The sequence below is a fragment of the Glutamicibacter sp. NPDC055354 genome (genome assembly GCF_053644955.1).
Genome location: NZ_JBSHMB010000003.1, coordinates 113,550 through 171,220, shown reverse-complemented (window position 1 = coordinate 171,220; position 57,671 = coordinate 113,550). Strand labels below are relative to the sequence as shown.

46 protein-coding genes (2 of these 46 cut by a window edge) are annotated in these 57,671 nt (G+C 63.4%); 27 read left to right on the top strand and 19 right to left on the bottom strand.

The window, feature by feature from the left end; translation table 11 throughout:
* The 4 genes in view from ACWICV_RS14055 to galE are tightly spaced (at most 55 nt apart) and all read left to right on the top strand, a layout consistent with a single transcriptional unit that may run on beyond the window.
* Positions 1–148, top strand: partial view of an aldose 1-epimerase family protein gene (locus ACWICV_RS14055; protein ID WP_105662253.1) — the end only. 797 nt of this gene lie to the left of the window's left edge; 148 of the gene's 945 nt are visible here — the last part of the coding sequence; its start codon lies off the left edge, out of view; it ends in the stop codon at positions 146–148.
* A gap of 55 nt (positions 149–203) precedes the next feature.
* Entirely contained in the window at positions 204–1,313 is a 1,110-nt protein-coding gene (gene galT, locus ACWICV_RS14050) for a galactose-1-phosphate uridylyltransferase (protein ID WP_454091195.1), read from the top strand.
* On the top strand, positions 1,310–2,506 hold the full coding sequence (gene galK / locus ACWICV_RS14045; protein ID WP_454091196.1) for a galactokinase: 1,197 nt from the start codon (positions 1,310–1,312) through the stop codon (positions 2,504–2,506). The genes galT and galK overlap by 4 nt, the downstream gene beginning before the upstream one ends.
* Entirely contained in the window at positions 2,503–3,465 is a 963-nt protein-coding gene (gene galE, locus ACWICV_RS14040; RefSeq protein WP_402471915.1) for a UDP-glucose 4-epimerase GalE, read from the top strand. Before galK ends, galE begins: the two co-directional genes overlap by 4 nt.
* A gap of 33 nt (positions 3,466–3,498) precedes the next feature.
* Here galE and ACWICV_RS14035 read toward each other — a convergent pair whose 3' ends face one another.
* Complete coding sequence (locus ACWICV_RS14035; RefSeq protein ID WP_402471913.1) at positions 3,499–4,527, bottom strand: Gfo/Idh/MocA family protein; 1,029 nt, start codon at positions 4,525–4,527, stop codon at positions 3,499–3,501.
* A gap of 106 nt (positions 4,528–4,633) precedes the next feature.
* Positions 4,634–6,277: an amidohydrolase gene (locus ACWICV_RS14030; RefSeq protein ID WP_454091197.1), complete on the bottom strand. Its 1,644-nt coding sequence runs from the start codon at positions 6,275–6,277 to the stop codon at positions 4,634–4,636.
* Between the two features lie 110 nt (positions 6,278–6,387).
* Between ACWICV_RS14030 and ACWICV_RS14025 the strand changes: the two genes are divergently transcribed.
* Both ACWICV_RS14025 and ACWICV_RS14020 read left to right on the top strand, forming a co-directional pair.
* Positions 6,388–7,053 carry a TetR family transcriptional regulator gene (locus tag ACWICV_RS14025; RefSeq protein WP_365945703.1) on the top strand — a complete coding sequence of 222 codons (666 nt, stop codon included), beginning with the start codon at positions 6,388–6,390 and terminating at the stop codon, positions 7,051–7,053.
* A gap of 345 nt (positions 7,054–7,398) precedes the next feature.
* A complete protein-coding gene (locus ACWICV_RS14020) occupies positions 7,399–8,760 on the top strand; it encodes an APC family permease (protein WP_365945704.1) in 1,362 nt (453 codons plus the stop codon).
* Between the two features lie 403 nt (positions 8,761–9,163).
* Here ACWICV_RS14020 and ACWICV_RS14015 read toward each other — a convergent pair whose 3' ends face one another.
* On the bottom strand, positions 9,164–9,958 hold the full coding sequence (locus tag ACWICV_RS14015; protein WP_454091198.1) for a carbon-nitrogen hydrolase family protein: 795 nt from the start codon (positions 9,956–9,958) through the stop codon (positions 9,164–9,166).
* Between the two features lie 75 nt (positions 9,959–10,033).
* Positions 10,034–11,062, bottom strand: a complete 1,029-nt coding sequence (locus tag ACWICV_RS14010) for an aldo/keto reductase (protein ID WP_105656516.1) — start codon at positions 11,060–11,062, stop codon at positions 10,034–10,036.
* Between the two features lie 193 nt (positions 11,063–11,255).
* Here ACWICV_RS14010 and ACWICV_RS14005 point away from each other — a divergent pair, with 193 nt between their 5' ends.
* Positions 11,256–11,852 (top strand): TetR family transcriptional regulator, encoded by a 597-nt coding sequence (locus ACWICV_RS14005; RefSeq protein WP_454091199.1) that lies wholly within the window; start codon positions 11,256–11,258, stop codon positions 11,850–11,852.
* A 13-nt stretch (positions 11,853–11,865) separates the two neighbouring features.
* On the opposite strand, the gene ACWICV_RS14000 is transcribed toward ACWICV_RS14005, so the two are convergent.
* Positions 11,866–12,453 carry a TetR family transcriptional regulator gene (locus tag ACWICV_RS14000; protein WP_402471901.1) on the bottom strand — a complete coding sequence of 196 codons (588 nt, stop codon included), beginning with the start codon at positions 12,451–12,453 and terminating at the stop codon, positions 11,866–11,868.
* A gap of 89 nt (positions 12,454–12,542) precedes the next feature.
* Between ACWICV_RS14000 and ACWICV_RS13995 the strand changes: the two genes are divergently transcribed.
* Positions 12,543–13,313 (top strand): SDR family NAD(P)-dependent oxidoreductase, encoded by a 771-nt coding sequence (locus ACWICV_RS13995; protein WP_402471899.1) that lies wholly within the window; start codon positions 12,543–12,545, stop codon positions 13,311–13,313.
* A gap of 136 nt (positions 13,314–13,449) precedes the next feature.
* Here ACWICV_RS13995 and ACWICV_RS13990 read toward each other — a convergent pair whose 3' ends face one another.
* The gene (locus ACWICV_RS13990; protein ID WP_454091201.1) at positions 13,450–14,967 is read right to left on the bottom strand and encodes a cation:dicarboxylate symporter family transporter; all 1,518 of its coding nucleotides are present in this window, start codon (positions 14,965–14,967) and stop codon (positions 13,450–13,452) included.
* Positions 14,968–15,411: 444 nt separating this feature from the next.
* Here ACWICV_RS13990 and ACWICV_RS13985 point away from each other — a divergent pair, with 444 nt between their 5' ends.
* Complete coding sequence (locus tag ACWICV_RS13985; protein ID WP_454091202.1) at positions 15,412–17,265, top strand: ABC transporter ATP-binding protein; 1,854 nt, start codon at positions 15,412–15,414, stop codon at positions 17,263–17,265.
* 60 nt (positions 17,266–17,325) lie between these two features.
* On the opposite strand, the gene ACWICV_RS13980 is transcribed toward ACWICV_RS13985, so the two are convergent.
* On the bottom strand, positions 17,326–19,047 hold the full coding sequence (locus ACWICV_RS13980; RefSeq protein WP_454091203.1) for a 3-ketosteroid-delta-1-dehydrogenase: 1,722 nt from the start codon (positions 19,045–19,047) through the stop codon (positions 17,326–17,328).
* A 153-nt stretch (positions 19,048–19,200) separates the two neighbouring features.
* A complete protein-coding gene (locus tag ACWICV_RS13975; protein ID WP_400289794.1) occupies positions 19,201–19,974 on the bottom strand; it encodes an IclR family transcriptional regulator in 774 nt (257 codons plus the stop codon).
* A gap of 217 nt (positions 19,975–20,191) precedes the next feature.
* Here ACWICV_RS13975 and ACWICV_RS13970 point away from each other — a divergent pair, with 217 nt between their 5' ends.
* The 4 genes from ACWICV_RS13970 to ACWICV_RS13955 all read left to right on the top strand — a co-directional run bounded on the left by ACWICV_RS13970 (position 20,192) and on the right by ACWICV_RS13955 (position 25,385).
* Positions 20,192–21,577, top strand: a complete 1,386-nt coding sequence (locus ACWICV_RS13970) for a malic enzyme-like NAD(P)-binding protein (protein ID WP_454091204.1) — start codon at positions 20,192–20,194, stop codon at positions 21,575–21,577.
* Between the two features lie 79 nt (positions 21,578–21,656).
* A complete protein-coding gene (aceB, locus tag ACWICV_RS13965) occupies positions 21,657–23,288 on the top strand; it encodes a malate synthase A (RefSeq protein WP_454091205.1) in 1,632 nt (543 codons plus the stop codon).
* Complete coding sequence (locus ACWICV_RS13960; RefSeq protein WP_454091206.1) at positions 23,285–24,538, top strand: DUF6986 family protein; 1,254 nt, start codon at positions 23,285–23,287, stop codon at positions 24,536–24,538. Before aceB ends, ACWICV_RS13960 begins: the two co-directional genes overlap by 4 nt.
* A 10-nt stretch (positions 24,539–24,548) precedes the next feature.
* Positions 24,549–25,385 carry a bifunctional allantoicase/(S)-ureidoglycine aminohydrolase gene (locus ACWICV_RS13955; protein ID WP_454091207.1) on the top strand — a complete coding sequence of 279 codons (837 nt, stop codon included), beginning with the start codon at positions 24,549–24,551 and terminating at the stop codon, positions 25,383–25,385.
* Positions 25,386–25,778: 393 nt separating this feature from the next.
* Here the strand turns inward: ACWICV_RS13955 and ACWICV_RS13950 are convergent, their stop codons facing one another.
* The 3 genes from ACWICV_RS13950 to ACWICV_RS13940 form a co-directional block, all read right to left on the bottom strand.
* The gene (locus ACWICV_RS13950) at positions 25,779–28,454 is read right to left on the bottom strand and encodes a response regulator transcription factor (RefSeq protein WP_454091208.1); all 2,676 of its coding nucleotides are present in this window, start codon (positions 28,452–28,454) and stop codon (positions 25,779–25,781) included.
* A 528-nt stretch (positions 28,455–28,982) separates the two neighbouring features.
* Complete coding sequence (locus ACWICV_RS13945) at positions 28,983–30,089, bottom strand: CobW family GTP-binding protein (protein ID WP_454091209.1); 1,107 nt, start codon at positions 30,087–30,089, stop codon at positions 28,983–28,985.
* A 93-nt stretch (positions 30,090–30,182) separates the two neighbouring features.
* Complete coding sequence (locus ACWICV_RS13940) at positions 30,183–30,881, bottom strand: maleylpyruvate isomerase family mycothiol-dependent enzyme (RefSeq protein ID WP_454091210.1); 699 nt, start codon at positions 30,879–30,881, stop codon at positions 30,183–30,185.
* 213 nt (positions 30,882–31,094) lie between these two features.
* On the opposite strand from ACWICV_RS13940, the gene ACWICV_RS13935 reads away from it, so the two are divergent.
* Positions 31,095–32,879 carry a plasmid pRiA4b ORF-3 family protein gene (locus ACWICV_RS13935; RefSeq protein ID WP_454091211.1) on the top strand — a complete coding sequence of 595 codons (1,785 nt, stop codon included), beginning with the start codon at positions 31,095–31,097 and terminating at the stop codon, positions 32,877–32,879.
* Positions 32,880–32,978: 99 nt separating this feature from the next.
* On the opposite strand, the gene ACWICV_RS13930 is transcribed toward ACWICV_RS13935, so the two are convergent.
* Positions 32,979–33,131, bottom strand: coding sequence for a hypothetical protein (locus tag ACWICV_RS13930; RefSeq protein WP_166650735.1), 153 nt, complete (start codon positions 33,129–33,131; stop codon positions 32,979–32,981).
* Between the two features lie 98 nt (positions 33,132–33,229).
* On the bottom strand, positions 33,230–34,252 hold the full coding sequence (locus ACWICV_RS13925) for a LacI family DNA-binding transcriptional regulator (RefSeq protein WP_454091212.1): 1,023 nt from the start codon (positions 34,250–34,252) through the stop codon (positions 33,230–33,232).
* A 252-nt stretch (positions 34,253–34,504) separates the two neighbouring features.
* On the opposite strand from ACWICV_RS13925, the gene ACWICV_RS13920 reads away from it, so the two are divergent.
* From ACWICV_RS13920 to ACWICV_RS13900, 5 genes are read left to right on the top strand one after another with little or no spacing between them, the layout of a single operon-like run.
* Entirely contained in the window at positions 34,505–34,852 is a 348-nt protein-coding gene (locus ACWICV_RS13920) for an L-rhamnose mutarotase (protein WP_105656501.1), read from the top strand.
* Positions 34,853–34,885: 33 nt separating this feature from the next.
* Complete coding sequence (gene rhaI, locus ACWICV_RS13915) at positions 34,886–36,058, top strand: L-rhamnose isomerase (protein WP_400341774.1); 1,173 nt, start codon at positions 34,886–34,888, stop codon at positions 36,056–36,058.
* A 2-nt stretch (positions 36,059–36,060) separates the two neighbouring features.
* Entirely contained in the window at positions 36,061–37,368 is a 1,308-nt protein-coding gene (locus ACWICV_RS13910) for an MFS transporter (protein ID WP_208294243.1), read from the top strand.
* A gap of 47 nt (positions 37,369–37,415) precedes the next feature.
* Positions 37,416–39,467, top strand: a complete 2,052-nt coding sequence (locus ACWICV_RS13905) for a bifunctional aldolase/short-chain dehydrogenase (RefSeq protein ID WP_402735495.1) — start codon at positions 37,416–37,418, stop codon at positions 39,465–39,467.
* A complete protein-coding gene (locus tag ACWICV_RS13900; protein ID WP_402735436.1) occupies positions 39,464–40,948 on the top strand; it encodes a rhamnulokinase in 1,485 nt (494 codons plus the stop codon). Before ACWICV_RS13905 ends, ACWICV_RS13900 begins: the two co-directional genes overlap by 4 nt.
* Before the next feature lie 65 nt (positions 40,949–41,013).
* On the opposite strand, the gene ACWICV_RS13895 is transcribed toward ACWICV_RS13900, so the two are convergent.
* The 4 genes from ACWICV_RS13895 to ACWICV_RS13880 all read right to left on the bottom strand — a co-directional run bounded on the left by ACWICV_RS13895 (position 41,014) and on the right by ACWICV_RS13880 (position 45,367).
* Positions 41,014–41,670: a class I SAM-dependent methyltransferase gene (locus ACWICV_RS13895; protein WP_105656498.1), complete on the bottom strand. Its 657-nt coding sequence runs from the start codon at positions 41,668–41,670 to the stop codon at positions 41,014–41,016.
* Positions 41,671–41,772: 102 nt separating this feature from the next.
* Positions 41,773–43,590, bottom strand: coding sequence for a cytochrome b/b6 domain-containing protein (locus ACWICV_RS13890; protein WP_454091213.1), 1,818 nt, complete (start codon positions 43,588–43,590; stop codon positions 41,773–41,775).
* Positions 43,591–43,595: 5 nt separating this feature from the next.
* Positions 43,596–44,576 (bottom strand): electron transfer flavoprotein subunit alpha/FixB family protein, encoded by a 981-nt coding sequence (locus ACWICV_RS13885; RefSeq protein ID WP_402735438.1) that lies wholly within the window; start codon positions 44,574–44,576, stop codon positions 43,596–43,598.
* 14 nt (positions 44,577–44,590) lie between these two features.
* Complete coding sequence (locus ACWICV_RS13880) at positions 44,591–45,367, bottom strand: electron transfer flavoprotein subunit beta/FixA family protein (protein ID WP_105656495.1); 777 nt, start codon at positions 45,365–45,367, stop codon at positions 44,591–44,593.
* A gap of 402 nt (positions 45,368–45,769) precedes the next feature.
* Between ACWICV_RS13880 and ACWICV_RS13875 the strand changes: the two genes are divergently transcribed.
* Entirely contained in the window at positions 45,770–46,879 is a 1,110-nt protein-coding gene (locus ACWICV_RS13875; RefSeq protein WP_402735439.1) for a hypothetical protein, read from the top strand.
* 88 nt (positions 46,880–46,967) lie between these two features.
* On the top strand, positions 46,968–47,405 hold the full coding sequence (locus ACWICV_RS13870; protein ID WP_105662264.1) for a hypothetical protein: 438 nt from the start codon (positions 46,968–46,970) through the stop codon (positions 47,403–47,405).
* Positions 47,406–47,429: 24 nt separating this feature from the next.
* Here ACWICV_RS13870 and ACWICV_RS13865 read toward each other — a convergent pair whose 3' ends face one another.
* Together ACWICV_RS13865 and ACWICV_RS13860 are read right to left on the bottom strand one after the other, a co-directional pair.
* Entirely contained in the window at positions 47,430–47,855 is a 426-nt protein-coding gene (locus ACWICV_RS13865; protein ID WP_105656492.1) for a DUF1801 domain-containing protein, read from the bottom strand.
* A complete protein-coding gene (locus ACWICV_RS13860) occupies positions 47,824–49,242 on the bottom strand; it encodes an MFS transporter (RefSeq protein WP_402735440.1) in 1,419 nt (472 codons plus the stop codon). Before ACWICV_RS13860 ends, ACWICV_RS13865 begins: the two co-directional genes overlap by 32 nt.
* Before the next feature lie 237 nt (positions 49,243–49,479).
* On the opposite strand from ACWICV_RS13860, the gene benA reads away from it, so the two are divergent.
* The 6 genes from benA to ACWICV_RS13830 form a co-directional block, all read left to right on the top strand.
* Complete coding sequence (gene benA, locus ACWICV_RS13855; RefSeq protein WP_332730805.1) at positions 49,480–50,838, top strand: benzoate 1,2-dioxygenase large subunit; 1,359 nt, start codon at positions 49,480–49,482, stop codon at positions 50,836–50,838.
* 19 nt (positions 50,839–50,857) lie between these two features.
* Positions 50,858–51,388 carry a benzoate 1,2-dioxygenase small subunit gene (benB, locus tag ACWICV_RS13850; protein WP_105656489.1) on the top strand — a complete coding sequence of 177 codons (531 nt, stop codon included), beginning with the start codon at positions 50,858–50,860 and terminating at the stop codon, positions 51,386–51,388.
* 78 nt (positions 51,389–51,466) lie between these two features.
* Complete coding sequence (benC, locus tag ACWICV_RS13845; protein ID WP_105656488.1) at positions 51,467–53,002, top strand: benzoate 1,2-dioxygenase electron transfer component BenC; 1,536 nt, start codon at positions 51,467–51,469, stop codon at positions 53,000–53,002.
* Complete coding sequence (locus ACWICV_RS13840) at positions 52,999–53,805, top strand: 1,6-dihydroxycyclohexa-2,4-diene-1-carboxylate dehydrogenase (RefSeq protein WP_286134080.1); 807 nt, start codon at positions 52,999–53,001, stop codon at positions 53,803–53,805. Before benC ends, ACWICV_RS13840 begins: the two co-directional genes overlap by 4 nt.
* 178 nt (positions 53,806–53,983) lie before the next feature.
* Complete coding sequence (locus ACWICV_RS13835; RefSeq protein WP_105662268.1) at positions 53,984–55,318, top strand: MFS transporter; 1,335 nt, start codon at positions 53,984–53,986, stop codon at positions 55,316–55,318.
* Between the two features lie 48 nt (positions 55,319–55,366).
* A protein-coding gene (locus tag ACWICV_RS13830) for a LuxR C-terminal-related transcriptional regulator (RefSeq protein ID WP_454091274.1) crosses the window boundary here: on the top strand, positions 55,367–57,671 show its 5' portion. The gene runs 380 nt beyond the window's last position; the window shows 2,305 of its 2,685 coding nt (coding positions 1–2,305); its start codon is at positions 55,367–55,369; the stop codon falls past the right edge of the window.

The window sequence follows — 57,671 nt, the reverse complement described above, 5'->3', positions numbered from 1 at the left end:
TGATCCGGCCCTGGACCGCACCGGCCTGGCCATCGAGCCGATGACCTGCCCGCCGGGCGGCTACAACTCCGGCCAGGACGTCATCGCCCTGGCACCGGGCGCCAGCCACGAAGCCAGCTGGCTGATCGGCCCGGTCCAGCCGCGCTAGCACCCCAGGCGCCACCCACCTTTGGAACCACCACGAGTCAACTGGAGAGATTGCAATGCCGCAGGGCTCCGCAGCACATGAACCGACCCACCGGGTCCATCACCTGGCCGATGGCCGCGAGGCGATCTTCTTCGCCGACGCCAATGCCGCCGTGCCCGAACCGGTGGCCGACACCCGGCCGCTGGATCCGCGCGGGGAGCCTGGCGAACTGCGCTACGACCGGCTGACCGGGGACTGGGTGGCCGTAGCGGCCCACCGCCAGTCGCGCACCTACCTCCCGCCCAAGGAAGAATGCCCGCTGTGCCCCAGCGTCCACGGGCGGCAGAGCGAAATCCCTGCCGAGGACTTCAACGTGGTGGTTTTCGAGAACCGCTTCCCGTCCCTGGGCCCGGCGCTGGGCCGGATTCCGGCGGCCGCACCGGTGCAGCAGCCGGCCCCGGCCTACGGGCGCTGCGAGGTCGTGGTGTTCACCCCCGAGCACACCGGTTCCTTCGCATCGCTGGATGATGCCCGGGCGCGCACCGTCATCGAGGCCTGGGCGCAGCGCACCGCCGCCCTGTCCGCCATGGAGGGCATTGCGCAGGTGTTCGTGTTCGAGAACCGCGGCCAGGATATCGGCGTGACCCTGCACCACCCGCATGGGCAGATCTACGCCTACCCGTACCTGGCGCCAACCGCCGCCAAGATGGCCGGCCAGGGCATCGCGCACCTGGAGAAAACCGGGCGCACCCTGATGGGTGACATCCTGGACTTCGAGCGCAAGGAGGGCAAGCGCATGGTCGCCGAGGGCGAGCACTTCTCCGTGTTCGTGCCCTACGCGGCCCGCTGGCCGCTGGAAGCGCACCTGGTGCCGCACCGCCACGTGCCGGACTTCGCCGCGCTCACTGCGGACGAAAAAGCCGAGCTGGCCGTGATGTACCGGGACCTGCTGCGCGGATTCGACGCGCTGTACCCGACGCCCACCCCGTACATCGCCGCCTGGCACCAGGCTCCGCTGGAGCCCGGGGCCCGCAAGGCCTCACGGCTGCACCTGCAGCTGACCAGCCCGCGCCGGGCCGCTGACAAATTGAAGTTCCTGGCCGGATCGGAAGCTGCCATGGGCGCCTTCATCAACGACGTCCCGGCCGAGCAGACTGCTGCACGGCTGCGCGAGGTCATGCCATGAGCCGCAGCGGAACGAAGGAAACCGCGGCGCGCGTCAACGCCCTGCGCGAGAAGTTCACCAAGGCCTACGGCCACCACCCGGAAGGCATCTGGCGGGCCCCGGGACGGGTGAACCTGATCGGCGAGCACACCGACTACAACATGGGCTATGTGCTGCCCTTCGCCATCGACAAGAACGCGCTGGTGGCCGTGCGCCGCAAGTCGCAGCTGGAGCCGGGCAGCCAGGTGCTGGATTTCGCCTCCACCTACGGGGCGGGCGACGAACCGCCGGTCACCTCCATTACCCTCGATGAGCTGGTGCCCCGCGCGGTGCCCGGCTGGGCCGCCTACCCGGCCGCCGTGCTGTGGGCGCTGAGCCAGCTCGATGGCGTGCAGATTGGCGGGCTGGAGCTGATGGTGGACTCCGATGTCCCGGTGGGCTCGGGCTTGTCCTCTTCGCATGCCCTGGAAGTGGCGACCATCGTGGCGCTGGACGATCTCTACGGCCTGGGCCTGTCCAAGGTGCAGATGGCCCAGCTGACCCAGCGTGCCGAGAACGAATTCGTGGGTGCTCCGACCGGGATCATGGACCAGAGCGCCTCGCTGATGTCCCATGCCCAGCATGCGCTGTTCCTGGATTGCCGTTCGATGGAATCCCAATCCGTGCCGCTGCCGCTGGCGCAGCATGACGCGGTGGTCCTGGTCATGGACACCCGCGTAGAGCATTCGCACGTGGATGGCGGCTACGCCGCCCGCCGCACCAGCTGCGAGCAGGCCGCCGCGGTGCTGGAGGTAGCATCGCTGCGCGAGGTGCACAGCGTCGAAGAACTGGAGGCCATCGGGGACCCGGTAGCCAAGCGCCGCGCCAAGCACATCGTGACCGAGAACCGCCGCGTCCTGGATACCGTCCTGGCGCTACGCGAAGGCGACCTGCCCGCGGTGGGCAAGCTGCTCTGCCAGTCGCACGAATCCATGCGCGACGACTACGAGATTTCCAGCGAGGAACTGGACGCGGCCGTGGAAGCGGCCATGGCGGCCGGAGCGATCGGAGCTCGGATGACCGGTGGCGGTTTTGGCGGCAGCGCCATTGCCCTGATCAAGCGCGAGCAGATCGAACCGGTCAGCCAGGCCGTCCGCGAAGCCTTTGACCAGGCCGGCTATGTCGAGCCGGCCATTTTCACCGTAATTGCAGACGAAGGAGCAGGCCGGGCATGAGTTGGCTAGTGACCGGCGGAGCCGGATATATCGGATCCCACGTGGTGCGTTCGCTGTCCGCGGCAGGCCTTGAGCCGGTCGTCGTGGACTCGATGTCCAGCGGGGTGCACGGCTTCGTTCCCGAACAGGTGCCGTTCTACCAGCTGAACATCCTGCAGACCGAAAAGCTCGTGGAAATCATGAAGCGCCACGAGGTCACCGGGGTCATCCACCTGGCCGGCTACAAGTATGCCGGCGAATCGGTGAAGCACCCGCTGCTGGCCTTCGAGCAGAATGTCACCGGCACCGCGCACCTGCTCGAAGCCATGGCGGCCTCCCGCGTGCACAACATGGTCTTCTCCTCCTCGGCAGCCGTCTACGGCACCCCGGACGAAGATGTGGTGACCGAATCCACCGGCACCTTCCCCGAATCCCCGTACGGACAGAGCAAGCTCGTGGGGGAATGGCTGATCCGCGACCAGGCGGTGGCTACCGGGCTGAAGCACACCTCGCTGCGCTACTTCAACGTGGTCGGCTCGGGCAGCGAAGAACTCTACGATGCCAGCCCGCACAACCTGTTCCCGCTGGTGTTCCAGGCGCTGAATGCCGGAAAGACGCCGAAGATCTTCGGCACCGACTACGACACCGAGGACGGCACCTGCGTGCGCGACTACGTGCACGTCGCCGACCTGGCGCTGGCGCACGTGGAGGCGGCCAGGAAACTGGAAGCCGGCGAGGTATTGGAGCCGGTCTACAATTTGGGCTCCGGCGATGGCGTCTCGGTGCGCCAGATCATGGATGCGGTAGCGAAGGCCACCGGCATCGGTTTCACCGCGGTGGAAGAAGCGCGCCGCCCGGGCGACCCGGCGCGCATTGTCGCCGACGGGAAGCTGGCCGCCCGCGACCTTGATTGGCAGATGCGCCATAGCCTGCAGCAGATGGTCCACAGCGCCTGGAAGGCCTCGGCCCAGCGCGGCTGACCGCACCAAGCTGAAGCGCAGCGGCCTGGGAAACTAGCTGGTGCGCAGCGTGGCCGCGATCTGATCCATGGTCTGCGCAATCGCCAGCGATTCAGCCAGCGGCATGACCGGGGATTCGGCCAGGCCCTGGGCAATGCACTGGGCCACGTGGGCCGCTTCCCAGCCCAAACCGGCAGTAGGCGAGGTTTCCGTGAACTCGCGGCTGTCGGCGATCTTGCCGTCGGCACTGCGCAGCACCAGCCCGGAACCGCAGCAAATCGGGCGCTGGAGTTCCAAGGTGCCCTGCGTACCGGCAATCCATGCGCCCTGCGGCGAATCGGTTTCGATGCTGCTGAAGACCGTTGCCGTGGAACCGTCTTCATTGGAAAGCACCGCGGTGAAGGTAGCGTCAACCCCGGTTTTGGCCATCCGTCCCGAAGCGTGCAGGAGCTGCTTGGCAGGGGAGACCATGGCGCTAAAGGCAATAGGGTAGACGCCGACATCCAGCAGGGCCCCGCCGCCGAGCGCCGGGTCGTAGATGCGCGAGTCGTAGTCGACCTCGAACTTGGCGCCGAAATCAGCCTGGACGGTGATGATCTGCCCCAGGATGCCGGACTTGACTACCTGTGCAACCACATTGCCGATGGGCAGGAATCGTGACCACATGGCTTCCATGGCGAAAACTCCGGCAGCCTTGGCCGCCTCGATGATCCGGGAAGTTTGCCCGGCGTCCAGGCTCATTGGCTTCTCCACCAGGACATGCTTGCCCGCCGCGATCGCCTCGAGCGCAAGTTCTGCGTGGCCGCTGTGCGGGACGGCGATGTAGACGACATCCACCCCAGGGTCCTCGAGCACCTCGGCATAGGAGCCGAAGGCCCGGGTCCCGGTGTCTCCGTAGGTGCGTGCGAACTGCTCGGATCGGGCCAAGGTGCGCGAGCCGACTGCTGCGAGCCGGCTGGCGGTCAAATCGTTCAGCGATGCGGCAAACTGCGAGGCGATCCACCCCGGCCCGAGGATGCCCCAATTCAGCGCAGGAGCCGAGGAGGGATGGGGCAGCGTGGATTCGGGTAAGGCGAGTGGCACTGAAGGCTCCGATGGCAGGTAAAGTCAGATGGCTACTTCTACCCTATGTGGACATTTGTCCGAGTGGAAGAGCTATCCCAGCAACGTGGCAGCAGGCGCTTGCCCACTACCGGCGCGCGCTCGCCGGCTCCGCGTCGGCCGCCCCAAGACCGGCTCCCAAATCCACCAGCTTGCCATCGACATAGGTGCCCAGCACCTCCATGGTGCAAAGCTCCTCGGGGGCTGCGGCCAGCGGATCTGCAGCGAAGATCGTCAGGTCCGCGGGCATCCCGGCTTCCAAGCGGCCGCCAGTGGACCCGGTGCTGTCGTAGACGTTCACGGTGTAGCCTTCCAGGGCTTCGCGAGCCGACAGGCGATGGCGTGGCTGCACGCTGTCGCTGCCGGGCACTTCGGTGCGCCTGCGGGTCTGCGCGTCTGCCATGATCAGCCGCGGGTCGAAAGGAGCGATGGGCCAGTCGGAGCCCAGCGCCAGCACCATGCCGGCATCCTTGACATCACGCAGGCGGTAGGCGAAGCTGGCGCGATGCTGGCCAAGCCTCCGGGACCAGGCATCCGATCCGTCGGCGCGGACGAAATGTGTGCAATGCGTGGGCTGCATGCTGATGGTGGCCCCGGAAGCCTTAAGCCGGGAGAAATCCTCGTCGTTGAGTTCTTCCAGATGCTCGATCCGGTGGCGCAGCCCATTGTCGGGCAGCGATGCAATGGCGGAAATGACGAAGCCGATGCCCTGGTCGCCGATGGCATGGGTCGTGGTTGTCACGCCGGCCTGCGCAAGGGCGCGCAGATTGGCCACATAGCGGCTTGGATCCCGGTAGAGGGATTCGGTGGATTCGCCTTCGATGTCCGGCTCGTAGAGCCAGGCGGTGCCGTTGTCCACCGTCCCGTCGATCATCAGCTTGGCGCCGCGCACCTGCCAGCGGCGTCCGCGTTCTCCCTGCAGCGCGATGACCTGGTCGAGGGTTTCTGCCGGATCGCTGGCCATGATCCACGGGGCGATGCGCAGCTTGATCGGCAATTCGCCGCGCAGCTCCAGGCGCCGGAAAATCTCCAATGAATCAGGATCGGCCAGATCCAGCATTTCCCCGCCGGTCAGCCCGCTGGCCGCCATGTCCCGCAGCAGCCGGTAGACTGCTTCCACCTTGTCGTCGATGCCCAGCACCGGCAGGACCTTTTCGGCTAGTGCCATGGCCTCGAATTCCCGGAGGAAGCCGGTGGGTCGGCCATCGGAGTCCACTACGACGCTGGAGCCGTCGGCGAAACTCTCACTGCCGTCGATGTCTGCTAGCTGGAGCATGGCCGAAGAGGCCACGGCTGAATGCGCATCGAAGCAGGTGGCGTAGCTGGGCCGCCCCGGGGCGGCTTCGTCGAGGAACTGCCCGCTGGGCTCCGCGGTGCCGAAGATCGCCACGTTCAGGCCATGGCCGAGTACCACATCGCCGGGCGCACAGGCCTGCGCATGCCCTGCGATGAGCCGTTTGGCCTCGTCGAGTGTCCTGGCGTCGCCGAGGAAGACGCCTCGGGCCACTGACTGCCCGAAGACCGGATGAATGTGCGCATCGACGAGCCCCGGGGTAATCGCGGCTTCGCCGTAGTCGATGACCGCGGTTCCGTCTGCGATCCACCCTTGGGCCTGCTCCTTGGTGCCCACATGCGAGATGCGGCCATCGGTGATCCCCAAAGCGCTGGCAGGGTGTTCTTGGGCCAGCGTGTAGATGGTCCTAGCATAAAGCACCGTCTGCGGACCGGTCATCGTTCGACTCCTCAAATTAATGGCATTAATTATTTTTGAGTCTAAACGGAGCTGAGTCAGCTGTCCATGGTTGGATGGAAGCGGATTAACCCACAACGAGGATGGTTCGCATGTCGCAAAGAGTCGCCGGCCGGCCGGCCACGCCGATCCTGACCCAGCAGGGCATTGTCGATGCGGCCTTTGCCCTGCTCGAAGAAATCGGTCCGGAGGAGTTCTCCATGGGGCGCCTGGCGCGCTCCCTGGGCGTGCGCACGCCTGCGCTCTACAACCACGTGGACAACCGCCAGCACCTGGTGAACCTGATGCGCCGCGACATGGTGAGATCCATTGAGCGGAACATGCTGGCCGATTTGCCGTGGACCGAAGCGCTGTTCCATTTCGCGGTGCTCTTTCGCGAAGCGCTGCTCCGCGTTCCCGCGGCAGTGGAACTGATTGTCGCCACGCCCATTTCCGAGGAATCGGAATCCGGTGTCATCTATGAGGAAATGGGGCGTATCCTGCGCCGGGCCGGTGTGGCCGTGCCTCGCATTCTCATGGTCATGGTGGCGATCGAGTCGCTGATTGTCGGGGCTGCCTTGGATATCGTCGCCCCGGGGGCTCATGTTGCCACCGTGCCTGCAGACGACCGGGGAACTGTGCGCAGCAGCCACGGCGAAGTGATGGAATTGGGAGAGGCCTATGCGCGGCAGGCTCGCACCAGCGTCAGCTACCAATCATTTGAGTTCGGGCTCCGGGCGATCATTTCCGCGGTCGAGCGGGAAGTCTCCCAGTCCTAGCGACGTGCTGATTTCTGCAGACGGATGTTTCCCCGAAATTAATAATATAAATTTATTTTGATCCGCCGGCCCTCCTGAAGCGGGAGGCCCCCACCGCTTGCCTTCATCAACAAGCTCCAAGTCATGCAGGTGATCCGCCTTGCCCGTGTGGGTTCCGCGGCCAATATTCGACCCGGTTTACCTGCCGGAAACAGCGCCTTGAGGGTAGGTCCCCCTTGTTATCGGTGAGCCATGTCACTACATTAAGTGAACGATATTCATTATTTGGGGCAGTGAGTACGGACGCCCTGGAACGTCTGACTCGTCATGGAGTGGCGACGGGGCAATTGCACAGAAGGAGCCGCGATGAAGCAGGTACAGCAAGGCGTGCGAAGCGCAGCGGAAGCGCCCGCGCAGATGAACAGGGTGCTCGGACTGCCTAACCTGGTGCTTTTCGGCATGGTGTACATGGTGCCGCTGACCATCTTCAGCACCTACGGCATTGTCACCGAAATTACCGGTGGCCGGCTTCCGGTAGCCTACGCGATCACCTTGGTCGCGATGCTTTTCACGGCACGATCGTACGGCTTGATGTCGCAGGCTTTCCCGGTAGGCGGATCTGCCTACGTTTACACCCAGCGCTCTTTCGGGTCGAATATCGGTTTCATGGCCGGCTGGGCGCTCCTGCTTGATTACCTCTTCCTGCCCATGATCAACTATCTGCTCTTGGGGATCTACCTCAACGAGTTCTTCCCGGTGATTCCGCCCTGGGCCTTCATGTTGGCTGGGATGGTGCTGGTGACAGTCCTTAATGTCATCGGCATTGTCTCTGTGGCCAGAACGAACATCGTGATTATCGGCTTCCAGTTCCTGTTCATCATCCTGTTCGTCGGCTTCTCCATTGCCTACCTCCGCGGGCAGGCCACCGTTGACCTCTTTGCCCCATTGCGCGGTTCCGGGGAGGCGGGCGGATTCGCTCCACTGGCCGCGGGCGCTGCGATCCTCTGCCTCTCCTTCCTCGGCTTCGACTCGATCACGACATTCGCCGAGGAAGCCCGCAATCCCAAGCGCGATCTGCCCCGCGCCATCTTGCTGACGACTTTGATCTGCGGCTTCCTATTCGTGGCCCTGGCCTACGTCTCGCATCTGGTTTACCCGAGCCATGAATTCGCGAACGCGGATTCGGCCTCCATTGATGTGGTCTTCACAGCGGGCGGCCAATTCCTCTCTATCTTCTTCACCGCTGGATTCATCTGCGGCGCAATGGGATCGGCGCTTGTCTCGCAGGCATCGGTGTCGCGAATCCTCTACAGCATGGGACGCGACGGCGTGCTTCCCCGACGGGTTTTCGGGTACCTGCACCCCCGTTTCAAGACCCCGACGTTCGTAATCATCATCGTTTCACTGATTTCGCTGACCGCCCTGTTCGCGAGCCTGGAAATCGTCTCCGCGATGATCAGCTTCGGCGCCCTTGTCGCCTTCTCTGCAGTGAACCTCGCCGTAATCAAGTACTTCTTCTTGGCCCACCGCCAGCGCGGAATGGGGGCTACGATCAACTACTTGGTGCTGCCCTTAATTGGCCTGGCCCTGACAATTTGGCTATGGACAAGCCTCAGCGGTCTCTCGCTGGTGATCGGTTTGGCCTGGATCGGGCTGGGCCTGGTGTATCTCGCCTACGTGACTGGCGGATTCAAGCGCAAAGCACCGATGCTGGATCTTGCCGAATAGTACCGCTGCTGTGAAAAACCCGTTCACCGTTCATTAGCATCCGGGGGATAGCGGTATGCGGCCCCAGGGCATCCTCGGTGAATCAGTGTGCATCCTCGTCACCGCCAAGGGCGGCGTTCGGGCCACGATGGGCAGGCCGGCAGGCGGGCTGCGAGTAGTGCTGGCGATTCATCCGGCGACCGCAACACCGCTACGCTTCTGCCGCGCTTTCGCTGAATTCGCGACTAGATCCAGCGGGATATCCCTGGCATCGAAAAGCGCACGAGCGGTAACTCGGATTGGGCGAGCACATCCCCTCAAGGGTCCTGCTGGAAGCGCGCAGTGCTATCCGGGATCCCATCCTCGCCGCCGGCGCCAGCGATGGGCTGGCTGGCAAGCCTCAACGGCTGAGCCAACCGCCTGGCTACAGGTCGACCGCGTTGGCCAGCACCGGCAGCTGCTTGCGAGCGGCCTGGACCTGGCTGAGATCCAGATCGACTACCAGCAGCTCGGGTTCTGCACCGGCCCGGGCAATAATGCGTCCTAGCGGATCAACCACCACCGAGTGCCCGACGCCCAAAGGCGCGGTACCGGTGATCTTGCGTCCAATGCTTTCAGGATCAGCCTGGTCCACTGCCACCACGAACGTCGTCGCGTCCAAGGCGCGGGCCTGCGCAAGGGTGGTCCACTGCTCGGCCTTGCCCTCGCCCTGGCCCCACGAAGCGCTGACGATGTTGACCGCTGCACCAGCCTTCGCATGGCGGGTGAACAAGCGCGGGAACCGCAAGTCGTAGCAGGTGGCCAAGCCGATCGTCGTTCCCTCATGCTCGAACTGCACCGGAGAAGTTCCGGGCGTCACTGAATCCGACTCGGCATAGCCGAAGGCATCGTAGAGGTGGATCTTGTCATAGTGGGTATCTACGCCTTCACCGGCGACCAGCAAGGTGTTGCGTACCCGGCCGCCTTCCCCAGGGGTGAACATGCCCACGGCAATGGTGATGCCTATATCCCGTGCCTGCTGGCGGATCAGTGTAGCCCAGGGCCCATCCAGGGGTTGCGCGTACTTGGCGAGATCGTGGCCGAAGGAAACCTGCATGGCCTCGGGGAAGACCACCAGCGTGGCGCCGGCTTCCTTTGCCCGGCGCGCATGATCGCGCACTGTTACCAGATTGCGCTGCGGATCAGCGGTGCTCAGAACCTGCGCCAAAGCGATTCTCATGGGATAGTCCTTTCCTGCTGCCAGCTGCTGGCTATGCGCTACCTTCACGACTCTACGCAGTAGCGATCAGCGAAGCTACATCCGGGCCATCTGCACCTCTTCACGGCCCTTGGACACCGACATCACGTCTTTTTGGCGCTCACCGTCTACCTGGGCAGCCAAGGCATCCAGCTGCGACATTGATTCCAGGGACAAGCGGACATCCAGCGCCCCCAGATTATCCTCGAAGTGCGCGCTGAAGCGGGTCCCCGGAATCGGGGAGACGGCCACATTGAATGCGCGTGCTTTTTCATAAACCCACGCCAGTGACACCTGGGCGGTTGAAACACCTTCGCGCTGGGCCACCTCCGCGATGACTTGCCGCAATGGATGGTTGTGCTGCATGCGGGCCGCTTCGAAGCGCGGGAAGTTATGGCGGATGTCGTTGGCTTCAAGCTGCTGCAGGGAATCAACTTCCCCGGTGAAGTACCCGCGACCCAGCGACGCGTAGGTCACCAGGCCCACGCCGAGTTCACTGGCGGCTGGCAAGAGCCATCTTTCGATGTCCCGGCTGAAAATCGAGTACTCCATCTGGATCGCGGAAATTGGATGCACCTTGTGGGCTCGGCGCAGCTCCTCGGAAGTCACTTCGGACAAGCCGATGTGCCGGGCCTTCCCTGCTTCGACTAGCTCCTTGTAGGCTCCGACAGTCTCCTCGATTGGCACCCGGGAATCCACCCGGTGGTAGTAGTACAGGTCAACGTGGTCTACGCCCAGCCGCTGCAGGCTCGCATCCATGCATTTCTTGATGAAGTCCGGGTCGCCATTAGCGCGTGGGTCTCCCGGATTCTTCGGACGCACGATGCCCGCCTTGGTTGCCAGGGTGACTTCGCCGCGACGGGTTTTGAGCACCTGCGAGAGCAGGGTTTCGTTGTGCCCTTCGCCGTAGATGTTTGCTGTATCCAGGAACGTGACGCCGCGATCAAGAACATGGTTCAAGGTGCGCAGGGATTCGGCATCGTCGGCCGATCCGTAGGGCCCGCTCAGGGACATGCAACCAAAACCCTGCGAGGTGGCTTCCAACCCCTGGCCGAGGTCGATGCTGTTTGCGATCTGCTGTGCCATGGTGGTCCTTCGAGTAGTCAGTTTCTATCTTCTTGAGCCTAGCGAAGCAGGATTCAGCGGTCATCATGTTCCGTGATTTATTGAGTTCCGTGAACTGCGACCGAAACGACACACCGTAGCTAAAGTGGCAATGACCAGCATAAAGAGACTGTGTCTCACTTCTGCTCTTGAATCTCAGAGTAAAATTCTTGCCATGGGAAGCGTGGTTCGCGATCGAGTGCGCGAAAAGATGAAAGTCGAGTTGGCGGAACAGGTTTATGCCGTGTTCGCCGAACGCGGCATGGAGAACGTCACCGCCCAGCAGGCAGCCCAGGCAATCGGAATATCCCGTGCCACGTTCTTCCGGTACTTCTCGTCAAAAGAGGAAGCGGTAGTTACTGCGTTGCGTTCCATGACCGCGCACTTCTCCGACATGGCCAGCTCCATGTCTTCGCATCCGGGCGAGAGCTTGCTGGAGCTTTTGCGCCGCAGCTTTGAATCGGCAGTAGTATTCGCTGAGCAGGATCCGGTGGCGATGCAGGGCCGCATTGAGCTGGTCAGGAGCACCCCTGCGCTCCGGGCCAGCTGGCAGGAATCCCGGCGAGAGCAGCAGGTAGCGCTGGCCCAGGCGCTGTCGCCGTTCTGCGCGAACCAGCGGCTGGCTGAAACCGCCGCGTTGCTGGGTCTGGCCCTTTACGACCATGCACTGACCCGTTGGGTTGGGACGGCGGGCAGTACACTTCGCGAGATCCTCGACGAAGCCTTCGACTTCGCCGCCATGATCGATGACAACTGGTCGGAGAAGCGCTAGCAACCGCTACAGGCTACGGCAAGCGAAGCACCTTGATCGCCTCGGCCAAGTACGGTTCCGGGCTGGGGTCAGCAGATTGCGCCCAGCTGATCCATGCTGCAAAAGTCACCGTGCCGAATGCCAGCGCCAGATAGGGCGCCGCCTGCGCGCTGACCCCGCCTTCCGAGAAATGCCGCAGCACCCGCTCGTTGTCCTTGCCCATCCGCATCGACGCCTGGGCCAGGAGCTCGGGCTGGTCCGCGATAAGCCGCAAGCGTCCTCGCGTGACCTCCGGATCCGGCAGCGAATCGAAAGCTGCCACCGCAGCAGCGTGCATGGCACCCACCAGGTCGTGGCCCTCCTGCTTCGCCGAGGCGAAGGCGCCGTCTGAAATGGCCGAAGCTTCCAGCAGGCCGCCCCACACCAAATCAGCCTTGGAAGCGAAATAGCGATAGAGGCTCTTGCGTCCGATTCCCGCTTCTTCCGCAATTTGCGCCATCGAAACTTCGCCATAGCCATGCTTGGCAAAGAGCGCCAGGGCGGTGCGGGCCACGGAGTCGGGATCAATGGACTGCGGGCGCCCAGGCAGGTGCGTGGCAACGGAATCTTGGGTGTCAGGCATATCCCAATTATGGCCCATTGAGTTAAGACACAGTGTGTCATAATATGAAACTACCAATTCATCGGCAACCAGAAGGAACGGTTATGGGCATGGAAAACGCATGGCAGGAAAAGGTCACCGCAGAACGTTTTGCCGGCAAGACAGTGGTGGTCACTGGCGCCGGTTCGGGCATCGGCAAGGCCACCGCGCTGCGCGTGGCCAAGGAAGGCGGCAAGGTGATCGCCGCGGACATCAGCCGCGAACGGCTCGATGAGCTTGTTGCCGAGAACCCGGATCTGGACTTTGCCGTCGTGGCCGGCGACATCACCGACCAAGTGGTAGTGGACCAGGTAGTGGCAGCTGGCGAAGGGCGGATCGATGCGCTGGCCAACGTCGCCGGCATTATGGACAAGTTCGAGCCGATCCACGAGATCGAGGACTCGACCTGGGAACGGGTCATGAATGTGAACGTCAATTCCGTTCTGAAGCTGACCCGTTCGGTGGTCCCGCTGATGCTCGAGGCCGGCCAGGGCAACGTGGTCAATGTGGCTTCGGAAGCTGGCCTGCGCGGCTCGGCCGCCGGCGTCGCATACACCGCCTCGAAGCACGCGGTCATCGGCATGACCAAGAACTCGGCTGTCATGTACGGCAAGAAGGGGCTGCGTTTCAACGCAGTGGCACCGGGTGCAGTGCAGACCAATATCGAGGCTCCAATGGCCTCCGAATTCGCCCAGCAGGTAATCCCTCCGCTGATGGGCATCATCCCGGGCATGGCTACCGCAAGCCAGCTCGCCGCCTCGATCACCTTCCTGCTCAGCGAGGACAGCACCAACATCAACGGCGTGGTCCTGGCTTCGGATACCGGCTGGAGCGCCATCTAGCAAGGCCTGCCTGGAGACGAGTTTCCCTGCCAGCAGGTGGAACGGCCATCGGCCGGGGTGCACTGGAAAGCTCCAGTGCACCCCGGCCGATTAGCTCTCAAGGTCCCCGCAGTTTTCCGTGCGGCAACCGCCTGACTCAGCTGCGCGCTTCTGCGCGTTCCTCATCGGGGTAGCTTTTTTGCGTGGCCGCAGCTGCTTCGGCTTCGGTTGCCGGGCTCATATCGAACTTGAGCAGGGCCTCCGGGGTGGGGCCACCGCCGAACTTCGGTGAAGGCTGGCCGCCGTTGGCTACGCGTTCGGCCTCCATGGCTTCCCATTCCTCATCGCGTCCGAGCATGCGGGCCGAGTCCTCATTGGTGATTTCCCCGGCGAAGGCGCGCTTCATTGCCTCGCGGTCGAACTGCCCTTCCCATTTGGCGACCACGAAGGTGGCCACGCAGTTGCCCAGCAGGTTCACGGCAACGCGCATCGAATCCATGATGCGGTCCGCGCCCAGCAACAGGGCCACGCCGGCCACCGGGAAGATGCCCAGGGCGGCTGCCGTCGCCGATAGGGCCAAGAACGAGGATCCAGGGACGCCGGCCATGCCCTTGGAAGTCAGCAGCAGGATGCCCAGGGCGGCAAGCTGCTGGCCAAAGCTGAGATTGTGGCCGAACGCCTGGGCCAGGAACAGCAGCGAGATGGACAAGTAGATGGCCGCACCGTCGAGGTTGAAGGAATATCCGGTCGGGACCACCAAGCCGGTGGTGGCGCGGGAGCATCCGGCGTTGGTCAGCTTGGTCATGATGCGAGGCATCACCGACTCGGTTGATGCGGTGCCCAGGGCCAGCAGGAATTCCTCGCGGGTGTACTTGATGAATTGCCACAGCGGAACCCGGGCAAATCCCCAGGCGATCAGGAAGAGGATGCCGATGAACAGCAGGGCCGCGGCGTAGCAGGCGAGAATCAATTTCGCATAGGTGCCCAGTGTCTCGATGCCGTATTGGCCGATGATGAAGCCCATGGCGCCGAAGGCACCCAGGGGTGCGACCCGCATGACCCAGCTCATGACCTTGAAGATCAGCTCCAGGACGTTCTCGAACACCGCGAGCAGTGGTGCGCAGCGTTCCTGGCCGACCACCACGATGGCTGCGCCGAAGAAGACCGAGAAGAACAACACCTGCAGCAAATTATTATCCGCGAAGGCGCCGATGACGCTGACCGGGATGATTCCCAGGATGAAGTCGGCGGCCCCCTTGGCCTCTCCGGATTTCTCTTCGATGGCCCCGGCGTCGAGGGATGACGGGTCGATGTTCAACCCGGCGCCTGGCTGGAAGAGGTTGGCAATGATCAGGCCGAAGATCAGGGCGAAGAGTGTGGCGCAGGTGAAGTAGACCAATGCCTTGACGCCAACGCGTCCCACTGCCTTGACATCGCCCACCGCCGCAATGCCGGTGACAATCACCAGGAAGATCAGCGGGGCGATGATCATCTTGATCAGCATGATGAATCCGTCGCCCAGCGGGCGCAACTCGGATCCGACCTTCGGCAGGAAGTGGCCGATCAAGACGCCGGCGACGATTGCGACGCCAAGCTGGAAGAACAGGGAAGTGTAGAAAGGTTTCTTGGGGGTTGGCTCAGCGACCCGGAAGTCGTCTGCGGATTTGATTTTCATGGCTGCTCCTGAGGATGGACTCGCTCCGAGGTATGTGCCCGTGGCTTGGATGGTGTCAACTGTAAGGCACGTCACAATATTCCGCAATGAAAAAAGATAATTTCGTTATGCGGAATGGATTCCTTCTGGATTATGGAATTAATCCGTGTTTGATAGGCATTTATCTAGCTCCGAGTACCGCTGTGCCGATGGCGGCAGCGTTGGGCGTGTCACGCGCCATCGGGGGCTCGTGCTGTGCCGCGCGGGGCCGGCGAGGAATGAACCCGGGGGTACCGCTGTTCTTGATGCAGGGATCCCGGTTATTGCGCGTCGGGCAATCGGGCTGTGTCGCCCGGGCTGGCCGCCGTAAGCTGACCCTACCTGGAAGTCGCGGATGGCTTACTGGGATCATGGACAAAGGTGGAACCCACCGATTACTTCCAGCAGGATTGAGAGCACTCACTTATGAGCATGGAAAGCGCCGCCTGGCATTCGCTATGGAAGCTGTCAGGAGACAAGGGCAAGGCCTACGCTCCAACCACGCCTAAGCGAGTGCTGAAGTTCGCAGCCAGCTACAAGTCCCGGCTGCTGGTCTTCGTCGTCTTCTCCATCTTCGCCGCCGTCCTGGCCGTGATCACCCCGGTGCTCGCCGGACGGGTGGTCGACGAAGTCGTCGCGCAATCCGGGGTGCGGACGATCATCAACTTGGCTCTGGTCATGGCGGGGATCGCGATCCTGGATGCGGTGGTGTCCGTAGTGGTCCGCTGGTTCTCCTCGCGCTTGGGCGAGGGCATCATCTATGACCTGCGCACCGCGGTCTTCGACCATGTGCAGAAAATGCCGGTGGCATTCTTCTCGCGCACCAGGACCGGTGCGCTGGTCAGCCGCTTGAACAACGATGTCATCGGCGCGCAATCCGCCTTCGCCGGAACCCTTTCCGGGCTGGTCTCCAATACCGTGGCGCTGGTGCTCACCGCTGCGGTCATGTTCACCACCTCGTGGCAGGTCACGCTGATCGCTTTGGTGCTGCTGCCGATTTTCCTCTTGCCCGCCCGCCATTTCGGCAGGTCCGTGGCCCTGCTGCGCCGTGAATCCGCGGACCTGAACGCGACCATGGGCAACCAGATGACCGAGCGCTTCTCCGCCCCCGGCGCCACCTTGATCAAGCTTTTCGGCCGTCCCAAGGACGAGTCCGAGCAGTTCGCGCTGCGTGCCGGCAAGGTGCGGGATATCGGCGTCAAGATGGCCATGCGCCAGTTCTACTTCGTCGCCGCGCTGACCCTGGTTGCTGCCCTGGCACTCGCCCTGGTCTACGGTCTGGGCGGCATGTACGCGGTACGTGGCGATCTGGCCGCCGGCGACGTGGTGGTCCTGGGCATGCTGCTCACCCGCCTCTACACGCCGCTGACCGCACTGGCCAACGCGCGCGTGGAAATCACCAGCGCGCTGGTCAGCTTCGACCGCGTCTTCGAGGTGCTGGACTTGGAGCCGCTGATTGCCGATGCCCCGAACGCCCGCCGACTTGAGGCCGGGGCGGTGCCGGTGAGATTCAACCACGTGAGCTTCTCCTACCCGAGCGCCGACAAGGTCTCGCTGGCTTCGCTGGAAGAAGTAGCCATCCTGGACACCCGCGGCGGCGAAGAGGTCCTGCACGATATCGACTTCGAGATCCCCGCGGGCCAAACCTACGCGCTGGTGGGCTCCTCGGGTGCGGGCAAGTCCACCATCGCCTCGCTGCTGGCGCGCCTGTACGACGTGGATTCGGGCAGTGTTGAACTGGCCGGCGAGGATATCCGCCAGCTTGAGCTCGATTCGCTGCGTTCGACGGTGTCCATGGTGACCCAGGACGGGCACCTCTTCCACGAGAGCATCCGCTCCAACCTGACGCTGGCCCGGCCCGAAGCGACCGAAGAGCAGATCTGGGAGGCGCTGGAGCGTGCCCGGCTGAAGCCGGTGATCGCTTCCTTGCCCGATGGCCTGGATACCGTGGTGGGCGAGCGGGGCTACCGGCTTTCCGGTGGCGAACGCCAGCGCATGACCATTGCCCGTCTGCTGCTCGCAGCACCCCAGGTAGTCATCCTGGATGAGGCGACGGCGGCCCTGGACTCGTCGAATGAAGCGGCGGTGCAGGCGGCGCTGGGCGAGGCGCTGGCAGACCGCACGGCGCTGATCATTGCCCACCGCCTGTCGACCATCCGCACGGCGGACCAGATCCTGGTCGTGGAGGGCGGGCGCATCGTCGAGCGCGGAACCCACAGCGAGCTGCTGGCCTTCGGCGGGCGCTATAGCGAGCTGCACGAAACCCAGTTCGCGCAGTAGCACGTCTGGCCCTGAGCGCCAGGCCTTGGCCGGCGCGGCCGGTCCCGGAACCGTCGAAAGCTAAGCGCTGGCGACCAGTTCGCCTGCCTTCTGCGCGGCATGGGTGGCGATGATGGTGCCGAAGACCAGTCCCTGCCCAATGGTGGCTCCGGCACCTGGGTAGACATTGCCGAAGATGTTCGCGGCGGTATTGCCCTGGGCATAGAGTCCCTGGATGACCTCGCCGGATGTGTCCAGTGCGCGGCCATGGGCATCGGTCATCACGCCGCCGCAGGTACCCAGGTCCGAGAGCACGATCTTCACCGCGTAGTAGGTCTTGCCTTCCAGCGCGCGCAGGTTCGGATTCGGGTTCTGGGTCGGATCGCCGTAGTAGCGGTCGTAGGCGGACTCGCCGCGGCGGAACTGGTCGTCGATGCCGGTTCCGGCGCCCTCGTTGAACGCCTCCAGGGTCTGTTCCAGAACCCGCGGGGGGACAGAGATCTTGCCCGCGAGGGCGCTGATTGACGACGACTTGTGGGCCACCCCGGCCTTGTACCAGGACTCGGGAAGGGCCATGCGCGGGTAGCACTGTCCGGCGAAGATGTAGCTGTCGCGGTAGGCCTGGTCGAAGATGAGCCACATCGATCCAACCGGGTCGCCGTCCGCCTCGCGGCGCAGGATCTCCTGGCCGAAGCTCATGTAGTCGGTGGACTCGTTGATGAAGCGGCGTCCGGACTGGTCCACCATGAACGATCCGGGCAGCGAACGCTCGGCGAGCAGGATCTTGGGCGAGGATCCGGGCTTGAGCGGGGCAACGGCTGGGAACCACCAGGACTGCTGCATGCTCGCCAGCTGGGCGTTGTGCTGCTGCGCCAACGCAATGGCGTCGCCGTGGTTGCCCTTGGCGCCCAGGCTCAGGTCCTCGACCAGCGACGGGCTCTGGTGCTGCTGGCGCATCGCCATATTATGGTCGTAGCCGCCGGCAGCCAGCACCACGCCGTACTTGGCGCGCACGCTCACCCGTTCCCCGCCCTGTTCCAGGACCGCTCCGGTGACCGCCGAATCGCTGAATTCGAGATCGACCAGCTTCGCTTCGGTCCAGATGGGAATGCCTGCATCCAGCGCCCCGGCGTACATGCCGCCGGCGATGGCCTGGCCTCCGGCGCTGTAGTTACGGCCGATCAACAGCCCTCCGGCACCCTGGATGAGGCGCTTGACGATGCGCGGGAAGGCCTTGTGCGGGGCCTTGGCAATGAGGTTCATCCACTTGTAGTCCGCACCGGTCACTGGCATCGGCATGGGGGCGGACATGGTGGCTGGCTGGAAGCGGATCAGCTGGTCGCCAAGCTTGTTCAAGTCGAAGGGGCGCGACTCGACCGATCGGCCCGCAGCGCTGCCGCCTGGCAATTCGGGATGGTAGTCGGAGTAGCCCTTGGACCAGAAGAAGCTCAGCCGGGTCATGCGCTCGAGCATCTTGACGGTCTCGTCGCCGGATTCTAGGAAGGCCTTCCAGCGCTCGGCCGGGCCGGATCCTTCCACGACGGATGCGATGTACTTTTCGCCGCGCTCCAGGGAATCGACGGCGCCGTCCCGCTTGAGTACCGTATTGGCAGGAATCCAGAAGGCTCCGCCCGAGCGGGCGGTAGAGCCGCCCACGTACTGGGTTTTCTCGGCCACGGCAACGTTGAGGCCGAGTTCCTTGGCAGCCAGCGCGGTGGCCAGCCCGGTGCCGGATCCGATGACCAGCAGGTCGACTTCATGCTGATCGATGGTGACGGGTGCAAGAACGGTTTTCGATGCCATGTCGGACTCCTCTGCGCGGTGCCGGGCTTCAGCCCTTTCGTCAGCCCACGCTAGCCGAGCCGCTGGTGGTGCGGGGGCCCAGTCCCGCTGGGAGGGACACCTTGCATCCACGGTGCGCCGGCCTGTCCGACCGGGCAGGAAGATCCGGCGCGGCTAGTCCGCCGCTGCCACCAGCTGGCGTCCCAGTTCGCGGGCCGCCTCCAGCAATACCGGCACCGCGCTGTCGATGAAGGCCTCGTCAACGCGGGTCACCGGCCCGGAAACCGAGATGGCCATCGGCGTTGGCGCGCCCGGTACTGGCACGGCGATGCAGCGAACCCCTAGTTCCTGCTCTTCCTCGTCGATGGCGTAGCCGCGTTCGCGGGTGGCCTCGACATCGGTGAACAGCTTGCCCAGGGTGGTGATGGTGTTCGCGGTCTTCGGGGGCATGCCCGCCTGCGAGACCAAACGCTGCACGCGCTCGTCATCCAGCACCGAAAGCACGGCCTTGCCGACCCCGGAATTGTGCAGCATGGCGCGGCGTCCGACTTCGGTGATCATGCGCATCGAGTGGGCTGACTGCACCTGGGCGATGTAGGTGACCATGTCGCCGTCGAGCACCGCGATATTCGCCGATTCGCCCAGCTTCGCGACCAGGTCCTTCAGCGCAGGGGAGGCCAAGGCGCCCAGCTGGCGGTTGGCTACCTCGCCCAGCCGGATCAGCCGCGGACCCAGTGAATAGCGGCGGTTGGGCAGCTGGCGCACGTAACCCACGCCGACCAGGGTGCGCAGCAGGCGGTGGATGGTGGGCAATGGCAGGGGAGTATCGGCGGCAAGCTCGCTGAGCGCCGCTTCGCCGCCGGCACGGGCGATGACTTCCAGGAGCTCGAAAGCACGTTCGACGGACTGGACGCCGCCGGTGGTGGACTTGCTGGAAGTCTGCGTCATCTTTGCTCCTAATAAAGGCACTGGTTTTCGGAAGAGGGCTGCGCATTACTTCTACGATGCGAAATCCTAGTCCCAAGAATAGCGCAGAATCAGGCTTTTCTTCCACGATCCGATATTAACTCGGCAAAAAATCGTGCTGGGCGCCACAAAACACTCTTGCATTTTCATTTTGAGGATAATAGTATCCACTATACGGAAACTTTTACAGGAGGATCAGATGGCAGCACCAAGCCCGGGATATTCACTCACGCTTCGCGTCCAGACACCTGCGTCGATTACCGCGACCAGCGAGCTGGCCGGCGCGGTCGGTTCGGCTGGCGCGCACATCACGGCCCTGGATGTCACCGAGTCCAACCACACCCACATGGTGGTGGACGTTTCCTGCAACACCACCGACGTGGCCCACGGCGAGACCGTGCGCGCGGCGCTGGATAGCCTCGATGGCGTGAGCGTGCGCAACGTCTCGGACCGCACCTTCCTGATGCACCTTGGCGGCAAGCTCTCGGTGACCCCCAAGGTCGCCCTGCGCAACCGCGATGACCTCTCCCGTGCCTACACCCCGGGTGTCGCCCGCGTCTGCATGGCCATCGCCGAGAACCCTGCCGATGCCCGCAACCTGACGGTCAAGCGCAACACCATCGCCGTGGTCACCGACGGCTCGGCCGTGCTGGGGCTGGGCAATATCGGCCCGGCTGCAGCCCTGCCGGTCATGGAAGGCAAGGCGGCGCTGTTCAAGCAGTTCGCCGATGTCGATGCCTGGCCGGTCTGCCTGGACACCCAGGACACCGAGGAGATCATCATGATCGTCAAGGCCCTGGCACCGGTCTACGGCGGGGTGAACCTCGAAGACATCGCCGCCCCGCGCTGCTTCGAAATCGAGGCCCGGCTGCGCGAAGAACTGGACATCCCGGTCTTCCACGACGACCAGCACGGCACCGCAATTGTCACCCTGGCCGCGCTGCTCAACGCGGTGAAGGTCGTGGACAAGAAGATCGAGGACCTGCGCATCGTGGTCTCCGGGGTCGGCGCGGCCGGCAACGCGATCATCCAGCTGCTCATGGCCCGCGGCGCGCAGAACATCATCGCCTGCGGACGCAATGGCGCGATCACCCGCAACGAAGCCTACGCCGATGCGCACCGCAGCTGGCTGGCGGAAAACACCAATCCGCAGAACTTCACCGGCACCCTGAAGGAGGCCATCGCCGGCGCCGATGTCTTCATCGGCGTCTCGGCCCCGAACGTGCTGGACGAAGCCGATATCGCCGCCATGAACGAACGCGCCATCGTCTTCGCCATGGCCAACCCGGATCCCGAGGTGGACCCGGAACTGGCCGGCCGCCACGCGGCGGTGGTCGCCACCGGGCGCAGCGACTTCCCCAACCAGATCAACAACGTCCTGGCATTCCCAGGTTTCTTCCGCGGGCTGCTGGATGCAGGCGTCACCGAGATCACCGACGCCATGCTCCTGGCCGCCGCGGACGCCATTGCCGCGCGGGTCAGCGAATCAGAGCTGAACCCCGGATTCATCATCCCGTCGGTGTTCGACCCACAGGTCGCCTCCGATGTGGCCATGGCAGTGCAGGACGCAGCCGCCGCCAAGTAGGCGCTGCGCAGCAAGACCCTAGGGTGCATGTCAACGCACCCTTCATTGGAACAGAGCACAAGAGGTTAAGGAACAACCCATGAGTATTGAAATCACCAGCATCCCCGTCGCCGCCGATGCCCAGCAGATCCTCTCGGGCGAAGCGCTGGCCTTCATCGAGAAGCTGCACCAGAAGTTCGCCGGCACCCGCGATCAGCTGCTGGCCGCACGCGGCGTGCGCCGCCAGCAGTTCTCCGATGCCAAGTCCATCGACTTCGATCCGCAGACCGAATCCGTGCGCACCGGCGACTGGAAGGTCGCCGAAGCCCCAGAGGCGTTGCGCGACCGCCGCGTGGAGATCACCGGCCCGGCCTCCCCGGCCAAGATGGCCATCAACGCGCTGAACTCCGGCGCCAAGGTCTGGCTGGCCGACCTGGAAGATGCTTCCACTCCGAGCTGGTTCAATGTCATCGATGCGATCTCCAATCTCTCGGCCGCCGCCCGGGGCACCTTGGCCTTCACCGATGCGAAAACCGGCAAGTCCTACGCGCTGCGCACCGACGCCCCGCGCGCGGTCGTGGTGGTCCGCCCCCGCGGCTGGCACCTACCGGAGAACAATGTGCTCATCGACGGCAAGCCGGCGGTCGGTGCACTGGTCGACTTCGGCCTGCACTTCTTCCACAATGCCAAGGTGCTCGCCGAATCGGGACAGGGCCCGTTCTACTACCTGCCGAAGATGGAGCACTACCTGGAATCGCGCCTGTGGAACGAGGTCTTCACCTTCGCCCAGGCCGAGCTGGGCATCGCCCACGGAACCGTGCGCGCCACCATGCTCATCGAGACCATCCCGGCCGCCTTCCAGATGGAGGAATTCCTCTACGAGCTGCGCGAGCACGCCTCTGGCCTGAACGCGGGCCGCTGGGACTACCTGTTCTCCATCATCAAGACCTTCCGCGAAGCCGGCGAAGCGTTCATCATGCCCGACCGCTCGGCCGTGTCGATGACCGCGCCGATGATGCGCGCCTACACCGAGCTGCTGGTCAAGACCTGCCACAAGCGCGGGGCTTTCGCCATGGGCGGCATGGCGGCGTTCATCCCGAACCGCCGCGAACCAGAAGTTACCGCCGCCGCCTTCGACAAGGTCCGCGAGGACAAGTCCCGCGAGGCCAACGACGGATTCGACGGCTCCTGGGTCGCCCACCCGGACCTGGTCGAGCTGTGCAAGGAGATTTTCGACGCGAAGCTCGGCGAGAAGCCGAACCAGATTGACCGCCAGCGCCCGGAAGTCGAGGTCACCGCGGCCCAGCTGCTGGACGTGGCCAGCGCACCTGGCGATGTCACCGAGGCCGGCGTGCGCGCCAACCTCTACGTGGCAGTGAACTACGTGGCCGTGTGGCTCTCGGGCAACGGCGCGGTCGCCATCCACAACCTGATGGAAGACGCCGCCACCGCGGAGATCTCGCGCTCGCAGATCTGGCAGCAGATCCGCAACCAGGTGGTCGCCGCCGACACCGGCAACACCATCACCGCCGAACTGGTTGCTGGCATTCTCGCCGAAGAGGTTGAACGCCTGCGCGCGGAGGTCGACAATGAAGAGCACTTCAACGCCTACTACCAGCCGGCAGCGGAACTGATCGCGAAACTGACCAGCGGCAAGGACGAGGATTTCGCGGACTTCCTCACCACCCCAGCCTACGAACTCTTGGAAAAGGAATACGTGACCAAGCCATGAGCAACACCTTCGATGAGTCCACGCTTGCCAGCGTAGAAGCAAAGCTGGCCGCCACCGACCGGCTGCTGGAAACCTCCTACCCGGGGGATACCGGAGCCCGCCAGCCGATCCATACCGTGTACGTCCCCGGGGACAAGTACACCGTGGACCTCCCAGAACGTTGGGGCCACAACGCAGTAGCCACTGCCGGAGGACTGATTGGCCTATCCGCCTTGGCGGCCAAGCTCAAGCTGGCCGAACCAGAGCGCTTGGCGGAACTGGTTGGCGCGAAGCTGGCAAGCGAACCCATCGAAGATCTGCGCCTCGATTTCGAGGACGGCTACGGCAACCGCACGGATGCCGAGGAGGACGCCGCAGTGCTTGCCGCGGCCGACTCGGTATCCGCCGCGTTGGCCGCCGGCAAGGCCCCGGCCTGCATCGGCATCCGCTTCAAATGCTTTGAAGCACCCACCCGGGCCCGCGGGATCCGCACCCTGGACCTGTTCATCACCCGGCTTGTGGCCAACGGTCCGCTGCCCGAGGGCTTGCGCCTGACTCTGCCCAAGGTGACCACCGTGGCCCAGGTCGAGTCCATGGTCTACCTGGCCGAGAAGCTGGAAGAAGCCCACGGGCTGGAAGCTGGACGCATCCGCTTCGAAGTGCAGGTGGAAACCCCGCAGGTCATCCTGGCCGCCAACGGAACCCATCCGGTGGCCCAGCTGATCGCCTCGGGCAAGGGCCGGGTATCCTCGCTGCACTACGGAACCTACGACTACTCCGCGTCGCTGGGCGTGGCCGCCGGATACCAGTCCATGGAGCACCCGGTAGCGGACTTCGCCAAGGACGTCATGCAGGTGGCCGTGGCCGGCACCGGGGTGGAACTGTCCGACGGCTCCACCAACATCATTCCGGCCGGCGACCCGGAGAACATCGCGGCCGCCTGGGAACTGCACGCCCGCCTGGTCTCCCGCCACCTGTCCCGCGGCATCTACCAGGGCTGGGACATGCACGAGAACCAGCTGGTTACCCGCTACCTGGCCACCTTCGCCTTCTTCCGCAAAGGACTGCAGGCCGCCGGAACCCGGTTGCGCAACTACGTCCACCAGATCAACTCGGCCATCATGGACGAGCCGGCCACCGCACGGGCCTTGGCCCGCTACATCCACCGCGGGGTGGCCTGCGGTGCGGTGAGTGCCGACGAGGTCACCGAACTAGCCCAGATCACCCTGCCCGAACTCGAGGCGATCGCCTTGAACCGCTCCCACGCCTAAGGACAACACCATGACTGTTCCAGCCATCCAGAACTCCTCGTCGTACTACTCGGATTTCGGCGGCCACCCGCCGCAGAGCGATCTGCTCACTGACCGGGCCATCGTCACCGAGGCCTATACCGTGATCCCCAAGGGCGTGCTGCGCGACATCGTCACCAGCGTCTTCCCCGAGTGGACCAACACCCGTGCCTGGGTGCTCAACCGCCCGGTCGCCGGCGGGGCCACCACCTTCTCCCAAGCCATCGTGGAAGTTGCCCCGGGCGGCGGCGCCACCAAGCCGGAGCCGCAGGCCCAGGTGCAGGGATTCATCTTCGTACTCACCGGGCAGCTGACCCTTCTCATCGAGGGCACCGAGCATGTGATGGTGGACGGCGGCTTCGCCTACCTGCCAGCCGGCGCTACCTGGTCCGCCCGCAATGACGGCACCGAGACCACCAGCTTCCACTGGCTGCGCAAGCGCTACGAAGTGCTTGAAGGCGTCGCCGCACCGGCTCCCGTGGTGGGCAATGAGCGCGATATCGAACCTGGCCCGATGCCGGGCACCGATGGCAAGTGGCGCACCACCCGCATGCTCGATCCCAACGACGTGGCCTTCGATTTCGGCGTGAATATCGTGACCTTCGAACCGGGCGCATCCATCCCGTTCGCCGAAACCCATGTCATGGAACACGGCCTGTACGTGCTGGAAGGCAAGGGCGTGTACCGGATGAATGGCGACTGGGTCGAGGTCGAGGCCGGGGACTACATGTCGCTGCGCGCCTTCTGCCCGCAGGCTTGCTACGCCGGCGGCCCGGAGAACTTCCGCTACCTGCTCTACAAGGATCAGAACCGCCAGATCAAGCTGTAGCCCGGTGCTGGAGCCAGATTGGCTGTCCGGCTCAGCGGCAAAGTATTCCGCCCAGGCAGCGAGTGAAGCCCCGGCCTAGGAGAACTATGGGACTGGACAGCGTCTACTCCCTGTGTTTTGCAGTCGGGGGAGAACGAATCTGGACGGCTGCGACCTGCTCGCGGGACCCCGTCTCGTGTTGCATTGCCAGGATGCTGAAGGCAACTCGATGGCCGTTTTGCTTGGCTGTTGCGTGCAGATTCAGGTGTTCAGGCGCACTCTGTCAGGGATAGAAACGCTGGCAGCTACGGGCTCCTCCGCGCACCAGCAACATTGTCGGAGCAGTAGGCCTCCTGTCAGCGAGCAACAGATTTCACCATGCTCGTGAATGGCGAGTGTCCAATGACAGTCAGGTTAGCGTGCGCTGCTCTCGCGTGCAGGGGACCTATCGGCATGAGGCGGCTCCCCCAGCTCAATGGTTCCTGGGCCGAGCAGAAGCTGGCGCCTGTCGGTAACACCTAATTTAGCGTAAGCTCGCTGCAGGTGGCCTTCAACTGTGCGTTGGGAGAGGAAAAGTTCACTCGAGATTTCTAGATTGCTTGACCCTGCGGCGGCACGCGCGCAAATTTCGTATTCACGGGAGGTCAGGACTTTGTCATCGACTAGCGCGCGGCCTAGCGCTGGTGTATTTACTGATCCCAGCGTCTGGGAAATTTCAATTGAGAGTGCAAATAGGTATGCGGCGGCCTTACGACGCCCTAGATCCCGGGCGCGTCGTGAGGCCGCCGCAGCTAGTTGGGCAGCGAGTAGCTGCTGCCCCGCCGCAAGATGTGCTGTCACTAACGGACCTACGTTAGATTCTGCAGGGTTCTCAAGCGCCTCCGTGTAGCCGGCCAGAATCTTTGCCAGAGGTCCTTGTACCTGCTGGGCGATTTCCGACAATTTCGCAGGGTCGGTGTGTAATCCGCACTGCCACGCTTCAAGCAGCAGGCGCATGGCCAGGTTCTTTCGTCCAAACGACATTGCCCGCGAAAGCTGTTCGTGCAGATGCTGCTCAGCCGCTTGCCTGCTGCCGAGTGCTGCGAGGACGGAGACAAGGCAACGCTCTGCTATCGGCCTTAGGATCTGACCTGAAACATCTGGCTCAGCTCGGTATAGACCAAGATAGAGTGCGGCCTTGGACTTGTCGCCAATAAGAATCGAAGCGTAGGCAGCTAAGGCCGCCGCATATCCCTTGACGAGATATCGATCTCCAACAGAGAGTAGTCCAATTGCTTGTTCCAAGGTTGCTAGCGCCTGGGCAGCCATGCCAGATTCGAGATATCCCATGCCTATGCTCACGAGCACGTTAGCGTGATCGACATTGGCATGTTCCAGCTCAGCACCCACTGAAGTATCGTGGAAATGAGCGGGATTCAAACCTAGCGCAAAAGCCATGGCAGGGAATGAGAAGAGCAGTTCCGAGCGGGCTGCCGCAGGCCATTCCTCCCACTGAGACGATGAGGAAAGCTGCGCGTACTCGGTAATGGCGTCTTCTGCCTGGCCTGCGAATGACATTTCGATAAAGACGTGAGCTAGAAACGCTGCCCGATTCTCGATGGGCAACTGGGGCATGGATGAGTATTCTCGCAGTTTTTCTTGATCGACAATCTTGTTAGCCCGAGAGCGAATCAGCATGAGGTAAGCGGCAATTCCGGGAGGATCCCCGGGACGAGTTTCCAGCATCTGCTCCGCCATCTCCAGCCGCCCCAGACCGGCATAGGCGATCTTGGCTGAGAGAAAACGTATTTCAGCTGAACCCTCGGGTAGCAGCTTTTCAAGCAATGCGAGAGCCGCTTCCGGCATGCCAAGTTCATACAAGGCGTCGGCTCTGGCTGCCATTAATCGTTCCCATTGGTCAGGTGAGTCGGCTCGGCTGCGGTCAAGTGTGTCGGTTAAGGAAATCACCTGGGTAAACTGCCTTGCTTGCGAAGCCTGTTCGATGTCTGAGAGCAGCTCCCCGGAGGGAACTTGGATCCCGACTTCCAGTCTGTGCCTCGTGTATTGGCTGCGTGCATCAGGATCAAACTCATCCCAGGACAGCTTTTTCTTGATCGTTTCCAGATGCTTGCGCAAGGACAACTTGCTGAGGGAGTTGACAATTAGCTGCGAAGATAATCCAGGAGCCAGCTTTAGGCGTTCTTTGCGTTCGCCTGTCACCGGATTTCTGGATAGCAGTTCAACTCGCGCTAGGTCGGCATCAATTGCCTCGTCGATATTAGACCCGGCGAGCTTGCGTGCGATCTCCAATGGGATTGGTCCAATAATAGCCAGGAGTTCCAAAGTGCCTAGGACATTGCCGGGTTGTTCGCTCAAGCGACGGCTGATAAGGTCAGCCGTTCTTTTGCCTTGAGGGGTCCAACTGCGATTGAGAGTCCAATATCCCTGTTGGAGGCTAAGGGCCCCTGTAGCCAGGGCATCGAGTGCGAGTTCGCGAAGATCCTGTGGTTGTGCGCCCGAATGCTCTAATAGGGTGGTTATGGTGCTGGAATTAACCACGCCGCCGAGAACTCCGGCTAGTACCGCACCGGCATCATCGTAGGTGAGGGATGCTAGGTCGACCCTAAAGAAATTAGGTGAGGCAACTAGCGACTGCAGGTCAGCGGGCATCGACCGAACTGCGGACGTTGCTATCAGCAGGCGGATCTGGCCTGTTACGCAGAATTGACGTAAAACTGCCGCACTTTGCTCATCGACAAATTCGGCGCGGTCAAGGAGTATCCAAAGAACCGATGTTCTTGCTGCCTGGCCAATCCCCGTTACGAGTTCTGTTGGCGCCGTGCCTATCGGAGGTCCGGAAAGCTGAGCGGCCAACACACTTAAAGTGGAGAATGGAACGGCCGCCAGCGCCTTGGATCCGGTGATCCAGTTGAAGTTGGAGCAAATGCGATCCATAAGCTGCAGTGAGAACGTTGTGCAACCTGTGCCACTGTCGCCAACGACGAAAATCTGGCCGCCGTCTTGGGCCGCTTCGAGAGCAGCCTGGGCTGCATCAATACGGGAAGGCAACACGCCCCCAGAAGAGTTCGGCGAGACAGCCATTTCGCTCATAGCAGTCTCCCGGTATCTACTCGTCATGGTTGCCGGGAAAAGCTCGAAGTGCATTGAAGTCTACCCATGCGTGAATCACGGGTAATCGTATCCTGAACAAGGGCTACACGCCCTTCCGATGCCGTACATCGACACTTTGTGACGTGATGTTCTGGAACTCCATGCTCCAGATCCCTTATACCGAGTCGTCCGTAGGGCATTCTCAAGCCGAGGCAGATGCGAACACGCTAGGAGGCTGGTTATCACAAAACACAGATGGGACCCTGCCACCTTCGCGTGGCAGAGTCCCTGCGAGTGGTTTAAGCGGAAACTACTACTGCCCCCAAGCCGGTAGTTCGCGGCCCTAGACGTCCCCACGCCCAGAGTCAACCGCATAACCTACCTGTTATCCTAGCGAAACCATGACTCTTGGACATGGGAAAACTTCTCGAAATAGGTAATCAAGTACCACTGTCCTCAAATCTAGGTAAAGCAGTGGTGTAACTTGAACATGATGGCAGCAGTGCAGGTCAGAAGCCCGGTTGAGGGCTAGTTGCCATTGCAGTCGTTCTTTTGTTGACGGTATCGATTGGAATGGGTATTGGTGTCGGCTCTCGCTGCGGCTATGCCAGCTCCGGCCGAAAGCGAGCTAAGGATCAATCTCCGTTCCAAACGCACTAGGTCGCGCTCTGAGTGACCGTCGTTTACTGGTTCCAAGGCGGCCGCTAATGCAGCGCCAACCGCTTCCTCGTCCAAGTTCATTCCCACGGCGACCAGCGCGTCATTGGCCGGATCGCTGTGGGCCGTTGCTTTCGCGAAATGGATCTGCCGGCCCACCATATTGACCAGGAAGCGTTGCGTGCCGCGATCGGTGCGCAGTTTTACATGCCCCTTGAGCCGGTAGGCCGCAACCGGCGGGTGCTCCAGCAGGTCCAAGATGGCACCCGGATCCGCGGCCTCGGGGCAGCGCACCGTCACCGCGTTGGCGTGCGGAGCATGCTCGTGGTCGTGGTGCGGGCGGGAGGCAGCCGCCAACGGCAACTCGTCGATCGGGTCTTCGTGCAGGGCGATGTCGAAGACCAGCTCGGGGTCTATGGCGGCGTGCGACGCCGGGATGATGGCCACGTGCGGGTTGATTTCCCGGATCCGTCCGCTGATCCTGGCCAGGACCGCGTCGCGGTGTTCCGGGGCAATGCGGTCCAGCTTGTTGACCACCACCATGCTGGTTGCGCTGAAACGTGCCGGGGCCATCGCCGCGGTGTCCACGGTGTGCTCATGCTCCACCGCGTCAATTACGTCGATGATGCCGCCGAAGCGCACCCCGCGGGCCTTGCCGAAGCGCAGCAGCCGTTCCACATTGATCGGGTCTGCGGCACCGCTGGCCTCCACGATGATGGCATCCAGGCGCAGCCGTGGTTGCCCCAACTTCTCCAGCAGCTCGTCCAGCCCGCTGCTGTCGGACAGGCAGCAGACGCATCCGCCGGCAATGGATTCGGCCGCATCGATCTGGCCGGTGACCAGCCCGGTATCCACGTTGACCTTGCCGATGTCGTTGATGATGACACCGACGCGGGTGCCCGGGCGGGTCAGCAAGCGGTTGAGCAGGCTGGTCTTGCCTGCACCCAGATATCCGGTGAGCACGATGACGGGGATCAATGCCGGCTCCTTTTCACTTCGACAAGCGGGCCGAGTCCATTCTCCTCGTTGCGCCAACCGTTGTCGCGTGCTGACACGCGTGCCGGATAGCGGTTACCAGGCAGGCAGTACCGGAATCGGGCCATCGGCCTCGATATGCCGGGCCTGGCCGCGGGCCAGCCATTCGATCAAGCCTTCGCGGTCCGAGCGCACCTTCAGCGCGCCATCGCCGATGACCCATTCGTCGCCCTCTTCGGTCACCAGCGTCATGCCCGGAGCGTTCTTGACGCGCATGGTCCGCACGGCGGCCTCGACGGCGTTCTCCTGGGAATCCGGGTCGGCTTCCTCGATGGTCCACGCGGTATCCAGATCATGGTGGTGGATGACCACCTCTGAGATGCGCAGGGCCACGATGGAGGTCGCCGGAATGATCTTGCCGTGAAGGTCCACCTCTTCCACGGCCAGTTCGCCGCTGAGCCGTTCGCACTGCTCGGCGAAGTATGCGGCGGCGTCCTGGAACTTCTTGACCAGTTCCTCGCGCGGCAGGGCCGCCAGCTCGTCGATCTCCGCGTCGCGGGCCTCGCGCGAGGCGTAGAGCTCCTGCGGTTCTCCGCTGGTGGCCCAGTCGATGAGCTTGACCAGGCTCCGGCCGTTGGAGGCCAAGTGCGCAATGACCTGCGCCCGGCTCCAGCCTTCGCACAGCGAGGCAGTGGCCATTTCTTCGGTGGACAGGGTTTCGATCGTGGCCGACATCATCGCGGTTTCGCGGTTGAGCCGTGACATGTCCGAGTGCAAACGAGCAGTATTGATCATGAAGTCACCCTACCAACGCGGGCGCTCCAGCAGTACGGGTTACGCCATAGATATCGAAAGCGACTCGATTCATATCCGCGCCGTGTGGGCACTGGCGGTGCCTGGCTGCGACGGCAGGAAGCTGTCCAGCAGAACACGTGCCAGGCATGCTTCTTCAGGAACCAGCAGCCACGTAGCCTAGGGGGAGAATCAAACGACCAGGAAAGCAGTCCGATGGCGAAGAAAAAGAAGAAGCAGAAGCCCAAGCAGGGGCATCCGGCACGCCTGCAAGAGGGCCTGGTCTCCCTGGACCGGGTGAAGGTGGGGCGCGGCCTGGACGCGCTCACGCCGCAGTTCGTACGCTGGTTCTCCGAGAACCGCGATGACCCAGAACTGGCCCTGATGGTCCTTGCCGCAGTGCGCGAAACCCTGGGCATCTACGCCGAAGTCGTGGGCCTGGACAAGGTCACCGATTTTGATCCGCCCAAACTGCTGGCAGTGCTCAGCTCGATGATTGAATTCGAAGAGGCCGAGAATCCCGATGCCGCCGATAATGGGCTGGGAACCATGATCTATATGGCCTGGGCGGATTACGTCGAGTTCTTGCGCGATGCCGGTCTGTGGGAGCGCGAGGCCGAAAGCCTGGAGTGGTTCCGGAAGTCGCTGGAAGCCCAGGATCCATTCGCCGATGATGACGGCATCGATGAAAACGATGAAATTGACGAGATCATGGCATCTGACGAGGCCTCTCAAGCGGCCCTGGCAGAAATAGCCGCCATGCCGATCAGCAAGCTGGGTCGTGCCTCCTTGTCTTGGACCCTCACCGAGGGCAAGAATCTGTGGGCCAGCTTGCCGGCACCTGAATTCATGGAAACGGCCGCAATAGCGCTCGCCGACCAGCTGCCTCCGGAAGTCGACGAATCGCGCAGGGGCCTGATGGTTGCGGTCGTGCTCTCGGCACTGGAATCGGTCAGCGCCATCAAGCTGCCCGAACAGGGCAAGCCGGAGCGCGGCGTGACGTACGAAGACATCATGCAGCATGAAGATGCCGACTCCTTCGAGCCGAACTTCTACTTCATCCAGGCCTGCCTGGACTCGTTGCTGGAAAAGCCGGAAGACGGTGATGAAGCCAGCCTTGAAGCCTGGGGGCTGGCAGCGTTCTGGATCGTCGAGGGAATCGAAGGCAACCCGCATCGCGTGGCTGACCCGCGAGATGATCAATGGTCGCCAAAGGTATGGGAAACCGCACATGTGCGCATGCATGAACTGCGCGTACTTGGCCTTATCGAAGACGGTGAAGCGTACTCGGTGCCCACCATCGTCCGCCTGGCGATTACCGACGTTGAACAGGACCTGCTCGATGAGGATGAATTCGACGACACCGATCTCGACGCGATTTTCGGCCCGGACGATGACGAGCCGAAACGCTTGAAGCGCGAAACGCCGTATACCGGCAAGGTGCTGCAGCTGAAGCTGACCCTCAAGGACGCCAAGCCGCCGATCTGGCGTCGCGTGCTGGTGCCCATGGATCTGAACCTTGGCGACCTGCACGACATCATCCAAGCGAGCTTCGACTGGTACGACGGGCACCTGCACAGCTTCTACGAGGGTGGCTTCGGCGGCACTTCATATGGTCCAAAGATTGACGACATGGACTACCAGAAGAACGAGTCGGAAACCCTGGTTTCCTCGTTGCTGCAGAAGGAAAAAGACCGCCTGGATTACCTGTACGACTTCGGGGACAACTGGGAAGTGCGCATCGACGTCGAGAAGATCCTGGATGCCGATGGCGGCCAGCTGCCGCGATGCACCGGCGGCCGGCGCATGGCTCCGATGGAGGACAGCGGCGGGATCGGTGGCTGGGAAGCCAAGCTGGATATTCTCGATGATCCGACGGACCCGGAGTACGAGGAAGTGCAAGACTGGCTTTCGAACTTCGGTTACGAAGAGGAATACGAGATCGATCCGGCGTATTTCAACAAGGACGAAGTCAATGCCCACCTGGAGTTCGAGTTCTAGGCGGCTGATTCAAGCCAGTGAAAATGCCCGTGGGTTGCCAAGCTTTCAAGCTTGGCAACCCACGGGCATTTTTGGTTTTCGGCTGGTTGGCCCTCTGGCCTAGTCGTCGTCTAGCGCGGCTCCATGCGGCGTCGCTCCGCCTTCATCGGTCCAGTCCTGGCCAACTTCATCATTCAAAGCAGGGTCGGAAATGGTATCGGGCTCTTCGGCCTCTGCCTTGTGCAGTCGGGCTTCAGGGTTGTTCTCGCTCATAAATCCATCCCTCTCGTTGCTTGGAATGCCAACCTAGCAAGAACCGCTGGGCATCAGAAGCTGCAGAACCCGCTTTTCAGGAACCCCTAAGGTAAACGTCAGCGCGCTTGGCTCGGGGCCACAGTCGATGCACGGATAACGAGCTTGGGAGTGAAAACGAATTGCTCGCGGACCGCTTGATCGCCCGCTTCTGCTTCGCGCAGCAAGACGTCGACAGCGGTTCGCCCGATTTCTTCTGCTGGCTGGCGCACGGTGGTAATCGGGATGACGGCCGACTCGGCGAAGTCGATATTGTCGTATCCCACCAGAGCAATATCCTCGGGAACACTGAGTTCGCCGGACATCACCAGGGCCTGCAGTATGCCCAACGCGAGCAGGTCGTTGGCCGCAAAGATCCCGTCGGGGCGCTGTGCAGGATCCATGGCAAGAATACGCTCTCCGGCTGCCCGTCCTTCCAGCACAGTCAGGTTCTTGGTAGGCATGTGCTCCAGCACGGCATCCGGGGCTTGGGCCAATACCGATTGGGCTCCCGTTAATCGGTGCTGGACCTGTTCGATGCTCTGCGGTCCGCCGACGAAGGTGATCCGCTTTCTGCCAATGTTCAGCAGGTGCCGTACGGCAATTCTTCCGCCTTCCACATCGTCCACGGAGACCGATGAAAAGCTGCGGTCGCCACTTCCGCGGTCCACCAGCACCACTGGCGTGCCCGCTTCGCGGATCCGCCAGAGCCGGCTCAAGTCGCTGTGCAAGGGGGAGATGAGTACTCCGGCGACGCGTTGCTCTTCGAAGAGATCCAGCAGTTGCTGTTCGGTGCTCAGGGAATTGTCGCTGGCTCCCATCAGCACGGTGTAGCCGTTGTCCAGGGCACGATGCTGGGCGCCCTGGGTGACGTCCATGAAGAACGGGTTGCGTGCATCGAGGACGACGAGCCCGAAGCTCCGGCTGCGGCCGGCACGCAGTTGCCTGGCCGCATCGTTGCGGACAAAGCCGAGCTTCTCGATGGCTGCGGTGACCTTGGAAACGGTGTGTTCGGAAACAACCTGGGGCCGGTTGAGCACGTTGGAGACGGTGCCTACGGAAACGCCCGCCTCGGCGGCAACTTCCTTGACGCTGACGGCCACAGAGCTTTCCTGTTCTTCGGTGAGTTGTTCTTCTGCGAGTATAACTGGCGCACGGATGGGAACTGGAATCCCGACAGCTTTTTGAAAGGATTCAAAAGAATGCGGCATTCGCTCGACCGACCGCTTGCAATTCAAGTGTGACCTGCTCTACACTCGAATTTCGAAGCGATTGAAACGATTCATTTTTGTGCAAAGCGAATCGGATCGCACAGTTTTGCCCACCCAGTTCCAGCGCTCCGGAAGAGTAGTACGATGCGAGTTTGCTTTCAATTGCAGGTCAATCCCGACCTGATCGACGAGTATGTGTCGCGCCACCGGGAAGTGTGGCCGCAGATGCTCCAAGCCATCGAAGAAGCCGGGCGTCGCAACTACTCACTCTTTCTGCGCGAGGACGGGTTGCTGATCGGCTATTACGAAACCGATGACGACAGCGCGGCCCAGGCCGCCTTGGACTCCGACCCGCGCACCGCAGCGTGGGAAGCGGAAATGAGCCGATTCTTCCTCAGCCTGGGCGGCCGGCCAGATCAGCAAGCGCCGCGTCTGCGCGAGGTCTTCAATCTCGAAAACCAGCTGGCCGCACTTGCCGCATCCCAGCAGTAGTAGCCCGCAGAATTACTAGAAATGGAGAGTTCCATGAGCTCGAAGCTGAGCCCTGAGCACCTGCAAATCCTTGACCGCCTTGCCATCGAAGTCCCTTCCTGGGCCTATGGAAATTCGGGCACTCGCTTCAAGGTCTATTCGACCCCCGGGACCCCGCGCGATCCCTTCGAAAAAATCGCCGATGCGGCTGAAGTCAACCGATTGACCGGACTGGCTCCCTCGGTGGCCCTGCACATTCCGTGGGACAAGGTCGAGGACTTCACCGTGCTGCGCGAGCATGCAGAAGGCCTGGGCGTCAGCCTCGGAACCATCAATTCGAATACCTTCCAGGATGACGATTACAAGTTCGGCGCCTTGACCCATGAGGATCCGAAGATCCGCCGCAAGGCAATCGACCACCACCTCGAATGCATCGACGTAATGGATGCCACCGGAAGCCAGGACCTGAAAATCTGGCTGGCAGAGGGCTCGAACTATCCAGGCCAAGCGGATATGCGCGGGCGCCAGGACCGGCTAGGCGATTCGCTGGCCGAAATATATGCGCGGCTTTCCGGAGACCAGCGCCTGGTGCTGGAGTACAAGTTCTTCGAACCGTCCTTCTACCACACCGACGTGCCCGACTGGGGAACGTCCTATGCCCAGGTTGCGGCCTTGGGGGATCGGGCCATGGTTTGCCTGGACACCGGGCACCATGCGCCAGGCACCAATATCGAGTTCATCGTGATGCAGCTGCTGCGGCTTGGCAAGCTCGGATCCTTCGACTTCAATTCCCGCTTCTACGCGGATGACGACTTGATCGTTGGCTCGGCAGACCCGTATCAGCTGTTCCGCATCATGGCCGAGGTGATCCGCGGTGGCGGACTGGACCAGGACACGCCTGTGGCCTTCATGCTCGATCAGTGCCACAACGTGGAGAACAAGATCCTGGGCCAGATCAGAAGCGTCCAGAACGTGCAGGAAATGACGGCCCGGGCGTTGCTGATCGACCGCGTAGCGCTGACTGAAGCACAGATTTCCGGTGATGTCCTGGCCGCCAACGAGATCTTCATGGATGCCTTCTACACCGACGTGCGGGCCGACCTGGAAGCATGGCGCGCAACGCGCGGCCTGCCAGCCGATCCGATGCAGGCCTTCCGCGCCTCCGATTACCAGAGCCGAATCGAAGCATCGCGCGCTGGTGGCGTGCAAGCAGGATGGGGAGCCTGATCATGAACACCGCAGCAAAGAAGCGCGGCATCTCCGGGTGGAAAGCCACCATTGCCGTAGCCATGAGCAATTACATAGAAGCCGGAGCCATCATTGCGCTGGCCACCAGCCTCAGCCTGTGGCAGGGCGCGTTCGGATTCGACGACGCGCTGGTCGGTGTCATCGCTGCCGTGTCGGCCAACGCGTTCGGCGCGGCCCTGGGTGCACTGATCGGCGGACCGCTCTGCGACCGTCTGGGCCGCAAGTTCATCTATACCTACGACCTGATCGTGTTCATGGTCGGCGCCCTGATGATCACCTTCTCCTCCGGTACGAGCCTGCTGATCATCGGCGTGGTCCTCATGGGCATTGCCGTGGGCGCAGGCGTTCCAGCCTCCTGGACCTACATTGCCGAGGAGGCTCCGCAGGAATCGCGTGCTGCGCACGTGGGCACCGCTCAGCTGGCGTGGTCGATTGGCCCAGCCATCGGTTTCGCGCTGGCGATCCTGGTTGAGCCTTGGGGCGTGAACGGCTCCCGGGCAATCTTCTTCCATCTTTTCCTGATCGCCGCTGTCACTTGGTGGGTCCGCCGCGGATTGCCCGAGTCCAGGAGGTGGAAGGAGCAACGTGCCGCGGAAACGGCTGCTGGCGTGAAAGCCTCGTTCTTCTCCGGCATGCGCGGGCTGCTGGCCGACCGCCGCAACTGGAGCGCGCTCTTCTTCCTGCTCGGCGTCTATGGGCTATGGAATACCGTGGCAGGGCAGGCTGGCATTTTCCAGCCTCGCGTCTATGCTGCCGCTGGCGTTGAATCCGCTACCCAGCAGAACCTGCTCCAGGTGCTGGTCTGGGTGCTGACCGCCGCCGCAACCTATTTCGGATTCATGAAATACGGAGACCAGGTCTCGCGGCGTTGGCTCTACTTCGGTGGCGCCCTGCTGGGTGTTGCGGCCTGGACCGTGCTGATCTTCGCTCCTCCAGGTGCCTTCTCCCTGCTGTTCTACGCAGTGGCCTGGGGCATCTCGGCGGGTATCGGCGCGCAGGCTTTCTACGGGCTATGGACCGCGGAGCTCTTCGCCACGCGCTACCGCGCCAGTGCACAGGGCGTGCTGTTCATGCTTGCCCGGGTGCTTGTCGGCCTGCTCTCGTTGGTGTTCCCGGTACTGCTCACCAACCTGGGCTTGGAAAAGCTTGGCCTCCTGATCATCGGCCTGCTGGTCGTCGCGTTGCTGATCGGCACCATTTGGGCGCCGGAAACGCGAGGCAAGTCGCTGGAAGAGATCGAACTGGAGCGCTATGGATATGAAACCAGGGCCACCAAAGTCGACGCCTGAGAACCACTGCCCCCATGCACATTAACGAGTCGGAAGACAAGAACACCATGAGCAACACCATCGCGACACGCACCACCGCACAGGAACTGATTCAACGATCCAACCGGTTGGGTGCAGACAAGAAGAACACCAACTACGCCGGTGGAAACACCTCGGCCAAGGGCACCGCGAAAGACCCGGTCACCGGTGAGCAAATTGAGCTGCTCTGGGTCAAGGGATCGGGCGGGGACCTCGGCACGTTGACCGAAAAGGGGCTGTCGACCCTGCGCCTGGACCGCATGCGCTCGCTGGTGGACGCCTACCCGGGCGTGGAGCGCGAAGACGAGATGGTCGAGGCCTTCGATTACTGCCTGCACGGCAAGGGAGGCGCCGCGCCATCCATTGATACCGCAATGCATGGGCTGGTCAACGCAAACCACGTCGACCACTTGCACCCGGACTCCGGCATTGCCATTGCCACTGCCAAGGACGGCCGGGAGCTGACCGCAAGGATCTTCGGCGACAAGGTGGCTTGGGTTGACTGGCGCCGCCCCGGATTCCAGCTGGGACTGGATATTGCCGCGATCAAGGACGCCAATCCGCAGGCCGTGGGCTGCATCCTCGGCGGCCATGGCATCACCGCCTGGGGAGATACCTCCCAGGAATCCGAGTCCAACTCGCTGTGGATCATCGACACCGCCGCTGCCTACCTTGACGAGCACGGCGCACCGGAGCCCTTCGGTCCTGTGGTTCCCGGATTCGAGCCGCTGGACGAGGAGGAGCGCCGGACCCGCGCCGCCGCATTGGCCCCGAGCATCCGCGGCCTGGCCAGCACCGACAAGCCCATGGTGGGGCACTTCAGCGATGACCAGCGAGTCCTGGATTTCCTCTCGCGCCAGAAGCTGGCGCAGCTGGCGGCCCTGGGCACCAGCTGCCCGGACCACTTCCTGCGCACCAAGATCAAGCCGATGGTGCTGGATCTTCCCGCTACCGCAGGCGTATCGGAGCAGATCGCTCGCCTGGAAGAACTGCATGCGCAGTACCGTGCTGACTACCAGGCCTACTACGAGGCCCACAAGGACCTGGACTCTCCGGCGATGCGCGGGGCCGACCCGCTGATCGTGCTGGTCCCGGGCGTCGGCATGTTCTCCTATGGGGCGAATAAGCAGACCGCACGGGTCGCTGGCGAGTTCTACCTCAATGCCATCAACGTCATGCGCGGCGCCGAAGCGGTCTCCAGCTATACGCCGATTTCCGATGCCGAGAAGTTCCGCATTGAATACTGGGCGCTGGAGGAAGCCAAGCTGCAGCGCATGCCCAAGCCCAAATCCCATGCCGGGCGCATCGCCCTGGTCACCGGTGCCGCGTCGGGCATCGGCAAGGCCGTGGCGCAGCGGCTGGCAGCCGAGGGAGCCTGCGTGGTCATCGCAGACCTGGACCTGGACAAGGCGCAGGCCGCCGCGGCGGAGCTGGGTACAGCAGATGTGGCCGTTGGCGTCGCCGCCAACGTGGCCGATGCGCACGCCGTGCAACGTGCCATCGATGAGGCGGTGCTGGCATTTGGCGGATTGGACCTGGTGGTGAACAACGCGGGCCTCTCGCTTTCAAAGCCCTTGCTGGAAACCACCGAGGCCGACTGGGACCTGCAGCATGATGTGATGGCCAAGGGATCGTTCCTGGTTTCCAAGGCCGCGGCCAAGGTGCTGATCGAGCAGAAGCTCGGCGGCGATATCATCTACATTTCCTCCAAGAACTCGGTCTTCGCAGGTCCGAACAATATTGCCTACTCGGCCACGAAGGCCGACCAGGCGCATCAGGTGCGCTTGCTGGCCGTGGAATTGGGCGAGCATGGCGTGCGCGTGAACGGCATCAACCCCGATGGCGTAGTGCGCGGCTCCGGGATCTTCGCCTCCGGCTGGGGTGCCCAGCGTGCGGCGACCTATGGCGTGGCAGAGGAGGATCTGGGGCAGTTCTACGCAAACCGCACGATCCTGAAGCGCGAGGTCATCCCGGAGAACATTGCCGATGCCGTGTTCGTGCTGACCGGGCCGGAACTGACCCGGACCACCGGATTGCACATTCCGGTGGATTCCGGAGTGGCGGCAGCCTTCCTGCGATGAGCAAGCAAGCAGAGAGCGCGCCGGTCGCAGCTATCGACCTCGGCGCCACCAGCGGACGTGTCATGATCGGCCAGATGGTGGACGGGAAGCTCCAGCTCACTGCCGTCCACCGTTTCGCCAACGGACCGGTTCCGCTGTCGAGCCTGGAACCAGGGGCGCGGCAAGAAGCGCTGGCCTGGGATATCGATGAGCTCTGGGCGCAAATTCGCCACGGCCTCTCGCTGGCTTTCGCGCAGCGCGGGGATATCGCCAGCATCGGGGTGGACTCCTGGGCGGTGGACTATGCGTTGCTCAAGGACGGCAAGCGCCTGGGAGAAGTGCGGCATTACCGGGATCCGCGCAATGAGCGCGCGGTTGCTGCGCTGGAACAGAAATTCAGCCGGCGCGAGTTGTTTGCACGCAATGGGCTGCAATTCCTTCCGTTCAACACCGTGTACCAGCTGCAAGCCGAGAAGTTGGAAAACCGGTTGGCGGACGCCGAGGCGCTGCTGCTGGTTCCCGACTATTTCAACTGGATGCTCACAGGGCAGCGGCGCAGCGAGTGGACGAACGCTTCCACCACCGGGTTGCTGAACCACAGCACCGGTACATGGGACGAGGATCTGGTTGCTGAACTGGGGCTTTCGGGAAAGCTCGCGCAGCTTGTGCACCCTGGCCAGCCGGTGGGCGCCCTGCTGCCCGAGCTGGCTGCGGAATTCGGTGCCAGCCACGAAGTCCAGGTAGTGGCGGTCGCTTCCCACGACACGGCCAGCGCAGTGGTTGCGACCCCGCTCTCCAGCGGGAAATCCGCCTATATCTCTTGCGGAACGTGGGGATTGGTTGGTGTGGAGCTGGACCGCCCGGTACTCACCGAGCAAGCGCATCAAGCGGGATTCACCAACGAGCTGGGGCTGGATTCCAGTGTCCGGTTCCTGAAGAACGTCGCCGGAACCTTTCTGCTCAGCGAGTCGATCCGCCAATGGAACGACGACGCGGAAGCCGCCGGAAGGGAAGAAACCAGCTTGGAGCAGCTCCTTGCCGAGGCCGCGGAATTGCCTGTTCCCCAGATGCTGATCGATCCTCAAAGCGAGCGGTTCCTGGCTCCTGGCCAGATGGCCCAGCGCATCTGCGATGCGGTGGAAGCCGCCGGCGGGCAGCGCCCGTGCTCACCTGCCGAAGTGATCAGGGTGGTCGTCGAGTCGCTGGCTCAGAGTTTCGCCCGCCAAGCTGCAGAAGCCGCGCGGTTGGGAGGATTCGAGCTGGAGAACATCCATATTGTCGGAGGCGGCTCGCAAGGCCAGCTGCTGTGCCAGCGCACTGCAGACCATGCGCGCGTGCCGGTCATTTCCGGACCCGTGGAATGCACCGCCCTGGGCAACGTGCTCGTGCAGTTGCAAGCGGCTATGCCTGCGGGTGGTGATGCATTGAACCTGCGCGACGTGGTGCGCGACTCGGTGCCGCTAGGCGCCTACGCCCCGTCGCAGGCCCTGAAGCTGGCCTAGATCCGTGTGGGATATCTAGGCCGTCGTCGACCCTTCAGCCCGATGGGGCTGGAGGGTCGAACTTTTTACACCTTGCGCTGCACGAATACCACGGCATCCTCCAGGGTCGCCGGATTGCCATCGGGACCGATGATGGTGCGTTCGCGGACCTCGGCGCACAGCACCTCCCACTGCGCCGGATCCAGAGCCAAAGCTTCCAGTTCTTCTTCGGGGCTGGGGAACACTGGCATCTGGTGATCGGGCTTGCTGGCGAAGGACGGCATCGATGCATGGGACAGGGCCAGCAGGTGGCCGCCGGGTGCGACCAGGGTCGCTGCCTTGCGCAGGAAGCTGGCGCGAGGGAATTCAAAGGGTGCCTGGAAGAAGCTCAAGGTCACCAGGTCGAAGGTTTCCCCGGTATTCCACGCAGCCAGATCCGAGGCGATGAAGCGAGTCTGCCCCGCGTCCAGGCCGTGCTTGGCCGCTTCTTCCTGCGCGCGCTTCACCGCGGTGGGCGAGATGTCGACTCCGGTAGCCTTCCAGCCGTGGGTGGCCAGCCACAGCGCATCGCCTCCCTCCCCGCAGCCGATATCCAGCGACGTGCCGGGGGCCAGCGGGGCGACAAGGTTCTCGATGACCTGGTTGACCTTGCCTGACCAGACCCGCTCGGACTGGCCGTAGTGGTTCTCCCAGAAGGCGACATCATCATGTTCTTTGGTGTGGTGTTCGTGGTGGTGGCTCATTTTCGTTGTTCCCCATTCGTCAGTAAGGCCGTTGTTATCGACCCTACTGACGATCGGCCCCATGCGCGATCAGTTTTGCGCCAGAGGCAAGAATCGCTGCTCCTACCTTGCACTGACCTTGCCGAAGAGCCGGGCTATGGATGCGAGGATCATTGGCCGGCAGGCCAGCCAGGCGCCGGCGATTACGAGCAGCGAGAGCGCGAAGAAGAGCAGTCCGGTCCAGTTATCCGCGTACGCGGCTGGATCCGTGGAACCCTGGGCCGCGTACATGTGGTTCAGGTTGCGCAGCGCCCCGGTGGAGAACACCAGGATCACGTGCACGAGGATGAACACAGCGAAGTACAGCATGGTTGGGAAGTGCAGCGCGCGGGCAACCTCGATCGGGTACTTCGCGGTCAGTGCTGGCATGTTCTTCGGCCAGAAGGCGCTGAGCCGGAAGCCGGTGATCGCCGCGACCGGGGCCGCGATGAACACGGTGGTGAAGTAGGCCAGCTGCTGCAGCGAGTTGTAATTCACCCAGCCGTTTTCGGTGGGCCAATCCAGCGTCAGGTACTGCAAGGCCGCCGAAATCGCGTTGGGGAAGACCTCCCACGACGTCGGGACGATGCGCATCCAGTGGCCTGTGGCGAACAGCAGCACGAGGAACACCAGGCCATTGATGATCCACAGCAGGTCAAGACCCTGATGCAGCCAGAGGTTGATGCTCACCTTCGGGCTGCGCTTCGACGACCAATAGGCAGGCGGCTTCTTCTGGTGCCTGACCAGCATGCCAGAACGGATGATCAGGACCATCAGGAAGAAGTTGAAGAAGTGGTTCCATGCCAGCCAGCCAGGGAACCCGAGAGGTGCCGAGTCCGGCAGGTGGTACTCACCCGGGTAGCGTTCCATGAATGACTCCACGGCATCGATGCCGGCAATGCCGCGGGCAACGAGCACCACGGCGGTGGCGATGCCCAAGGCGCAGAATGCGCCAAGGATTCCAGCCAGCACCCACTGCTTGGTCGTCATCGGGCCATGCTTGGCCGCTTCTTTCTTGCTCTTCGCCGCTGCCTGGGGTGCCGGCTTGCTCGCGCGCCCGGCGGCCGGCGCGTTACTTGCCGCGGCTGCTGGCGCGGCAGGTTCCTGCGCACCCATGCGGGTACGGGCAGGAGCAGCCTGCACCTCGGCGGCCGCAGGCTCCGAGGCCAGCGCGGCGCCGGATGCCTGGCCCACCGGATCCGCGGGTGCTGCCTCTGCCCTCGGCGGGATGGCCGGTGCGGCCTGGGCCTGGGTAGCTTCCGCAACCGGTGCCGGCGGGAGCGCAGGCGCTGGAGCCGCTGGAGCTGCGGCAACAACGGGAGCGGCCACGAATGAACTTGGCGGCCACGGTTCTGCACCGGCGGTGCGCGGCAGGCCACGGCGAACTGCTGGTGCCCCGGCACTGCAAACCGCTGTGGCCGGGGCGGTACCCGCGGTGGCAACTGGTTCGGGGGCCGCCGGCGCTGATTCAGCTACCGGTTCGGCAACCGGTTCGCCAACTAGCTCGGCAACCGGCTCGGGTGCTGGTGCAGCGCAAGCGTTCTGCGATGCGGCTGGAGCGTTCGCGGCGACCGGCGTTCCCGCAGGCGGCCACGGCCCGCCGCCGGCAACCCGTGGCAGGCCCTGGCGAAGAAGCCCGGCAACCGCGCCCTGATCTGCAACAGGTTCCGCGGCCGGTGCGCTGGCTGCGGAACTAGCAGATGCTTGGCCAGGCGTTGGTTCCGCAGGCACCGACGGGCCAACGGGCTGGTCGAGAACTGGTTCTGCAGCATCCTCGACCGCGCTAGGCCCTGCCGGGACCGCGGCGCCTGCAGCGGGAGCGAACAGCTCGGCTGGCGGCCAGGGATCGCCGCCGGCCACGCGCGGCAGCCCCTGGCGGATGGATTGGTTTGGTGCGTTCATGGCGATCAGGCCTTGCGTGCTTCCAAGGCGGAAATCAGCTGGGGCACGACCTTGAAGACATCCCCCACCACGCCGAAGTCGGCGATCTCGAAGATCGGCGCATCGGCATCCTTGTTGATGGCGATGATGGTCTTGGCGGTCTGCATGCCCGCCTTGTGCTGGATGGCTCCGGAAATGCCCAGTGCCACGTACAGCTGGGGAGAAACTGCCACGCCGGTCTGGCCCACCTGGGCGGCATGCTCGACGTATCCGGCATCCACCGCCGCACGCGACGCGCCCACGGCAGCGCCCAAGGCATCGGCCAGCTGGTGCACCAGGTCGAACTGCTCCGCGCTGCCCAACCCGCGGCCACCGGAGACCACGCGTGCCGCGGAACGCAGCTCGGGACGGGTGGATGCCGTTTCGGCCGTTCTCAGTTCCTTGACCTCGACCTCCGGCTTGCCGCTGGCGGCTGCTTCCAGCGGGATCGCGCTCGCCGGTTGGGCCTGGGCACGCTCTTCGATGCTGCCCACGCGCACGGTGATCACCGGCGCGCCGAAGGTCGGGGCGCTGTGGGTCGAATACGCGCCGCCGTAGATCGAGTGGGCTGCGATGATTCCCTGGTCATCACGCGAAACACCGAGCGCATCGACGCTCAGCGCCAAGCGGTGGCGCACCGCGAAGCGTGCGGCCACTTCGCGCGAAGCCAGGGTATGCCCCAGCAGTACGGCTTGTGGCTGGATTTGCGCGAAGGCCTGCTGCAGCGCGTCAGCCATCGGCGCGGTCAGCACCGGAGAATCGACGGCGGCGGTGAGTACCTGCGCGGCGCCAGACTCGCTGGCTTGCGCCGCCAGGGTATCAAGGGATCCGGCCGGAGCGGCGACAAGCGCTACCGGGGTGCCCACGGCAGAGGCGGCGCCGAGCAGTTCCTCGTGGTTCTTGGCCAGCGTTCCAGTGGCCGTGGTCTCGAGGAAAACAAGAATTGAATCAGAAGCAAAGGAAGTCATGGTTTTCTTTCCGCTCACACCAGGTTGTTCTTGACGAGGAATTCGGCCACTGCGTTACCGGCATCGCCGTCATCGGCAATGACAGTTCCAGCGGTGCGGGGCGGGCGCTGGGCCACCGAAACCATGATGGAACGCGCAGTATCCGCAGGCAGGGACTCGACGCCCAAATCGGCCAGGGACAGGGACTCGACCGGTTTCTTCTTCGCGGCCATGATGCCCTTGAAATTCGGGAAGCGGGCATCCGGCAATGCCTCGGTGATCGAAGCGACCGCTGGCAATGGAGCGCTGATCTGGGCGGCAGCGCCATCCAGCTCGCGCAATCCGCTGATCGCGCCGTCGGCAATTTCTACCGAGGACAACGAAGTCGCCGCCGGAAGATCAAGCAGCTCGGCCAGCATGACCGGGAGCATGCCCGCGGAGCCGTCGGTGGACATGTTGCCGGTGAGGACCAGATCGTAGCTGCCTCGGCGCAAAGCCGCCGCCAGGACCTGCGCGGTGAGGACCAGATCGGCGCCGAGAAGCTCCTCGTCGCTGATATGCACGGCGCTGGCAGCGCCCATGGCCAAGCCCTTGCGCAGGGTGGCCTGAGCTGAATCCGGGCCCATGGTCAGCACGGTGATTTCAGTTCCAGGGTTCGCATCAGCATGCTTCAGCGCAACTTCCAAGGTCCGCTCGCCGATTTCATCGAGCACCACTTCTGAAGCGGCACGGTCAGCCAGGCCGGTCTCCAGATCCAGCAGGCGGTCCTCTCCGGTATCTGGGACTTCTTTGATCAAAACCGCGATCTTCATTATTTTCTCCCTCTTATCGCAGTAGCATCTGCCAGGACAGCCGATGGCCGGAAATCACCAATGATCCGGGGCTTCGCGGACCACTGAAGCGGCCCCCGCCGAAACTACTAGGAAATCCAAGTTCATTAATAGGCCACGGCGCAGATTTTCTGCAGAGCTGAAAGCATTGTGTCGCAGGCTACGTCTGTCTTTGCTGTTCATCTTGTCGGATTCAGCGCCATTGGTCAATGAAAGTGGACAAGAAAACAGCAAGTGAGCACCTTGAACACCAAAGGTCCACGATCCGGCGGGGTCATCCGGGCATGCTTCCACGCAGGTGAGCCGCATCGCGCTATTCGCCCGGCTTCGGGCGGGCACCGTAGGCTTTAACCAGAGACCAATTTCGGAACCAAAGGACGGCTCATGGCCAGCAAAAAGCGTCAAGGCAAGAAGAACTCGGGCGCAGGAAATCCTGCCAAGGCGGCAGCGCGCGGCCGCAGCGTGTTCCTGATCCAGGCTGAACAGCAGATCAATGCGCTTCGCCAGGACTACACAACTTGGGTAGCGCAGCAGGTTCCTGCCTTTTCGCCTGAACAGGCGGCGCAGGCAGCGGGCATGCAGCTGGACGTCATCGGGCAGATCGCCGGCCAGTACGCCGAGAACGCCCGCAGCTCGAACCTGTTCGACCTGGACATCGATGTCTTCGGCGAGACTCTGGCCGAGCACCTGGGCAACCTGCCGGAATCCTTGGCTCCGGAGCCGATCTTCACCACATGGCTGGAATACTTCAGCTTCATCGAGCGGCGCATGCTCTGGCAGGGCCCTGCGGAGAACCTCGAAGCCCTGCGCGAGATGCTGGAAGATACGCTCAATGGTTTTGCCGAGGGCGACGCGGAGCTATGCGGATTGCTGCGCGAAACCAGGTTGTTCAGCCAGGTCAAGGCCTATGCCCAGGCAGTGGCCGAAGGCGTGGACATGGAGGACTTCAGTGCAGCAGCCGAAGCGCCGCGCGCCAAGGTATTGACTGCCGTTGGCCTGGATGCCGAAACCTTCGACCCGGAAGGCCCGGCGCCACTAGCCTTCAACTACATCTGGAGCGCCGGCCGGATGTCCGTCGTGGAGTCGGAAGGATCGGTGTTGCGCACGGATCCGGACGCCTACGAATTGCTGGTTGCCGGCGAGGAAGCGGGCAGCGCGCAGCTGCTCTTCGAGATGGCTGTCGGCTGCGTCCAGGCGCACCTGAACCCGACCTTCGATGTCACCTTGCGGGATGAAGCCCATTACCTGGTGCTGCGCAACCTGCTGGTCACCGCATCCACCGGCCGCGAAGGGGACTTGGAGGGCCTGCGCCGCAACTGCGGTCCGAAGATCTACGATGCCGTGCTTCCAGAAGCCCGCATCGCCATGGATTCCTTGGTCGGCTACGGTCTGATTTCCAAGGACGGCGAGCACTACAGCATCGACGAGCGCCTGGTTCCGGTCATCTCCGCCGGCATCTCAGAGGTCGAGGCCTTCTTCGAAGAAGCCGAATAAGGCAGGGGATGATACCCGCAGAGGCACCAGTCTGCGGGTATCATCCAACCTAGGAAGATATTCGCTAGTAGCAAGCAGGCAATCGCTAATGGGCAAGAAAATCAGTTGGCCAATGAGCTGGCTGGCTGCAGCCAGCGGGATCCTCTTTGCGGTGTTGCTGCTGATCGTGGATCCGCTGATCGCGGATGCCCCATGGTGGTCCGAACCCGACTTGTGGGTGCCCTTGGCGTTCCCGCTGCTTCCATGGCTGGCAGTTGCCGGCGTGATGGCATGGCTGGGAAGCGCAACCGAGCGCTGGCTGCACGCTCTGGTGTTCAGCTTCAGCGCCCTGGCCGCCGGGGTGATTCCCGGCCTTTTCTGGACGCTACTGCTCTTTGACGCTTTCCCGGATTCCGCCAGCCCGCAGCTTCCCATGGCCGTCTCGCTATTCTCGGGTGCGGTGGCAATTGTGCTGGGTGCAGTTGCAGGCGGGCGGGCAATTTTCAGGCGTTTCAGGAAGGCCCGGCTGGCCGCCGTGGCGAACTAGGCGGCGGAGCTAAGCCCCTGGAGGCTATCGAGCCTGGTCGTCCTGCCGCGAGGCAGCGATGGAGATCAGTTTCCGCAGCACCTCCAGGTCGATGTCCTCCAGCTTTTTCACGTACACGCAACCGGCTCCCTCGGTGTATTTGCCCAGCTGCGGCAAGAGCTGGGCGCCCTCGGGAAGGTCCTTCAGCCCGTAGAGCGAGAGCTGGGCCTTGCGCGGCGAGAAACCGGTCTTGGGCCAGATGCCCGTGGTGCGCGCATTGGCAGGGGAGATGTAGGTGTAGCTTCCGTAGCCCACCATGCTCGGTCCCCACATCACCGGCTGCTCGCCGGTGGCTTCGCGGAAGATGCGGTCCAGTTCGTGGCCGTCAACCCGGCGCTTGGCCGGGGTTGCCGCCTCAATGAATTCCTCCACGCTGGCCTCAGTTGGAAGGGTCTTCTGACTTGTTGGCAAGTGATGCCTCCTCGGGTGCTCCAGGTGATTCGGCCTGGAAAATTGTCGACAGCTTGCGGTACTGGCTGGTGCCCATGGCCAGCAGCGCCACCACAATCATGATCAGCCCGCCGGCCAGGAATATCAAGGCGATGCCGCGCGCCTGGCCTTGCCCCACCAGCCAGCCGAATCGGTCGTCGCCCGCTGGCGAGCGCATGAAGGGGATGACCAGGTACTGGGCAATCGGCGCGATCAGGAAAGCGGTAATCGGCGCCGCGGCGGCTTCCATCATCTGGGCGAAGCCGAACACCCGGCCCTGGCGGCGGAAGGTGACCACCTTCTGGATCACCGTTTGCTCCGAGGCTTCCACCGCCGGGATCAGCATCATGTAGAGCCAGATGCCCAGCACATAGAGCCACGTCCATTCGCGGATGGTGAAGATCGCGCCGAGGAATCCCATGACGGCAACCAGCAGGAGCATGGTGCGGATCGGGTTGGCCCCCAGACCGAACTTGGCGATGGCCAAGCCGCCGATGATGAAGCCGGTGGATGCCAGCCCGAAGGTGATGCCCCAGGCTTCGACCGGCATGATGGTCAGCCCGTAGGGATCCATCAGCGCCATGTAGGTGCCGCCGATGAAGTTGTTGAACATCGAGAAGATGATCAGCGCGAATAGGCCAGGGATGGCCATCACTGTAGTGAAGCCCAGGCGCAGGTCGCTGGTCTTGGTCCGCCCCTCCTCCTTTTCCGGTTCCTCCTCCGGGATGGAGATGCCCAAAAGGTGCAGCATCGTGACCACGACCATCACGATGGCAATGGCCAGCGTCCATCCCATCCCCAGCAGTCCGATGGACAGCCCGGAGAACACGCTGGTGATGATGAAGGCGATGCCCTGCACCGTGCCCACCAGCCCGTTGGCGTTGGCATGGCGCTCGACCGGGATCAGCAAGGTGACCGTCGTGGACAGCGCGATGCCTCGCATCTGCTCCACGATCGCGCCGAACAGGATGACCAGGCAGAAGATCCAGAACTGCCATCCGCCGATATCCAGGATGTCCTTCGTGGGCAGCCAGAGGTAGATCAGCCCAGCCAGGGAAAAGGCCACAGCGGTGATCATTGCGGAGAAGACGAAGACCGATTTCTTGCGGTGGTTGTCCACGATCGTCCCGAAAACCATGGAGAACACGGAGATCAGCAGCATGAATGCGCCGCCGATGATGCCGGTGGCCATGACGTTCTCGGTCTCCAGGTACACCCAGAAGGTCAGCGCGAACCACAGGTAGCTGGTGGTGAGGTTCGCGACGGCGGTGTTGACCAGGATGTGCATGAAAGAGCGCTGGCCCTGCGGCGGAACTTCGTGGTTCTGGCCGTGGGCCGGCGGGAGATCAGGGGGTCCTTCATCGCGCATGGGCAAGCCTGCTTCGAAAAAGTGGCTGGTGGTCGTAGCAAAAGAATACGCCGATGCATTGATAGGCAACAGGTGTGAATTCAGACGATCGAAAACATAGTAGTCAGATGCCTAGCCCAAGCCTAGGCATAACCCTAGTGTGACCGCCCGCACTTTCTGCCAAGGTTGAATCCATGCAAACCGGCTGCAGCGGTTTCCCCTTTAAACGAGCATTGAATGGACGGAGCACACCACGCCATGACCGAGACCCTGAACGAGGTATCCAGCCTGCTGGATAACGCGCTGGTTGACAGCCCGGAAACCGGAGAGTTCCGCGCCAACCGAAATATCTTCACCGACGAAGAGATTTTCGAGATGGAAATGAAGCACATCTGGGAAGGCAACTGGGTGTACCTGGCCCACGAGTCCCAGATCCCGAACATCGGCGACTACTACACCACCAACATCGGCCGCCAGCCCATCATCATCTCGCGCAACAAGCAGGGCGAACTCAATGCGCTGATCAACGCCTGCAGCCACCGCGGAGCCATGCTCTGCCGGCGCAAGACCGATAACCGCACCACCTTCACCTGCCCGTTCCATGGCTGGACCTTCAACAACTCCGGCAAGCTGCTCAAGGTCAAGGATTCGCGGGGAGCTGGCTACCCGGAGCAGTTCAACAAGGACGGCTCCCACGATTTGACCAAGGTTGCCCGTTTCGAGAACTACCGCGGTTTCCTCTTCGGCTCGCTGAACGCCGATGTCCTGCCGCTGGAAGAGCACCTGGGCGAGGCCACGAAGATCATCGACATGATGGTTGACCAGTCCGAAGAAGGCCTGGAAGTGCTGCGCGGCGCCTCGACCTACACCTATGACGGCAACTGGAAGCTGCAGGCGGAGAACGGCGCCGACGGCTACCACGTCTCGGCCACCCACTGGAACTACGCCGCCACCCAGGCCCGCCGCGCCAACGGCGAATCCTCCAACGACACCAAGACCATGGACGCCGGCGGCTGGGACAAGCAGAAGGGCGGCTACTACTCCTTCGAGCACGGCCACCTGCTGCTGTGGACCGAATGGCTGGACCCGGCCAACCGCCCGCTGGCCGAGAAGCGCGACGAGCTGGTTGCCAAGTTCGGCGAAGCCAAGGCCGACTGGATGATCGGCATTTCGCGCAACCTGTGCCTGTACCCGAACGTGTACCTGATGGACCAGTTCGGCTCGCAGATCCGCGTCTTCCGGCCGGTGGCAGTGGACAAGACCGAGGTGACCATCTACTGCTTCGCCCCGGTGGGCGAGTCGGACACCGCGCGCGCGGCCCGCATCCGCCAGTACGAGGACTTCTTCAACGCCTCGGGCATGGCCACCCCGGATGACCTGGAAGAATTCCGCTCCTGCCAGAAGACCTACCTGGCCACCTCGGCGCAGTGGAATGACCTCTCGCGCGGCCAGGCCCACCAGATCACCGGACCGGATGAGAACGCGGACAAGGTGGGCCTGAAGCCCATCTCCTCCGGGGCGCGCACCGAGGACGAGGGCCTGTACCCGATCCAGCACGGCTACTGGCTGCAGACCATGCGCCAAGCCGTGGACAACGAACGCGAAGCACAGAACTAAGGCCGAAGGGACAAGACAGATGAGCACCATCGCACTGACCGAGGCGCCGACTTCCAACGGCGCAGTCACCACCGCGGATATCGCGCAGTTCCTCTACCAGGAAGCCCGCTTCCTCGATGACCGCGACTTCGACCGTTGGCTGGACTGCTACCACCCGGAAGCCACCTTCTGGATGCCGGCCTGGGCCGACGACGAGCAGCTGACCGAAGATCCGCAGCGCGAAATCTCGCTGATCTACTACGCTAACCGCGGCGGCCTGGAAGACCGCGTCTTCCGCATCAAGACCGACCGCTCCTCGGCCACCTCGCTGCCCGAGCCGCGCACCGGGCACAACATCACCAACGTGGAGATCGTTGCAGTGGACGGCGACAAGGTGGACATCCGCTTCAACTGGTTCACCCTGTACTACCGCTACCAGAACGTGGACACCTACTTCGGCACCTCGTTCTACACGATCGACTACTCCGGCACCGCGCCGGTGATCACCGCGAAGAAGGTCGTCCTGAAGAACGACTACATCCACCACGTCGTGGACATCTACCACATTTAAGCGACACCCATTGGGCGGCGGGGCCAGTGCAGGCCCCGCCGAATCGCCCATCCCCGAATCCTGTGAAATGAGCATGCCATGTCCCACCAGGTAGCCCTCGCCTTTGAAGACGGAATCACCCGCTTCATCAAGGTCGGCGCGAACGAAACCGTCGCCGATGCCTCCTACAAAGCCCGCATCAACATCCCGCTGGACTGCCGCGACGGCGCCTGCGGCACCTGCAAGGCCTTCTGCGAGTCGGGCAAGTACGACGGCGGCGACTACATCGAAGAAGCCTTGACCGACGACGAGGCAGAGGCCGGATACTGCTTGCCCTGCCAGATGGTCCCCGAATCCGACCTCGTGCTGCAGATCCCGACCACCTCGGATGTCGCCAAGACCTCGGCCGCCTCCTTCGAATCCACGCTGAGCGAGATCCGCCGCATCTCCGAAACCACCTGCGCCTTCAGCCTCGAGGTGGACAAGCGCGAAGACCTCTCCTTCCTGCCGGGCCAGTACGTGAACATCGAGGTCCCCGGCTCCGGTGGGCAAACCCGTTCCTACTCCTTCAGCTCGGGCCCGGAAGTGGACATCGTCTCCTTCCTGATCCGCATCACCGACGGCGGTCTGATGTCCACCTACATGCGCGATACCGCGCAGGTGGGCGACCGCATCACCTTCACCGGCCCGATGGGCAGCTTCTTCCTGCGCGAACCCAAGCGCCAATCGCTGCTGCTCGCCGGCGGCACCGGCCTGGCCCCGCTGCTGGCCATCCTGGAGAAGCTGGCCGGCATGGACAACCCGCACCCGGTGCACCTGATCTACGGCGTGAACACCGACATCGACCTGGTCGAACTCGATGTGCTGCAGGACTACACCCAGCGCATCGCGGGCTTCAGCTTCGACACCGTGGTGGGTGACCCGGACAGCGCTTCACAGAAGAAGGGCTACGTCACCAACCACTTCGAGCCGCAGCACCTGGCCGAGGGCGACGTGGATATCTACCTTTGCGGCCCGCCTCCGATGGTGGAGGGCGTGCGCCGCCACCTGGAAGCCGAAGGCCTCAAGCCGCAGAATTTCTACTACGAGAAGTTCGCGCTGGCCGTCGTTCCGGACGCCGAGCCTGCCGCCCCGGCTGCCGAGGCGCCCGCCGCGCAAGCCGCCGCCGACCAGGGCTACGAAATCGGCGAGGAGCACGCCAGCTTCGAGGCCCAGTTCGATGCGCGCATGGCCTTGGAACTGGCCGTCGTCGAGCTGACCATGGGCAAGCTGGCCGAGGGCCAGCTGGGCGAATTCAAGGTCCTGGCCGAACTGGCCGGCAAGACCCTGGACGGCGAGAAGTTCATCAACGCCGAGGAATTCACCGTCACCAATGACGCCTTCCACGAATTCCTGTTCAAGGCCGTGGGCAACGAGCACCTGCTGCAGGCCTACCGCCGCCTGGACGTGCCGGCGCTGATGGCCGCCGTGCTGCGCCAGGAGCACTGGATCGACGGGGCCGTGGACGCCGACCACCTGGGCATCGTCGCCGCTTTCGAGAAGCAGGACATCGCCGCTGCCCGCGCAGCGATCACCGCGCACAACCAGCACGCCAAGGCCACCATGGCCGCCGCTTCCAAGGCAGCGGCCCAGTGAGCGCCGGGCTGCCCGAGTCCTTCCATCCGGGACGCTTTGCCGGCAAGGTCGTCATGGTCACCGGCGCCGCCCAGGGCATCGGCTGGTCCGTGGCCCGGCGCATCGCCGCCGAGGGCGGGGAAATGGTGCTCGTGGACCGCGCGGCGCTGATCCACGAGGTGGCCGGGGCCCTGCGCGCCGACGGCGCCACCGCGCTGAGCGTGACCGCCGACCTGGAAACCTACGAGGGCGCGCTGGCTGCGGTCACCGCCGCGAAGGACCAGTTCGGACGCATCGATGTGCTGGTCAACAACGTGGGCGGAACCATTTGGGCCAAGCCCTACGAGCACTACGCGCCCGAGGAGATCGAAAAGGAAATCCGGCGATCGCTGTTCCCGACCTTGTGGATGTGCCGTGCGGTCTTCGAGGAAATGGTCCAGGCCCGATCCGGAACCATCGTGAACGTCTCCTCGGTCGCCACCCGCGGCATGAACCGCGTCCCGTACGCGGCGGCCAAGGGCGGGGTCAAGGCCATCACCTCGGCGCTGGCCATGGAGGGCGCCGAGTTGGGCATCCGCGTGGTCGCCACCGCGCCGGGCGGCACCGAAGCCCCTGAACGGGTAGTCAAGCGCGGGCCGGCGCCCACCGGCGAGCAGGAAAAAGCCTGGTACCAGGCCATCGTGGACCAGACCGTGGACTCAACCTTGCTCAAGCGCTACGGCACCTTGGACGAGCAGTCGGCGCCCATCGTGTTCCTGGCCTCGGATGAGGCCTCCTACATCACCGGTTCCACCCTCGCGGTGGCCGGAGGAGACCTCGGCTAGCGGCAGTCCCGGCACCGCAAACGCACCACCATGGAACAAACGGCTCGTGATCACGGGCCGTTTGTTCCATCCAGCACCAACCCGGCCGTGCTTCCAGCGCCGGGCACGTATTTTCCGGGGAACAACGAGGTTCCCCGGTCACCGCAAACGAACGGAAAAACACGTGAATACCAGCCCAATGACATCCAGCAATGCCGCCAATGGCGCCGTGCGCTGGGTGGTGGTGATCGCCGCCATCGCCCTGATCTTCGACGGCTACGACCTGGTGGTTTTCGGAACCATCGTCTCCACGCTGCTGGCGGACCCCAGCCAGCTCGGCCAGCTCGATGAAGCCGCCGCCGGATTGCTGGGCAGCTACGCGCTGCTCGGCGTGATGGTCGGTGCGCTGTCCACCGGCGCGATCGGCGACTACATCGGCCGGCGCAAGGCGATGATCACCGGCATCATCTGGTTCTCCGTCGGCATGGGCCTGACCGCGCTGGCCTCCGACACCCTGTGGTTCGGCATCCTGCGCTTCCTCACCGGCATGGGCGTGGGCGCGATCGTGGCCACCGCTGGCGCGGTGGTGGCCGAGTTCGCCCCGAAGAACAGCCGCAACTACTACAACGCGATCGTCTACTCGGGCGTGCCGGCCGGAGGCGTGCTCGCCTCGCTGCTGGCCATGGTGCTCAGCGACGTGATCGGCTGGCGCGGGCTGTTCCTCATCGGCGCGCTGCCGCTGCTGTTCCTGCTGCCGATGGCCTGGTTCAAGCTGCCCGAATCCCCGCAGTGGCTGCTCTCCCGCGGCCGCGTGGCCGAAGCCCGCGAGGTGGCTGCGCGCACCGGAATGCTGCTGGAACTTCCCAGCGACGCCGATGCCGGGCAGCTGAAGGCCGAACGTGTCGGCTTCGCCGCGCTGGCCACCAGGCGCTACGCGCTGCCTACCGCACTGCTGGGCATGATGAGCTTCGCCGGACTGCTGCTGACCTATGGGCTGAACACCTGGATGCCGGAAATCATGCAGCAGGCAGGCTACGGCAAGTCCCATTCGCTGCTCTTCTTGCTGGTGCTGAACCTCGCCGCGGTCTTCGGCGGGCTGCTGGCTTCGGTGGCCGCCGACCGCGTCGGCCCCAAGCAGGTCGTGGCGCTGACCTTCTTCCTGGCCGCGCTGGCAATGGTGCTGCTGACCCTCAAGCTCCCGCTGGGCTTGCTGCTGTCCCTGGTGGCAGTGGCAGGTGTGGGAACCATCGGCACGCAGGTGCTGATCTACGGCTTTGTGTCGAACTACTACCACAGTGCCGCCCGCGGGGCCGGGGTGGCCTGGTGCGCCGGATTCGGCAGGCTGGGCGGGATCTTCGGCCCGCTGCTGGGCGGAGTGCTGCTTTCGGCGGGAGTTTCCCCGGGAACCGCATTCTATGTCTTCGCCGCAGTTGCTATCGTTGGAACGCTGGTCACCACCTGCGTCCCGATGACCCGTTCGGCCGCGCAGCGCAGCGCGCAAGAAGAGCTGGCTGCCGCGGGAGCAGGGAAGTAGCAGCACATCGAAACGCAACGCGGCGACGCAGGAAGGCTGGTGAACGCCATGCTCAGTGCCCAGCAGGGCCAGGATGCGCTCATCGGCCTTTCCCGCGAAGTCCAGCAAACTGGCAGTACCCTGGCCGTGCTGAAGGGCCCGCGCGGCAGCGGCAAGAGCACCATCATCAAGGCGCTGCTAACCCGGTTGGCCAGCCAATCGGTGCAGCTGGTGACCGCCTCGCGCTGGGAAACCGCGCAGCCCGGAGCCGCCTTGGGCCCGTTGCTGCAACGCAGCCACGCAGGCTCGGCCGGGGCGCTGGGCGAGGCCTTGCTGGAATACCTGCGCAGGGAGGCGCCGCAACCCCGTGCGCTGGTGCTGGAAAATGCGCAATGGGTCGATGACCTGAGCTTCCAGGCGCTGCACTACGCCTGGCGCCGCTTGCGCAATGAACCGGTACTCATCGTGCTGGTGATGCGCGACCAGAACCTGGCCAGGCTTTCACCGGAAACCCGGGAATTCCTGGCCGACAGCCAATTGAAGATCCTGCAGCTTCAAGTGCCCGATCCAACGCATGCGCGCGAGATCATCTGCGCCAGGACGGGGATCGACCTGCCGCCCATGGCCGTCGAGCAGCTGGTGGACTACACCGAGGGCAACCTGCAGGTGGTCATCGAGCTGGCCCAGGAGAATCCGGAGCACAGCTGGGAGCAGTTCGACCGCTGGCCGCCTGCCCCTCACGCCCTGTCGTTGCACGTCATCGAGCTATTGGAGGGGTTGGAACCGCGGGCGCGGGCGCTGCTGGAAGCGGCTGCGGTGCTCGGCGCGCAGGCCCGGATCGACAATATCGCCAAGCTGGTGGGCGAGGATGATCCGCTGCTGCCGATCCAGCAGATTCTCGACTCCTCGCTGGCGCAAACCCACGGCCATAGCGGGAAGGTGCGGCTCGGGTTCGAGAACGCATTGACCCAAATGGCTGTCTACCATCAGATCCCGCTGAGCACCCGCATCCGGTTGCATGCTTGCGCCGCGGACATCGTCGAGGACCAGGGGGCCAAGCTGGGCCATCGGGCCGATGCGAGCATCCTGCCCGATGGCCGCTTGTCGATGGAACTGCAAGACTACGCGCGGTCCCAAGGCAAGCGGGGCGAGTGGTCTTCGGCCGCTACCGCGTACTTCAGGGCCATGCACTTGTCCCCGGAACCGATGCGCCGCGACTCCCTGCTGCTCAACGCAGTGGATGCGATTGTCGCCGCCGGCGAGCTGCCGCGGGCGCAAACCTTCGCGCATCAGCTTTCGAGCTTGGAAAGCAGTCCGGAACGGGACGTGCTTTCCGGATACATCTCGATCCTGCAAGGCCGCGCCAACACCGCGCAGCGCTGGCTGTCCAGTGCCTGGCAGAACGCGGTCCAGCATCAGGACAACGATGTGATGGCCGCGATCGCCCAACGCCAAGTCCTCGATTCGCTGTGCCGTTTGAAGGGGCAGAAGATCATTGACTGGGCTGAGCAATCGCTGCGCCTTGCCCAGGTGGGCAGCCCGCTGGCCATTGAGAACGCAGCCATCCAAGGGCTCGGCCTGGCAATGATGGGCCGGGCTGATGAGGGGGAACAGGTCTTGATGGACCTGCTGGCCACCCTTCCGGCGGGAGCACAGCGCCAGCGCGCGGAAATGTCACTGGGCTGGGTCTACCTCGCGACCGATCGCGTGGAGCTAGCCCGGCACGAGCTCTCCGCAGCCAGCTCCACGGACTTCAGCGATGGTTCCCTGCGCATCTCGCTGTGGGCCAAAGCCTGGTCGGCGCGCGCTGAATTCCTCATGGGCGACTGGGGCCAAGCGCTGGAGACGGTTCGATCCGCGCAGTCCCTGCAGGAGCGTTCTGAAATCCAGATCCTGCGTCCGCTGATCCAGCTGACGGCGGTGCAGATTCACGCATTGCGCGGCAATTGGGAGCAGGCGGATCTGCACCTTCGCAAGTCGTGGGCACGCACCGGCAGCTATGCCATTATGGAGATGCCTTACCGGATGGCGCGGGCCGAGATTGCCCGGGCGCAGGCAAACCATGAAGAGGTTGTGCGGACGCTGGAACCATTGCTTCGGCTGGACCGTACGCAGGGCATCGACCAAGCAGGTTTCTGGACCTGGCAGGATACATACGCCATGGCGCTAATCCGTTGCGAACGCCTGGATGAAGCAGAGAAATTCGTACAGCCGTTGCTGGAGAGTGCTCTCGCTTCAGGCCACCAGAGCGGAGCCGCTCGATTCCTGAGCGTGCAAGGCACCTTGCTGGCAGCCCGCGGTGATATCGACGCAGCCCGTTTGGCCTTTGAAGATGCCATCCGCCGTTTGGAAGGCATCGGGTCGGTCTACCACC

Coding starts and splice junctions, on each gene's coding strand:
- galT (WP_454091195.1), top strand. CDS start 204: ATGCCGCAGGGCTCCGCAGCACATGAACCGACCCACCGGGTCCATCAC.
- galK (WP_454091196.1), top strand. CDS start 1,310: ATGAGCCGCAGCGGAACGAAGGAAACCGCGGCGCGCGTCAACGCCCTG.
- galE (WP_402471915.1), top strand. CDS start 2,503: ATGAGTTGGCTAGTGACCGGCGGAGCCGGATATATCGGATCCCACGTG.
- ACWICV_RS14030 (WP_454091197.1), bottom strand. CDS start 6,277: ATGACCGGTCCGCAGACGGTGCTTTATGCTAGGACCATCTACACGCTG.
- ACWICV_RS14025 (WP_365945703.1), top strand. CDS start 6,388: ATGTCGCAAAGAGTCGCCGGCCGGCCGGCCACGCCGATCCTGACCCAG.
- ACWICV_RS14020 (WP_365945704.1), top strand. CDS start 7,399: ATGAAGCAGGTACAGCAAGGCGTGCGAAGCGCAGCGGAAGCGCCCGCG.
- ACWICV_RS14015 (WP_454091198.1), bottom strand. CDS start 9,958: ATGAGAATCGCTTTGGCGCAGGTTCTGAGCACCGCTGATCCGCAGCGC.
- ACWICV_RS14010 (WP_105656516.1), bottom strand. CDS start 11,062: ATGGCACAGCAGATCGCAAACAGCATCGACCTCGGCCAGGGGTTGGAA.
- ACWICV_RS14005 (WP_454091199.1), top strand. CDS start 11,256: ATGGGAAGCGTGGTTCGCGATCGAGTGCGCGAAAAGATGAAAGTCGAG.
- ACWICV_RS14000 (WP_402471901.1), bottom strand. CDS start 12,453: ATGCCTGACACCCAAGATTCCGTTGCCACGCACCTGCCTGGGCGCCCG.
- ACWICV_RS13995 (WP_402471899.1), top strand. CDS start 12,543: ATGGAAAACGCATGGCAGGAAAAGGTCACCGCAGAACGTTTTGCCGGC.
- ACWICV_RS13990 (WP_454091201.1), bottom strand. CDS start 14,967: ATGAAAATCAAATCCGCAGACGACTTCCGGGTCGCTGAGCCAACCCCC.
- ACWICV_RS13985 (WP_454091202.1), top strand. CDS start 15,412: ATGAGCATGGAAAGCGCCGCCTGGCATTCGCTATGGAAGCTGTCAGGA.
- ACWICV_RS13980 (WP_454091203.1), bottom strand. CDS start 19,047: ATGGCATCGAAAACCGTTCTTGCACCCGTCACCATCGATCAGCATGAA.
- ACWICV_RS13975 (WP_400289794.1), bottom strand. CDS start 19,974: ATGACGCAGACTTCCAGCAAGTCCACCACCGGCGGCGTCCAGTCCGTC.
- ACWICV_RS13970 (WP_454091204.1), top strand. CDS start 20,192: ATGGCAGCACCAAGCCCGGGATATTCACTCACGCTTCGCGTCCAGACA.
- aceB (WP_454091205.1), top strand. CDS start 21,657: ATGAGTATTGAAATCACCAGCATCCCCGTCGCCGCCGATGCCCAGCAG.
- ACWICV_RS13960 (WP_454091206.1), top strand. CDS start 23,285: ATGAGCAACACCTTCGATGAGTCCACGCTTGCCAGCGTAGAAGCAAAG.
- ACWICV_RS13955 (WP_454091207.1), top strand. CDS start 24,549: ATGACTGTTCCAGCCATCCAGAACTCCTCGTCGTACTACTCGGATTTC.
- ACWICV_RS13950 (WP_454091208.1), bottom strand. CDS start 28,454: ATGAGCGAAATGGCTGTCTCGCCGAACTCTTCTGGGGGCGTGTTGCCT.
- ACWICV_RS13940 (WP_454091210.1), bottom strand. CDS start 30,881: ATGATCAATACTGCTCGTTTGCACTCGGACATGTCACGGCTCAACCGC.
- ACWICV_RS13935 (WP_454091211.1), top strand. CDS start 31,095: ATGGCGAAGAAAAAGAAGAAGCAGAAGCCCAAGCAGGGGCATCCGGCA.
- ACWICV_RS13930 (WP_166650735.1), bottom strand. CDS start 33,131: ATGAGCGAGAACAACCCTGAAGCCCGACTGCACAAGGCAGAGGCCGAA.
- ACWICV_RS13920 (WP_105656501.1), top strand. CDS start 34,505: ATGCGAGTTTGCTTTCAATTGCAGGTCAATCCCGACCTGATCGACGAG.
- rhaI (WP_400341774.1), top strand. CDS start 34,886: ATGAGCTCGAAGCTGAGCCCTGAGCACCTGCAAATCCTTGACCGCCTT.
- ACWICV_RS13910 (WP_208294243.1), top strand. CDS start 36,061: ATGAACACCGCAGCAAAGAAGCGCGGCATCTCCGGGTGGAAAGCCACC.
- ACWICV_RS13905 (WP_402735495.1), top strand. CDS start 37,416: ATGAGCAACACCATCGCGACACGCACCACCGCACAGGAACTGATTCAA.
- ACWICV_RS13900 (WP_402735436.1), top strand. CDS start 39,464: ATGAGCAAGCAAGCAGAGAGCGCGCCGGTCGCAGCTATCGACCTCGGC.
- ACWICV_RS13895 (WP_105656498.1), bottom strand. CDS start 41,670: ATGAGCCACCACCACGAACACCACACCAAAGAACATGATGATGTCGCC.
- ACWICV_RS13890 (WP_454091213.1), bottom strand. CDS start 43,590: ATGAACGCACCAAACCAATCCATCCGCCAGGGGCTGCCGCGCGTGGCC.
- ACWICV_RS13885 (WP_402735438.1), bottom strand. CDS start 44,576: ATGACTTCCTTTGCTTCTGATTCAATTCTTGTTTTCCTCGAGACCACG.
- ACWICV_RS13880 (WP_105656495.1), bottom strand. CDS start 45,367: ATGAAGATCGCGGTTTTGATCAAAGAAGTCCCAGATACCGGAGAGGAC.
- ACWICV_RS13875 (WP_402735439.1), top strand. CDS start 45,770: ATGGCCAGCAAAAAGCGTCAAGGCAAGAAGAACTCGGGCGCAGGAAAT.
- ACWICV_RS13870 (WP_105662264.1), top strand. CDS start 46,968: ATGGGCAAGAAAATCAGTTGGCCAATGAGCTGGCTGGCTGCAGCCAGC.
- ACWICV_RS13860 (WP_402735440.1), bottom strand. CDS start 49,242: ATGCGCGATGAAGGACCCCCTGATCTCCCGCCGGCCCACGGCCAGAAC.
- benA (WP_332730805.1), top strand. CDS start 49,480: ATGACCGAGACCCTGAACGAGGTATCCAGCCTGCTGGATAACGCGCTG.
- benB (WP_105656489.1), top strand. CDS start 50,858: ATGAGCACCATCGCACTGACCGAGGCGCCGACTTCCAACGGCGCAGTC.
- benC (WP_105656488.1), top strand. CDS start 51,467: ATGTCCCACCAGGTAGCCCTCGCCTTTGAAGACGGAATCACCCGCTTC.
- ACWICV_RS13835 (WP_105662268.1), top strand. CDS start 53,984: ATGACATCCAGCAATGCCGCCAATGGCGCCGTGCGCTGGGTGGTGGTG.